47 protein-coding genes, 2 pseudogenes and 1 riboswitch (1 of these 50 running past the window's edge) are annotated in these 57,671 nt (G+C 72.2%); of the genes and pseudogenes, 34 read left to right on the plus strand and 15 right to left on the minus strand.

What is annotated here, in order from left to right:
• Nucleotides 1–272: 272 nt before the first annotated feature.
• The 4 genes from ACIP67_RS21465 to ACIP67_RS21480 form a co-directional block, all read right to left on the minus strand.
• Entirely contained in the window at nt 273–1,553 is a 1,281-nt protein-coding gene (locus ACIP67_RS21465; RefSeq protein ID WP_401693651.1) for a condensation domain-containing protein, read from the minus strand.
• Entirely contained in the window at nt 1,550–3,115 is a 1,566-nt protein-coding gene (locus ACIP67_RS21470; protein ID WP_401693654.1) for an AMP-binding protein, read from the minus strand. Before ACIP67_RS21470 ends, ACIP67_RS21465 begins: the two co-directional genes overlap by 4 nt.
• The gene (locus ACIP67_RS21475) at nt 3,112–3,366 is read right to left on the minus strand and encodes an acyl carrier protein (protein WP_389522493.1); all 255 of its coding nucleotides are present in this window, start codon (nt 3,364–3,366) and stop codon (nt 3,112–3,114) included. The genes ACIP67_RS21470 and ACIP67_RS21475 overlap by 4 nt, the downstream gene beginning before the upstream one ends.
• A gap of 185 nt (nt 3,367–3,551) precedes the next feature.
• A complete protein-coding gene (locus tag ACIP67_RS21480) occupies nt 3,552–4,340 on the minus strand; it encodes a LamG-like jellyroll fold domain-containing protein (protein ID WP_401693657.1) in 789 nt (262 codons plus the stop codon).
• A gap of 116 nt (nt 4,341–4,456) precedes the next feature.
• On the opposite strand from ACIP67_RS21480, the gene ACIP67_RS21485 reads away from it, so the two are divergent.
• The 7 genes from ACIP67_RS21485 to ACIP67_RS21515 all read left to right on the plus strand — a co-directional run bounded on the left by ACIP67_RS21485 (nt 4,457) and on the right by ACIP67_RS21515 (nt 12,611).
• Complete coding sequence (locus tag ACIP67_RS21485) at nt 4,457–5,617, plus strand: glycosyltransferase family 2 protein (protein WP_401693659.1); 1,161 nt, start codon at nt 4,457–4,459, stop codon at nt 5,615–5,617.
• On the plus strand, nt 5,614–6,498 hold the full coding sequence (locus ACIP67_RS21490; protein WP_401693661.1) for an inositol monophosphatase family protein: 885 nt from the start codon (nt 5,614–5,616) through the stop codon (nt 6,496–6,498). Before ACIP67_RS21485 ends, ACIP67_RS21490 begins: the two co-directional genes overlap by 4 nt.
• 29 nt (nt 6,499–6,527) lie before the next feature.
• Nucleotides 6,528–7,547: an alpha/beta hydrolase gene (locus tag ACIP67_RS21495; protein ID WP_401694073.1), complete on the plus strand. Its 1,020-nt coding sequence runs from the start codon at nt 6,528–6,530 to the stop codon at nt 7,545–7,547.
• Nucleotides 7,544–8,281 carry an SDR family oxidoreductase gene (locus ACIP67_RS21500; RefSeq protein WP_401693663.1) on the plus strand — a complete coding sequence of 246 codons (738 nt, stop codon included), beginning with the start codon at nt 7,544–7,546 and terminating at the stop codon, nt 8,279–8,281. Before ACIP67_RS21495 ends, ACIP67_RS21500 begins: the two co-directional genes overlap by 4 nt.
• Before the next feature lie 33 nt (nt 8,282–8,314).
• Nucleotides 8,315–9,067, plus strand: coding sequence for a class I SAM-dependent methyltransferase (locus tag ACIP67_RS21505; RefSeq protein WP_401693665.1), 753 nt, complete (start codon nt 8,315–8,317; stop codon nt 9,065–9,067).
• A gap of 95 nt (nt 9,068–9,162) precedes the next feature.
• On the plus strand, nt 9,163–10,854 hold the full coding sequence (locus tag ACIP67_RS21510) for an ABC transporter transmembrane domain-containing protein (RefSeq protein WP_401693667.1): 1,692 nt from the start codon (nt 9,163–9,165) through the stop codon (nt 10,852–10,854).
• Entirely contained in the window at nt 10,851–12,611 is a 1,761-nt protein-coding gene (locus tag ACIP67_RS21515) for an ABC transporter ATP-binding protein (RefSeq protein WP_401693669.1), read from the plus strand. The genes ACIP67_RS21510 and ACIP67_RS21515 overlap by 4 nt, the downstream gene beginning before the upstream one ends.
• Before the next feature lie 138 nt (nt 12,612–12,749).
• Here ACIP67_RS21515 and ACIP67_RS21520 read toward each other — a convergent pair whose 3' ends face one another.
• The gene (locus tag ACIP67_RS21520; RefSeq protein ID WP_401693671.1) at nt 12,750–13,664 is read right to left on the minus strand and encodes an aminoglycoside phosphotransferase family protein; all 915 of its coding nucleotides are present in this window, start codon (nt 13,662–13,664) and stop codon (nt 12,750–12,752) included.
• Nucleotides 13,665–13,719: 55 nt separating this feature from the next.
• The gene (locus tag ACIP67_RS21525) at nt 13,720–15,738 is read right to left on the minus strand and encodes a GTP-binding protein (protein WP_401693673.1); all 2,019 of its coding nucleotides are present in this window, start codon (nt 15,736–15,738) and stop codon (nt 13,720–13,722) included.
• 292 nt (nt 15,739–16,030) lie between these two features.
• On the opposite strand from ACIP67_RS21525, the gene ACIP67_RS21530 reads away from it, so the two are divergent.
• From ACIP67_RS21530 to ACIP67_RS21590, 13 genes are all read left to right on the plus strand, one after another.
• Nucleotides 16,031–16,936, plus strand: a complete 906-nt coding sequence (locus ACIP67_RS21530; RefSeq protein WP_401693675.1) for an FkbM family methyltransferase — start codon at nt 16,031–16,033, stop codon at nt 16,934–16,936.
• Between the two features lie 79 nt (nt 16,937–17,015).
• Nucleotides 17,016–17,921, plus strand: a complete 906-nt coding sequence (locus tag ACIP67_RS21535) for a TauD/TfdA dioxygenase family protein (protein WP_401693677.1) — start codon at nt 17,016–17,018, stop codon at nt 17,919–17,921.
• Nucleotides 17,922–18,012: 91 nt separating this feature from the next.
• Entirely contained in the window at nt 18,013–20,589 is a 2,577-nt protein-coding gene (gene pepN / locus ACIP67_RS21540) for an aminopeptidase N (protein ID WP_401693679.1), read from the plus strand.
• A 99-nt stretch (nt 20,590–20,688) separates the two neighbouring features.
• Nucleotides 20,689–21,144, plus strand: a complete 456-nt coding sequence (locus ACIP67_RS21545) for a VOC family protein (protein ID WP_401693681.1) — start codon at nt 20,689–20,691, stop codon at nt 21,142–21,144.
• A complete protein-coding gene (locus tag ACIP67_RS21550; protein WP_401694089.1) occupies nt 21,111–21,347 on the plus strand; it encodes a hypothetical protein in 237 nt (78 codons plus the stop codon). The genes ACIP67_RS21545 and ACIP67_RS21550 overlap by 34 nt, the downstream gene beginning before the upstream one ends.
• Complete coding sequence (locus tag ACIP67_RS21555; protein ID WP_401693683.1) at nt 21,344–21,508, plus strand: hypothetical protein; 165 nt, start codon at nt 21,344–21,346, stop codon at nt 21,506–21,508. Before ACIP67_RS21550 ends, ACIP67_RS21555 begins: the two co-directional genes overlap by 4 nt.
• A gap of 33 nt (nt 21,509–21,541) precedes the next feature.
• A riboswitch (SAM riboswitch) is annotated at nt 21,542–21,651 on the plus strand.
• Nucleotides 21,652–21,877: 226 nt separating this feature from the next.
• A complete protein-coding gene (locus ACIP67_RS21560; protein WP_401693685.1) occupies nt 21,878–23,512 on the plus strand; it encodes an ABC transporter substrate-binding protein in 1,635 nt (544 codons plus the stop codon).
• Nucleotides 23,509–24,591 (plus strand): ABC transporter permease, encoded by a 1,083-nt coding sequence (locus ACIP67_RS21565; RefSeq protein WP_401693687.1) that lies wholly within the window; start codon nt 23,509–23,511, stop codon nt 24,589–24,591. The genes ACIP67_RS21560 and ACIP67_RS21565 overlap by 4 nt, the downstream gene beginning before the upstream one ends.
• Nucleotides 24,592–24,594: 3 nt before the next feature.
• Entirely contained in the window at nt 24,595–25,569 is a 975-nt protein-coding gene (locus tag ACIP67_RS21570) for an ABC transporter permease (protein ID WP_401693689.1), read from the plus strand.
• Nucleotides 25,562–27,274 (plus strand): dipeptide ABC transporter ATP-binding protein, encoded by a 1,713-nt coding sequence (locus tag ACIP67_RS21575; RefSeq protein ID WP_401693691.1) that lies wholly within the window; start codon nt 25,562–25,564, stop codon nt 27,272–27,274. The genes ACIP67_RS21570 and ACIP67_RS21575 overlap by 8 nt, the downstream gene beginning before the upstream one ends.
• Complete coding sequence (locus ACIP67_RS21580; protein ID WP_401693693.1) at nt 27,271–28,491, plus strand: dipeptidase; 1,221 nt, start codon at nt 27,271–27,273, stop codon at nt 28,489–28,491. Before ACIP67_RS21575 ends, ACIP67_RS21580 begins: the two co-directional genes overlap by 4 nt.
• Nucleotides 28,492–28,498: 7 nt before the next feature.
• On the plus strand, nt 28,499–28,735 hold the full coding sequence (locus ACIP67_RS21585) for a hypothetical protein (protein WP_401693695.1): 237 nt from the start codon (nt 28,499–28,501) through the stop codon (nt 28,733–28,735).
• A 126-nt stretch (nt 28,736–28,861) separates the two neighbouring features.
• Nucleotides 28,862–29,599, plus strand: a complete 738-nt coding sequence (locus ACIP67_RS21590) for a glucose 1-dehydrogenase (protein WP_401693697.1) — start codon at nt 28,862–28,864, stop codon at nt 29,597–29,599.
• 51 nt (nt 29,600–29,650) lie between these two features.
• Here ACIP67_RS21590 and ACIP67_RS21595 read toward each other — a convergent pair whose 3' ends face one another.
• Complete coding sequence (locus ACIP67_RS21595) at nt 29,651–30,139, minus strand: LUD domain-containing protein (RefSeq protein ID WP_401693699.1); 489 nt, start codon at nt 30,137–30,139, stop codon at nt 29,651–29,653.
• 3 nt (nt 30,140–30,142) lie between these two features.
• Between ACIP67_RS21595 and ACIP67_RS21600 the strand changes: the two are divergent.
• Nucleotides 30,143–31,159, plus strand: a pseudogene (locus tag ACIP67_RS21600) (LLM class flavin-dependent oxidoreductase).
• An 18-nt stretch (nt 31,160–31,177) separates the two neighbouring features.
• Here ACIP67_RS21600 and ACIP67_RS21605 read toward each other — a convergent pair.
• Nucleotides 31,178–31,738: a TetR/AcrR family transcriptional regulator gene (locus ACIP67_RS21605; RefSeq protein WP_401693701.1), complete on the minus strand. Its 561-nt coding sequence runs from the start codon at nt 31,736–31,738 to the stop codon at nt 31,178–31,180.
• A 103-nt stretch (nt 31,739–31,841) separates the two neighbouring features.
• Here ACIP67_RS21605 and ACIP67_RS21610 point away from each other — a divergent pair, with 103 nt between their 5' ends.
• The 4 genes and pseudogenes from ACIP67_RS21610 to ACIP67_RS21625 all read left to right on the plus strand — a co-directional run bounded on the left by ACIP67_RS21610 (nt 31,842) and on the right by ACIP67_RS21625 (nt 36,074).
• Nucleotides 31,842–32,753: an NmrA/HSCARG family protein gene (locus tag ACIP67_RS21610; protein ID WP_401693703.1), complete on the plus strand. Its 912-nt coding sequence runs from the start codon at nt 31,842–31,844 to the stop codon at nt 32,751–32,753.
• Nucleotides 32,754–32,944: 191 nt separating this feature from the next.
• Nucleotides 32,945–33,796: an NmrA/HSCARG family protein gene (locus tag ACIP67_RS21615; RefSeq protein ID WP_401693705.1), complete on the plus strand. Its 852-nt coding sequence runs from the start codon at nt 32,945–32,947 to the stop codon at nt 33,794–33,796.
• Between the two features lie 234 nt (nt 33,797–34,030).
• Nucleotides 34,031–34,891 (plus strand): annotated as a pseudogene (locus ACIP67_RS21620) (serine hydrolase domain-containing protein); the annotation flags it as partial.
• A gap of 202 nt (nt 34,892–35,093) precedes the next feature.
• Nucleotides 35,094–36,074, plus strand: coding sequence for a threonine/serine dehydratase (locus ACIP67_RS21625; protein WP_401693707.1), 981 nt, complete (start codon nt 35,094–35,096; stop codon nt 36,072–36,074).
• 94 nt (nt 36,075–36,168) lie between these two features.
• On the opposite strand, the gene ACIP67_RS21630 is transcribed toward ACIP67_RS21625, so the two are convergent.
• Genes ACIP67_RS21630 through ACIP67_RS21640 form a run of 3 tightly spaced genes read right to left on the minus strand, consistent with a single transcriptional unit; the run spans nt 36,169 to nt 39,017 of the window.
• Nucleotides 36,169–37,089 carry an N-acetylmuramic acid 6-phosphate etherase gene (locus tag ACIP67_RS21630; protein ID WP_401693709.1) on the minus strand — a complete coding sequence of 307 codons (921 nt, stop codon included), beginning with the start codon at nt 37,087–37,089 and terminating at the stop codon, nt 36,169–36,171.
• Nucleotides 37,090–37,129: 40 nt separating this feature from the next.
• On the minus strand, nt 37,130–38,020 hold the full coding sequence (locus ACIP67_RS21635; RefSeq protein ID WP_401693711.1) for a MurR/RpiR family transcriptional regulator: 891 nt from the start codon (nt 38,018–38,020) through the stop codon (nt 37,130–37,132).
• Nucleotides 38,010–39,017, minus strand: a complete 1,008-nt coding sequence (locus ACIP67_RS21640) for a hypothetical protein (protein ID WP_401693713.1) — start codon at nt 39,015–39,017, stop codon at nt 38,010–38,012. Before ACIP67_RS21640 ends, ACIP67_RS21635 begins: the two co-directional genes overlap by 11 nt.
• 269 nt (nt 39,018–39,286) lie before the next feature.
• On the opposite strand from ACIP67_RS21640, the gene ACIP67_RS21645 reads away from it, so the two are divergent.
• From ACIP67_RS21645 to ACIP67_RS21660, 4 genes are all read left to right on the plus strand, one after another.
• Nucleotides 39,287–40,345 (plus strand): ABC transporter substrate-binding protein, encoded by a 1,059-nt coding sequence (locus ACIP67_RS21645; RefSeq protein WP_401693715.1) that lies wholly within the window; start codon nt 39,287–39,289, stop codon nt 40,343–40,345.
• Nucleotides 40,342–41,244, plus strand: a complete 903-nt coding sequence (locus tag ACIP67_RS21650; RefSeq protein ID WP_401693717.1) for an ABC transporter permease — start codon at nt 40,342–40,344, stop codon at nt 41,242–41,244. The genes ACIP67_RS21645 and ACIP67_RS21650 overlap by 4 nt, the downstream gene beginning before the upstream one ends.
• Entirely contained in the window at nt 41,223–41,981 is a 759-nt protein-coding gene (locus ACIP67_RS21655; RefSeq protein ID WP_401693719.1) for an ABC transporter ATP-binding protein, read from the plus strand. The genes ACIP67_RS21650 and ACIP67_RS21655 overlap by 22 nt, the downstream gene beginning before the upstream one ends.
• 78 nt (nt 41,982–42,059) lie before the next feature.
• Nucleotides 42,060–43,304 (plus strand): discoidin domain-containing protein, encoded by a 1,245-nt coding sequence (locus tag ACIP67_RS21660; RefSeq protein ID WP_401693721.1) that lies wholly within the window; start codon nt 42,060–42,062, stop codon nt 43,302–43,304.
• A gap of 4 nt (nt 43,305–43,308) precedes the next feature.
• On the opposite strand, the gene ACIP67_RS21665 is transcribed toward ACIP67_RS21660, so the two are convergent.
• Nucleotides 43,309–44,349: a vWA domain-containing protein gene (locus ACIP67_RS21665; RefSeq protein WP_401693723.1), complete on the minus strand. Its 1,041-nt coding sequence runs from the start codon at nt 44,347–44,349 to the stop codon at nt 43,309–43,311.
• Nucleotides 44,350–44,626: 277 nt separating this feature from the next.
• On the opposite strand from ACIP67_RS21665, the gene ACIP67_RS21670 reads away from it, so the two are divergent.
• On the plus strand, nt 44,627–45,790 hold the full coding sequence (locus ACIP67_RS21670) for a TetR/AcrR family transcriptional regulator (RefSeq protein WP_401693725.1): 1,164 nt from the start codon (nt 44,627–44,629) through the stop codon (nt 45,788–45,790).
• 127 nt (nt 45,791–45,917) lie between these two features.
• Here ACIP67_RS21670 and ACIP67_RS21675 read toward each other — a convergent pair whose 3' ends face one another.
• Nucleotides 45,918–47,117 carry an oxygenase MpaB family protein gene (locus ACIP67_RS21675; RefSeq protein ID WP_401693727.1) on the minus strand — a complete coding sequence of 400 codons (1,200 nt, stop codon included), beginning with the start codon at nt 47,115–47,117 and terminating at the stop codon, nt 45,918–45,920.
• 370 nt (nt 47,118–47,487) lie between these two features.
• On the opposite strand from ACIP67_RS21675, the gene ACIP67_RS21680 reads away from it, so the two are divergent.
• Nucleotides 47,488–51,399 carry a CHAT domain-containing protein gene (locus ACIP67_RS21680; RefSeq protein ID WP_401693729.1) on the plus strand — a complete coding sequence of 1,304 codons (3,912 nt, stop codon included), beginning with the start codon at nt 47,488–47,490 and terminating at the stop codon, nt 51,397–51,399.
• 855 nt (nt 51,400–52,254) lie between these two features.
• Nucleotides 52,255–53,619 carry a family 43 glycosylhydrolase gene (locus tag ACIP67_RS21685; protein WP_401693731.1) on the plus strand — a complete coding sequence of 455 codons (1,365 nt, stop codon included), beginning with the start codon at nt 52,255–52,257 and terminating at the stop codon, nt 53,617–53,619.
• Between the two features lie 566 nt (nt 53,620–54,185).
• Here the strand turns inward: ACIP67_RS21685 and ACIP67_RS21690 are convergent.
• Nucleotides 54,186–54,713: a GNAT family N-acetyltransferase gene (locus ACIP67_RS21690; RefSeq protein ID WP_401693733.1), complete on the minus strand. Its 528-nt coding sequence runs from the start codon at nt 54,711–54,713 to the stop codon at nt 54,186–54,188.
• Between the two features lie 73 nt (nt 54,714–54,786).
• Between ACIP67_RS21690 and ACIP67_RS21695 the strand changes: the two genes are divergently transcribed.
• Together ACIP67_RS21695 and ACIP67_RS21700 are read left to right on the plus strand one after the other, a co-directional pair.
• Nucleotides 54,787–55,383 (plus strand): TetR/AcrR family transcriptional regulator, encoded by a 597-nt coding sequence (locus tag ACIP67_RS21695; RefSeq protein ID WP_401693735.1) that lies wholly within the window; start codon nt 54,787–54,789, stop codon nt 55,381–55,383.
• Nucleotides 55,384–55,641: 258 nt separating this feature from the next.
• Nucleotides 55,642–56,775: an FAD-dependent oxidoreductase gene (locus ACIP67_RS21700; RefSeq protein WP_401693737.1), complete on the plus strand. Its 1,134-nt coding sequence runs from the start codon at nt 55,642–55,644 to the stop codon at nt 56,773–56,775.
• A 432-nt stretch (nt 56,776–57,207) separates the two neighbouring features.
• On the opposite strand, the gene ACIP67_RS21705 is transcribed toward ACIP67_RS21700, so the two are convergent.
• Nucleotides 57,208–57,671, minus strand: the 3' portion of a protein-coding gene (locus ACIP67_RS21705; RefSeq protein WP_401693739.1) for a TetR/AcrR family transcriptional regulator. Its footprint extends 208 nt past the window's final position; the window shows 464 of its 672 coding nt (coding positions 209–672); its start codon lies off the right edge, out of view — the gene reads right to left on this strand; it ends in the stop codon at nt 57,208–57,210.

A 57,671-nucleotide genomic window follows, 5' to 3' on the forward strand; every position in this document is an offset into this window, starting at 1 on the left:
GGGGGGGGGGGGGCCGCCCGCGGTGGGGGGGGGGGGGCGGGCGGCCACGCCGGTCGGGCCCCGCGGGGGCGCCGCGGGGGGCCCCCCGCGGCGGGGCGCGGCCCGTCGTGCCCGACCGCACACCGCCACCCGGGCCCCGGGCGCCGTCCGGCGCCGACGGCATCCGGCACCGCATCGCCCGCAAGCCCATCGCCCGCAAGCCCATCGAGCCGCCCGCACCTCGTCCGCCACCTCGTCCGCCACCGCGGACCCGCCGCTCGGGACGGCGCGTCTCAGGCGTCCGCGGTGAAGTGCGCCAGCCGTGCCGCCAGCACGTCCAGGAAGCCGTGCACCCCGCCGGTGTCGAACCGGCCCGGGTCGTACTGGCACTCGAGGTGGCAGGTGCCGTCGTCCGCCACGCTGACGATCAGCTGGAACGTCCCGACGAGGCTGTTGAAGCCCCGCTCCGACAGGGCCAGGGACTCCCGGGGCACCGTCCACGGCACGAAGTTGACCAGCACCTGTGCCGGACGGCTCGCGATGGCCTTCGCGTCGGCCTGTCCGCTCACCGCCAGGATGTAGTCCCACGGCGTCGGCTGGTACGGAAGCGTCCGCAGCCAGGCCGACTTGGTGGCCGCGAGGGCGTGTCGCGGTTCGCCGAGCGAGGGATGGCGCACCCGCACGGGCGTGTTCTCGGCGAAGTACCCCTGGGTGTCGAGGTAGCCGGGCGCCCGCCCGCTCGTGTTGACCCGTACGGTCACGTCGTCGTCGCCCGTCACGAGCCCGACGGCCGACACCGCACCGGCCAGGAAGAGCAGGAACGGCGAGGACTTGAGCCGGCCGGCCGCGGCCCGCAGTCTCGCGATGTCCGGAAGGTCCCGCCGGATGCAGTGCACGTAACCGCTGAGGGGGCCGTCCGGGTCGGGGCAGAACGGGAAGACCGTGGCGCGGTCCGGGGGAGTGCCGTCGAGGTAGCGCAGCCAGAACTCGCGCGCCGTCGTCGGTACCCCGGCGGCATCGAACGGGAACTGCCGGTGCTGCTCGGCGACCCAGTCCGAGTGCCGGCCGTACTGCGCTCCGAGGCGGTCGGTGCCGAGGCCGAGCAGTTCGTCGCGCAGCAGCCGGGTGCTGCGGGCGTCGCTGATCAGGTGGTCGAAGACCGCGCAGACCTGCCGGACCGGCCGGCCCGCCGCATCCGGCAGTTCGATGACCGCCAGCTCCCACAGGGGGCCGTCCGCGCGGTCGAAGAGATGGTGCCGCATCCGGGTGCCGACGTCCGCCAGTTCCTCGGCCGAGCCGACGGCGAGGTGGCGGACGGGCAGGTCGACGCGGGGCGCGTAGTGGGCGCGGCCTCCGTCGGCGGGGGAGATCTCGGTGATCCTCAGGGCCTCCTCACGCAGGACCAGTGTCCGGAGCCGGCTGCGCAACCGGTCCGTCGTCACGTCGTCGGGCAGGACGAAGGACGTCCTGCAGTTCGGCACCCGTTCGTTGCGCTCCACGTCGCGCCGCAGTCGTCCCGCCTGTTGCCAGGACAGTTCACCGTGCGTGCTCCGGGTGGCGGCGTAGGCCGTCACTGCACCTCCTCGCGTGGGACAGCGGTATCCGGGGTGGCCCTGCGCCGGGACTCGGCCGCCGCCAGGACGCGGCGCCGGTCCACCTTCCCGTTGGGCAGCAGGGGCAGGGAGTCGAAGAGCATCACCTCGTTCGGCATGGCCGTGCCGAGCCTGCGGCGCAGCCGACGGGTGAAGTCCGGTGCGGAGAACGCCTCGCCGGCCTCGACGGCCAGCACGATGTCGCCGCTGGTCTCGACGTCCACCTGGACGCAGCAGGCCTGCCGCACGTCCGGGTCGTCGAGGGCGTCGGCGGCGATCCGGGACAGGTCGACCAGCACACCCAGGCGTTTGACCGTCCCGTCGAGCCGGCCCTCGACGTAGAGCCGGCCACGCTCGTCGAGCCGGCCGCGGTCCTGGGTGCGGAACGTGGTGACGCCGTCCCGCCGGGTGAGCCCGTGCGCGCCGGTGTTCTCCCGGGTGTCGGGGAGGTAGCCGAGCGCGCCGTCCGGTGTCTCGATGGTGAGCCGGAACGTCCCCTCGGCGGCGCCGGTACGCGGATCCGGCCGGTGGTGCGTCAGCCGGACGCCGGGCAGGCCGCGGCCGACCGGTTGGAGTCCGGGCTCCGGACGCTCGGCCACCAGGTGCCAGAACTTGGCGAGGGTGGTCTCCGAGGGGCCGTAGAGGTTCACCACCCGGGTCTTCGGCGCGACCGCGCGCCAGGTCTCCACGTGCCGGGAGTGGAGGGGTTCCCCGGCGAACAGCGTCCAGCGCAGATCGGGCAGGCGGGCCCGCCCGGAGGCGGCCAGCCAGCGGGAGCTCAGGCTGGGGACGAGGTGGACCGCGGAAACCCGCTCCGCCGTGAGCCAGGGCAGCACCGCGGCGGGATCGGACCGTACCTCGGCCCCGGCCACACAGAGCACCCCGCCGACCACCAGCGGCAGCAGCATCTCGCGCAGGACCACGTCGAAGGACGGGGAGGTGAGCTGCGCGACCCGCAGATCGGCGGGGGCCAGCCCCAGCAGCGCCGCCTCCCAGTCCAGGAAGTGCGCGGCGCCGGCCGCGTTGCCGATGATGCCCTTGGGCGTGCCCTGGGTCCCGGAGGAGAAGGTCAGGTATCCGGCGCCGGGCAGGACCAGGGGATCGTCCTGGACGGCGGGGACGGCGGGGACGGCGGGGACGGCGGGGACGGCGGGGACGGCGGGGACGGCGGGGACGGCGGGACGGCCCGTGCCGTCCAGGACCGCGGCGGGCCGGGCGGCCCGGAGCATCGCCGACCGGCGTTCCCGCGGCAGGAGCGTGTCGACGAGCAGCGGCACCAGTCCCGCGGCCCGGACGCCCAGGAACCGCACGACCAGTTCGGGGCCGCCGTCCGACAGGATCGCGACCGTGGCGCCGGGGCGCAGGTCCGCGGCGGTGAGGGCGTCACGGCAGGCGAGGACACCGTCCCACAGCTCGCCGTAGGTCGTGGTGGACGCTCCGGCGGACAGGGCCGGCGCATCCGGGCGCTCGCGCACCACGCTCCACACCCGGGCGACCAGGGGGCAGCCCGGTTCCGGCCCGTGCTCGTGGCGGTCGGGCGTCACGAGGCCGCTTCGGAGTCGTCGCCCAGCCGCGCGACGAGTTCCGCGTGGACGTCGAGGAGGCTTTCGGTCGCCATGATCATGAAGGTGTCGGCGTCCACTCCCCAGCGGGACCTGAGCAGGACCGCGAGACGGAAGGCTCCGATGGAGTCCCCGCCGGCTTCGTAGAAACTGCTTTCCGGGGCCACGGAGGGGACCCCGATCACCTCCGCACAGAGCCGGGTCAGTGAGTCGACGTCGGGTAGGGACGGCATGGGCGTTTCACCTCCAGGCCGGGGCCCGCGGCCTCCGGCCGAGCGGGGACGGACAGGCGGCGGGCACCGGCGGCCACGGCGGCACCGCGGGAGGCGGCCGTGACCGGGCCGGCTCCCGCGGTGCCCGGTGCGGGCTGTGCGCCGTGCCGCGCGGACCGGCCGGTCAGGCCGACCGGACCGGCCGGTCAGGCCGGCGCGTCCTGCCGGTACAGGACCGCGGCGTCCTCGGGCGTGAGGGTTCCGGAGAAGAGCCGGACCGGGCCGATCGATCCCGGCCAGAAGTCGACCGTCTTCTCCAGCCAGGTACCGTGCCCGACCTGGAGGGGGGCCTCGGCGTGCCAGTAGGTCCACCCCTCCGGCAGGTCCACCGTCCGTACGTCCTCGACGCCGGGCACGAGGAGCCGGGCGGTGTGCGTCCGGGGGTCGAGGACGCCGACGAGCAGGACCCAGGTGTCGAGGGCGGACGCGTCCACCGCGGCGGCCGACGTGGCGTGTCGCCATTCGAACGCCGAGGTCGGGCCGTCGACGGGGGAGACCGTGAAACTCCAGCGCAGGACGGCCTGTTCGGTCCCGTCCGCCCCGGTCTCCGTGAACAGCCGGGCCCCGAGGTAGAAGGCGCCGTGGGAGTCGACGGCCTGGCTGACGGCGGTCCAGGCGTACTCGCCGGGCTCGGGGCGCAGCGCACCGTCGAGCGTGGCGCTGTCCAGCCGCACCCAGACCGCGACGCCGAAGCTCTCGTCGGTCCGCACGGCGGGCCCCTCGGTGGTGAGTTTCTGCCGGTCGCCGTCGAGGGCGATCCCGCCGCCCGGGATCCAGGCGACGCCTTCGTCCGCGACGAGGGTGTGGCCGTTGCCGGAGGAGTCCGTGGCCGTGTGGCCCGCCCCCTCGTCGAACCTCCACCACGCGGTGAGGCGGCTCGGTCGGTCGGTCGTACCGACGGCTGTGGCGGGCGATGCGTTCTGCGTGTCGGTCAAAGCAGCTCCCTGTTCGGGCCTACGGCGTGTTGACAGCCACCGGAGAGTAGGTTGCCATAGTTGCCAACGTTAGGCAATATCGACGTCGGGTTGGCACAACACGGTGAGGGGGCAGTATGCCCGGCATCAGGCTCAGCCTGGCCATTCCCTACAAGCAGCGTCTCGGCAACCTCAGGCTCGTCCTCGAGGCGCTGGCGGAGCAGACCCTGGACAGCTCCGAGTTCGAGGTGGTGGTCGGCGCCATGGAGTACTCCCCGGAGTACACCGCGCTGTGCCGTGACTTCCAGGACCGGTTGAACATCGTCTCCGTCCTCACCTCCCGGGACTTCGAGATCCCGCGCGCCCGGAACCTGGCCATGCGCCAGGCCCTCGGTGAGGTGATCGTGCAGATCGACGCCGACACGTTGCTGCCGCCGGACGCACTGCGCAACCTCTACGACCGGCACTTCTCCTTCGGCCAGGACATCTGCGTCGTCGGACAGGTCGTCGGCTACGGCAACAACGACCGCGACGTCGGCGAGGTCCGCGCCCTGCCGTACGCCCACTACCGGGACGCTCTCGCCCGGGCGGGCGACCTGGCGACGGACCCGAAGGACCCGCGCTTCCGCGCCGAGCACGTCATCCCCTGGGCGTTCGCGTGGACCGGTCTGATCGCGCTACGCGCGGACACCGTCCGCAGGCACGGCCTGTTCTTCGACGAGACGTTCCGGGGCTGGGGGGTGGACGACCTGGAGTGGGGCTACCGGATCAGCGCGAGCGGCACCCCGATCGTGCTGCGCGGCGACGTGTACGGCCTCCACCTGCCGCACCCGAGGGACATGAGGGCCAATCAGCGCACGGAGAGCGCCAACTACCGCCGCTTCCTCGACAAGTGGCCGGGCCCCGACGTCGAACTCGCCCACGCCGTCGGCGATGTGGAGGCCAACCGGATCTACCTCGACTTCCTGAGGGAGCTGCGCGGTGCCGGCGGCGGAGCGGGGCGGTCACTGGGTGTCGCCCGGGGCACCGCCGACGGCACCGACGTCCTGGTCGTCGGCGCCGTCCTCGACCAGGAGGGGCGACTCGTGGACCCCGCCCTGGCCGAGCTGTTCGACGGACACGGTCCCCAGGTCCGCCCGCTCGTCGGGCTGGCGCTGCCGTACGAGGACAAGAGCGTGGCGGAGTGCCGGGTGCTGCCACCGGTGCTGGGACTCTCCCCGCGCTACCGGGACGCCGTACGGACCGAGGTGGACCGGGTCGCCAAGTCGGTGGTCCTGCCCGCGGAGCAGCGGAGGTGACCCAGGGCGCGCCCCCGCCCGCCGCCCCTGCCGACCGGCTGCTGGCGCTCGCCCTGCGGGCCGCGCGGGCGGGCGCGGCGCAGATCGTCCGGCGCGCCGGACGATCCACCGTGGTCGGCACCAAGTCGAGCGCCACCGATCTCGTCAGCGACGCGGACCGGGCCGGCGAGGAGGCCATCCGGCGCCTCGTCACCGCGGAGCGCCCGGACGACGGCATCCTCGGCGAGGAGGGCGCCGAACGCCCGTCGGCCAGCGGCCTGCGCTGGGTGGTCGACCCGCTCGACGGCACGGTCAACCACGTCTACGGCATCCCGCACGTGGCGGTGAGCATCGCCTGCGAGCGGGCCGTCGGCGACGACTGGCAGCCGGTGATCGGCGTGGTCCACGACATCACGCGCGGCGAGACGTTCACCGCGGTCGAGGGCGGCGGCGCCCACCTCGACGGAGCCGCCCTGGCGGTCAACGAAGCGGCCACCCTGCCGCAGGCCCTGCTGGCCACCGAGTTCTCCTATGTGTCGGGGACCCGGGCGCGACAGGCCGCGCTGCTGGCCGAGGTGCTGCCCCGGGCCCGCGACATCCGCAGCACCGGCAGTTCGGCACTGGACCTGTGCTGGGTCGCCGCCGGCCGGTGCGACGGCTTCTACGAGGACGAACTCTCCCGCTGGGACTGGGCGGCGGGAGCACTCATCGTCCGCGAGGCCGGCGGCACGGTGACCACGCTGGGCACCGGAGTGCTGGCCGCCGGCCCCGCCCTGCACCGGACGCTGCGGTCCCTGCTGACCACACGGACCCGGGCCGCACCCGACCCGCACCCCGGCCCGACCCGCCCGGCCGAAGCCCCCCACCTCCCGGCCGGCCCACCCCACAAGGAGCGACCTTGACACGAACCCGCGCCCTCCCCGCCGACCCGGTGGCGGCGCCGGACCGGCACCGGGTGGGTCCGCCACCGCCCTTCGACCATGAACTGGCCGACCCGCTGCGATCCGTCCTGCGACGGCTCCCGATGCCGCTGACGCCCGAACTCATCCCCTCCAGACGCGCCCTCACCGCGGCCGGAAACCTCTCCGACGCGGACATCCGCCGCGACGGATCCTTCGAGATCGAGGAACGGCCGGTGCCGGGCCCGGCCGACGGCCCCGACCTCACGCTGCTCATCTGCCGTCCCACGGCCACCCCCGGACCGCACGGCGTCATCTACAACACCCACGGCGGCGGCATGGTCGCCGGCAGCACCCGCACGGCCGAGCTGGCCGGTGAACTCGACCGCGCCGAGGAGTTCCAGCTGGCCGTGGTGGCCGTCGACTACCGCCTGGCCCCGGAACACCCCGACCCGGCACCCGTGGAGGACTGCTACGCCGGGCTGCTGTGGGTGGCCGGACACGCCGACGAGCTGGGCTTCGACCCCGACCGGATCATCGTCAGCGGCAACAGCGCCGGCGGCGCCCTGGCGGCCGGTACGGCCCTGCTCGCCCGCGACCGCGGCGGCCCCGCGCTGCTCGGCCAGATGCTCCAGTGCCCCATGCTGGACGACCGCTGCGACGCGCCCTCCATCGCCCAGCTGGCCCGAGTGGGGCTGTGGGACGGCCTGTCCGACCTCGCGGGCTGGACCGCCCTGCTCGGCGACCGCCGGGGCGGCCCCGCGGTGTCCCCCTACGCGGCTCCCGCCCGGGCGACGGACCTCGCCGGCCTGCCGCCCGCCTTCATCGACGTCGGTTCGGCCGAGGCGCTGCGCGACGAGGCGATCGCCTTCGCGAGCCGGATCTGGCAGGCGGGCGGCGAGGCCGAACTCCACGTGTGGTCCGGCGCCTTCCACAGCTTCGACGAATGGGTGCCCCAGGCGGTCGTCTCCCGCTCCGCACGGGCCGCCCGTACGGCCTGGCTGCGCCGGCTGCTCGACCGGCACGCGCTGTCGACGGCGGACCAGCGGTGAGCGCGCCCCCCGTGGCACTGGTGACCGGAGCCAACAAGGGCCTGGGGAGGGAGACCGCCCGGCGACTGGCCCATCACGGATACACCGTCCTGCTCGGCAGCAGGGACTTCGGCCGGGGCCTGGAGACCGCCCGCCGGCTCGCCGACGAGGGCGCCCGGGTGGTGCCGGTCGAACTCGACGTCACCGAGCCCGCCAGTGTCGCGTCGGTCGCCGACCGCGTGCGCCGCGACCACGGCCGGCTCCAGGTGCTCGTCAACAACGCGGGAGTGACCACCGGCACCCGCAACCTCGCCACGACCGTCACCGACATGCGCGACCTCTTCGAGGTGAACGTCTTCGGCGTCGTGGGCCTGGTGCGGGCCCTGCTGCCGCTGCTGCGCGAGTCCCGGGCACCCCGCATCGTCAACGTCTCCAGCACCACCGCGTCGCTGGCGCTGACCGGCGACGGCCGGGCCATCCCGGGGGAGACGGACCGCCGCCTCGCGTACGCCAGTTCCAAGGCCGCGCTCAACATGCTCACCCTGCAGTACGCGCGGGCCTTCCAAGGGGACCCGGCCCTGGCCCACATAAAGATCAACGCGGCGTCACCGGGATTCACCGCCACGGACATGAACGGCCACCGCGGCACCCGGACCGTCGCCGAGGGAGCCCGCATCATCGTGGAGCTCGCCACCCTGCCCGACGACGGGCCGACCGGCGGCTTCTTCCACGACGAGGGCCCGCTGCCCTGGTGACGTCGGACCGGACCTACGAACGGGAGAACCATCGTGAGCTGGGCGTATTCCGACCTGGTGGCCGAGGTGTACGAGTTCCACCTGCCCATCGGCTACTCCAACGGAGACGTGGAGTACTACCTTCGCGCGCTGAACGGCATCACCGGCCGCGTACTGGAACCGGCCTGCGGGACGGGCCGGGTGCTCATCCCCCTGCTGGAGGCGGGGCACCGGGCGGAAGGCCTGGACCACTCCCCGGAGATGCTGGACGTCTGCCGCAAGTACTGCCGAGAGCGCGGTCTGCCCGAACCCGCCCTGTACGCGGCCGACATGACGACCTTCGTGCGACCCGGCGCGTACGAGGCGGTGGTCGTCCCCGCGGGCTCCATCCGCAACCTCGACGGACGGGAGCCGACACTGCGGGCACTGCGCTCCTTCCACCGCTCGCTCGTGCCCGGCGGACGTCTCGTGCTCGATGTCGCGGCGCCCCGCATGGTGACGGGGCTGCCCCCCGTCGAGATCCACCAGCGCGAGCCGTACGTGTGGACGGTCCAGACGATCCGCTACGACTACGACCCCGTGGTCAACCGGACGACCCAGTTCCTCCGCTACGAGAAATGGCGCGACGGCGAGCAGGTCGTCACCGAACTGCACCGCTTCCACCTCCAGCACTGGGGGCTGGAGGAGTTCGAGGAACTCCTGAACGAGGCAGGGTTCACGGACGTCCGGGTGAGCGCCGACTACCAGGAGGACGTACGGCCGGGCCCCGACAGCGGCGACTGGACGTTCCACGCCGTCAGGCCCTAGCCCCTCTCGTCAGGGCCTGGCGGCCGCGCCCGCCGCACGACCCTCCGCGCCGCCGCCCCTCCTCCAGCCGCCCCCTTTGCGAGGTACCGCAACCGATGCGCCGTTTCCCCGAGAAGGACCCAGGAACCCCCGATCACACCTCCCCCCTGCGCTACCTCCGCCGGCTCGCCCGCACCCTGCGCCGGCAGCTCACGGCGGGTGTCCTGTACGCGGTCTGCTGCATGGGCGCCCAGGCGCTGATCCCGTACGCCGTCGGACGAGCCGTCGACACCGGAGTGACCGCCCGGGACGAGGGACGGATCGTCTTCTGGGGCGCCGTCGTGTTCGGGCTGGGAGCGGTCCAGACGGTCACCGGCATACTGCGCCACCGCTACGGGATGGTCAGCCGGTTCGGCGCCGCGTACCAGACGGTGCAGGTCGTCACCCGGCACGTCACCCGGCTCGGAGCCACGCTGCACAAGCACCTGGCCACCGGGGAGGTGGTGGCCGTGGGCGTCGCCGACATCAACAGCGTCGGCAACGCCCTGAACGTCGTCCTGCGCGGTACCGCCGCCCTGGTGACGATCGGTGTGGTGGCGGCGCTGATGCTCGTCACATCGGCGCAGATGGCCCTGATCGTGCTGGTCGGTGTACCGGTCGTGGTCCTCGTGCTGGGCCTGCTGGTCCGCCCCCTGCACCGTCGCGCGGTCGGGCTGAGGGAGTCGCAGGGCCGGCTCACCACGAGGGCCGTCGACATCGTGACGGGACTGCGGGTGATCCGCGGCATCGGCGGGGAGGAGACCTTCGGGGCCCGCTACCGCGCCGAGTCGGGCGAGGTACGACGGGCGGGCGTCCGGGCCTCCCGGGTGGAGGCCCTGCTGAAGGCCGCCGAGGTGCTGCTGCCCGGGCTGCTCGTCGTCGTCATCGTGTGGCTGGGAGCGCGGGGGGTCCTGGCGGGCGAGGTGACGGCCGGCCAACTGGTGACGTCCTACGGCTACGCCGTCTTCCTCGTCACGCCGCTCACCACCCTCATCGAGGTCATCGACAAGGCCGTCAAGGGATACGTCGCCGCGCGCCGCGTCGTGCGCGTCCTGGCCCTCGAGCCGGATCTGGCCGACGGGCCCGGCGACCGCGAGCCGGACGGAGCGGCCCTGGTCGACCCGGACTCGGGGCTCGTCGTGCGCGAAGGCCTGCTCACCGCCGTGGCCTGCGCCTCCCGGACGGACACCGCCGACCTGGCCGACCGGCTCGGCCGCTACACCGACTCGGCCGTCACCCTCGGCGGCGTCGAGCTGACGCGGCTGCCGCTGGCCGACGTACGGCGCCGCATCCTCGTGGCCGACAACGACGCACATCTGTTCAGCGGCCGGCTGCGCGACGAACTCGACCCCGCCGGACGCGGCACCGGCCTGGCCGAGGCGGTCGGAACGGCATCCGCCGGCGACGTCGTCGACGTGCTCCCGGACCGCCTGGACACCGTGATCGCCGGCGGCTGGGAACTCTCCGGCGGGCAGCAGCAGCGGCTCCGCCTGGTCCGGGCCCTCATGACCGACCCGGAGACCCTGGTCCTGGTCGAGCCGACGAGCGCCGTCGACGCCCACACCGAGCAGCGGGTGGCCCGCCGGCTGCGGGCCGGCCGCAGCGGCCGGTCCACCGTCGTCTTCACCACCAGCCCGATCCTGCTCGGCCAGGCGGACCACGTGGCATACGTCGAGGCCGGGCGGGTCGTCGCCCAGGGGCAGCACCGGGAACTGCTCGCCGACCCCCGCTACGCCTCGGTCGTCACCCGAGAGGACGTCGACAGATGAGCCTGCCCGTCGCCTCCGCCAAGGAGGTCCGCGCCCACACCGCCGGACTGCTCGTACGCCACCGCCGGCAGTTCCTCGCCGCGCTGGGGCTGCACTGCCTCGCCGCCGCGGCGGCCCTGGTGCCGCCCTGGCAGCTGGGCGACCTGGTCCACCGGATGCGTGACGGCTCGGCGGACGTCGCCGCCACGGTCCTCGTCATCCTGGCGTTCATCACCGCCCAGGCCGCCCTGCTGCGATGCGCGGTCCTGGCGGCCTCCCGGCTGGGCGAGACGATCCTCGCCGAACTGCGGGAGGACTTCGTCGCGCGGATCCTGAGGCTGCCGCTGTCCACGGTGCTACGGGCCGGCACCGGGGACCTGGTCACCCGGACCAGCCTGGACGTGGCCGGCCTGTCGTACGCGGTGCGGTGGGCGGTGCCGGAGGCGGTGACCGCGCTGCTGGCACTGGTCTTCACCCTCGTCGCCCTGGTCCTGGCCAGCCCGCTGCTGGTGCTGCCCTGCCTGCTGCCGGTACCGGCCCTGTGGGTGATCGCCCGCTGGTACCTCGCCCGCGCGCGCGACGGATACCTGCGCGCGGGTGCCTCCTACTCCCGCATCACCGAAGGCCTGACCGAGACCGTGGAAGGAGCCCGCACGATCGAGGCGCTGGGCGTCCACCGCCGCCGGATCGACCGCACCGACCAGGACATCGAGGGCTCCTACCGGGCGGAGCGGTACACGCTCGGACTGCGCACGGTGCTGTTCCCGGCTGCGGAGATCAGTTACATGTTCCCCGTCGCGGCCACCCTCGTCACGGGAGGCCTGCTCCACGCGCACGGGCAGGTCTCGCTCGCCGCCGCGACCACCGCCGTCCTCTACACCCAGCAACTGGTCGATCCCCTGGACCGGCTCCTGCCCTGGCTGAACGAACTCCAGGCCGGCGGCGCCTCCCTGGCCCGGCTGCTCGGCGTCCGGGCACCGGACGACACCCCCGGTCCGCCCCCTGAGCGGGCACTCGCCGTGCGCGGGCCGCTGCGGGGCGGACGGCTGGTGATGAGCGGGGTGAGCTTCTCCTACCGCGACGGCCGGGACGTCCTGCGCGACATAGGCCTGGTCGTCGAGCCGGGGGAGCGGCTGGCGATCGTCGGGCCGTCCGGGGCGGGCAAGTCCACGCTCGGCCGGCTGCTGGCGGGGATCCACCGGCCGCGGACCGGCAGTGTGGCGATCGGCGGGGTGCCGGTCACCGACCTGCCCCTGGAGGAACTGCGCGGCGAGATCGCCCTGGTCACCCAGGAACACCACGTCTTCCGCGGGACGCTCCGGGAGAACCTGGTGTTCGCGAAGCCGTCGGCCACCGACGCGGAGACCGCTGCCGCGCTGAAGATCGTCGACTGGCCCGGGGAGTTCGGGCTCGACACCCCGCTCGGCCCGGGAGGGGTCGACCTGCCGCCCGCCCAGGCCCAGCAACTCGCCCTGGCCAGGCTGGTCCTCGCCGATCCGCACACCCTCGTGCTCGACGAGGCCACCTCGCTGCTCGACCCCCGCACCGCCCGCCGGCTGGAGCGTTCCCTGGCCGCCGTCCTCGCGGACCGCACCGTCATCGCGATCGCGCACCGGCTGCACACGGCCCACGACGCCGACCGGGTGGCCGTCATGGAGGAGGGCCGGATCACCGAGATCGGTCCGCACGACGAACTCGTCGCCGCGGGCGGCACCTACGCCGCCCTGTGGGCCTCCTGGCACGGCACGGACCGTCCCGGTCCGCAGCGGGGAGGATGACCGTCCCGGTCCGCAGCGGGGAGGATGACCGTCCCGGTCCGCAGCGGGGAGGGTGACCGTCCCGGTCCGCAGCGGGGAGGGTGACCGTCCCGGCCCGCAGCGGGCAGGAAGGCCGGGCCGGCCCCGCGCGCGCCGGCCTCAGACGCCGGCGTCGCGGTGGTCGGCCAGCACCTCCTCGATCACCCGGCGGGCACGCGCGGCGATCACCGGGTTGGTGTCCCGGTAGTAGGGCAACTGGATGAGGGCGATGGACAACGCCCAGCCGCGCCCCCGCTCCCAGGCTGCCGCATCGGCTCCCACGGCCGCGCGGAACACCTCTCGCACGGGGGCGGGGAACAGCTCCCACGCCACGCTGAGATCGACGGCGGGATCACCCACGCCCAGGCCGCCGAAGTCGACGACGGAGGCGAGCCGGTCGCCGTGGAAGAGCAGGTTGCCCGAGGACAGGTCGCCGTGCACCCACACGCCCGGCCCCGGCGGGAGCGGCGCCCCCAGGGCGACGTCCCAGGCCGCGGTGACGGCGGCGGTGTCGACCTCGTCCCGCAGTTCCGCGATCGCCTTCCGGGTGGCGGCGTCGCGGTCGGCGAGCGGGACGCCCCGGTGGAAGTTGTGCGGTCCGGGCGCGGGGCCGCCGCTCGGGTCGATCCGGTGCAGCGCCGCGACGAACCCGGCCAGGTCGACCGCTGTCCGACGGACGTCGGCGATGTCCTCGACGGCCACGTTCCGGCCCTCGAGCCAGCGGTAGACGGACCAGTGCCACGGGTAGCCCTCGCCGGGCGCCCCCTTGCCGAGCGGGAGCGGTACGGGCAGCGGCAGTAACGGGGCCAGCTTCGGCAGCCACCGCTGCTCCTTGTCCACCTGGCCGGTGGCGGAGGGGATGCGGGGCAGCCGTACGGCCTTGTCCGCCCCCAGCCGGTAGATGGCGTTGTCCGTTCCCGCGGAGTCGACCGGCGTCAGGGGAAGATCCGCCCACCGGGGAAACTGAGCGGCGAGCAAGCGGCGCACGACGAAGACGTCGAGGTCCACTTCGTCGGCGTGCATCCTGCCGGACATGAACACCCTTCCTGGTAGGGGTCGATCGGCCCGCTGCCCTGGTGGACGGCGGGAGCTATGCGTCCTCCCGGTCGCCGGGAACCCGGCGCACGACCTGGAGGAGGTAGTTCTTGCGGTGCAGGGGGTCGGGACCGGAGCGCGGGCGGACGGGGACGTCCCCGCGGACTTCCCGGTAGTGCGCGAAGACGCACTCCAGTACGCCCTCGCCGCTGGTCAGCGCCGGGAGTTGCCGTTCCAGCGCGTGCACCGAGGCGGCCGGCATCTCGCCCTCCACCACGGACGAGGAGCCCAGGGCCGTCGACGTCCGGGGGACGGCGCGCAGACGGGAGAGGACGGGCAGCACCGCGCGGTAGGTGTCCGTGGGGATGTCGAGGTGGAAGCGGAGGACCGGTTCGCAGACCTGGGTGCCGGCCTGTTGCAGCGCGCTCATCAGGATCAGCGGCGTCAGGTTGCGGAAGTCCCCCGCGGTGCTGGACATGCTCTTGTCGAAGGTGCCGTGGGAGTGGCTCTGCCGTGCCGCGTACCCCGAGTGCGTCAGGGTGACCGTGCAGTCGGTGACCTGCCATCCCCGTAGGCCCTGCTGGAGGGTGAGGTGGACGGTCTCCTCGACCGCCTTCATGAACGCGGCCGGCATGGAACCGAGTTCGACCTCCCGGAGGAACCTCACGCCGCTGCCCACCGGCGCCGGCTCGATGCGCAGGCCGACCGTGGCGAGGAAGGGATTGGAGTCGGCGTGGAGGATCTCGGCGGCCGTGCCCGTGCCCACGGGGCGTTCGATGTGACGGGTCGTCGTCTCGTGGAAGACGGCCTCGACGCCGAAGTCCTCGGCCAGCGTCGCCTGGATGACCTCCTTCTGCACCTCTCCGTAGAGCGAGAGGGACATCCGGTGCCTCAGCTCGTCCTGGTGCAGGTCGATCAGCGGATCCTGCTCGGCCAGCTGCGTGAGCGCGCTGTGCAGGAGGCCCCTGTCGGCCGCCCTGCGCGGGGAGACGACGGTCTCCAGGGTCGGCGGGGCGAAGTGCCGCCGGGGGGCGGACACGGCATGGGGATCGCCGATCGTGTCACCGACCCGGATGCCGCCGAGCCCCCACAGCCTGCCGATCTGCCCCGCCCGGATCGACTCGCCCGGCAGGTCGCGCCCTTGCCCGAACACGCCGACCGCGGTGACCTTTCCCTCTCCGGCCGAGTCGGCGGGTCCGTACCGCAGCCGGTCGCGGACGCGCACCGTGCCCGAGAACACGCGCACGTAGGCGATCTTCTCCCCGGCGGGCCCCCGCTCGATCTTGAAGACGGTGCCCGCGAGCGGTCCGTCGGCGTCACCGTCGGCCGACGGCAGTAACTCGGTGATGCCGGTGAGCAGTTCCGCCGTTCCGGCACCCGTGATCGCCGAACCCCAGAACACGGGGTGGACCAGGGCGCGTCGGGTCTGCCGGGCGAGTTCGTCGCGCAGCAGAGGGCGGGGTAAGTCCTTCTCCCCGTCGAGGTAGGCGGCGAGGAACGCGTCGTCGTGGTCGGCCAGCAGGTCGGCCAGCGCGGAGGTGAAGACGGCGTCGTCCCCCGTGTGGGGTACCACGCGTGCCGCACGGGTGCCCAGGCCGTCGACCCGTCCCATGGAGAGGACCGACGCGGACAGCTTGTCGGCGATGCTGCCCAGCAGCGTCGTGTACCGGGCGCCGCGGCGGTCGACCTTGTTGACGAAGACGAGGGTGGGGATGCGCAGTCGCCGCAGGGCCCGCATCAGCACCCGGGTCTGCGCCTGCACGCCCTCCACGGCGGAGACGACCAGGACGACGCCGTCGAGGACGTCCAGGACGCGCTCCACCTCGGCGATGAAGTCGGGGTGCCCGGGCGTGTCGATCAGGTTGACCGTGGTGCCGCCGACGTCGAAGGAGACGACCGCGGCCTTGATGGTGATGCCGCGCCGCCGTTCCAGGGCCAGGGAGTCGGTGCGGGTGTCGCCCTTGTCGACGCTGCCGACCGCGTCGACGACACCGGCCGCGTACAGCAGCCGCTCGGTCAGGCTCGTCTTGCCGGCGTCGATGTGTGCCAGGATGCCGAGGTTCAGGGTGCGCACAGAGGGTCAGGTCCTCCGCCAGGGCTCGGACCCCGCCGGGGCCGGCGCCGACAGTGCCTGTACAGCCACATCGCCTCCGTTGGTCGACCGTCGTCGGGTCAGTGCAGCAGCTTTTGCCGAATATGGCAAATCACTTTCCCGCCCCCTCTTGGCAATTAAGTTGCCAAAGTCTCGGACGTCATGGCAACATCATGGCGGCAGGTTCCGCCGCTGACGCGCCCCGGGCGTCGGGCCGCCGAGGAGAGGTCCCCGTCCAGCAGGCTCCCCATCCGCTCGGAGGTACCCGACCGCCATGCCATCCGTCCGGCAGTCCCTCGTCGCCTCTGTCACCCGCCGTTACCCCTTCTACAGCGGCTGCGGAACCCTGGCCAACCGCGACTGGGTGCAGCGACTCGCCGGCACCAGCGCCGAAGTGGCCTGGGGCAAGGTACCCGGCGGGTACCGGGTGCGCGCCCCGCTGGACGACTATCTCGGCCGGGCGGTGTTCTACGTCGGCGAGAACGACGCCAAGATCACATGGGCGTGCTCCAGACTGGTCCGTCCCGGCGACACCGTCCTGGACATCGGCGCCAACATCGGGCTCGTCACCTTCGCGCTCTCCGCGATGGTCGGACCCTCCGGAGCCGTCCACGCCTTCGAACCACTGCCCCGCCTGCACGACCTCATCGACCAGGCCGTCGCACGCAACCGGGTCACCAACGTCACCCTGCACCCGTTCGCGCTGGGCGAGAGCGAGAGCCGTCTCGCCCTCACGGTGCCGGACGGCCATGCGGCCGCGTCCTCGTTCGTGGCGGACCGCAGGAACCACAGCAGTCACGACGTCGACGTCGAGGTGCGCCCCTTGTCCGACGTCCTCGCCGCGCGCCCGATCGGGCCGATCCGGCTGGTGAAGATCGACGTCGAGGGGTTCGAGACCGAGGTGCTGCGCGGCGCCGAGAAGTACTTCGCCGACCACCCCCCGTACGCGGTCCTCTTCGAGTTCGACGCCCCCGGCCCCGATCCACGCCACCACCCCGTACTGCGGCTGCTGGACCGGCTGGGCTACGGATTCCTCGGTCTGCCCAGGAAATACGTGCGTATGCGGGCCCGGCGGCTGGACCTCCAGACCGCGCGGCGGGAGGAGTTCACCCACGACATCCTGGCCGTCCGCCGCGGCGGCGACTACGAGGAGGCCGCACGCCTGACGCGTGCGCCGTGACCCTCGTGCCGCCCGACCGCGGTCGGGCGCTGCCCGGAACCCGCACCGGAAGGCCGTCACCAGTCAGGAGAACATCGCCATGAGGAAACCGCCGCGTCGACTCCCGCCCGGAGTGGACATCGTGAGGCTGGCGGGGAACATCGGCGCCGAGATCAGGGGCGTCGACACGACGGGGCCGCTCGACGAGGAGGCGGTGGCCACGGTCCGTGCCGCACTGCTGACGTACAAGGTGGTGTTCCTGCGCGACCAGGCCCTGACCTATGCCGGCCAGGTGGCGTTCGCGCGCCTGCTCGGCGACCTGACGCTCGGACACCCGATCTTCGAGGCGCCGGGCGACAAGCCCCACCTCAGGGAGATCGACTCCGCGAACGGCACCCGTGCCAACCACTGGCACACCGACCTCACCTTCCTCGACCGTCCTCCCGCCTTCTCCCTGCTGCACAGCGTGGTGGTGCCGCCGGTGGGCGGTGACACCCTGTGGGCGAACACCGCCAGCGCCTACGCCGATCTGCCCCCCGAACTGCGCGAAGTGGCCGACCGGTTGAGGATCGTGCACAGCAACGACTCCGACTACACCGCCGCCACCGTCGTGACGGCACACCGGGACTTCGTCTCGACGGTGTACGAGGCGGAGCATCCCGCCGTCCGGGTGCACCCCGAGACCGGCGAACGCAGCCTGCTGCTGGGCGGCTTCGCCCGCTCGGTGGCGGGACTGGAGCCGCAGGCGTCGCGCGATCTGATCAGGGTCCTCCAGGACCACGCGACCAGGCCCGAGCACACCGTGCGATGGCGGTGGCGCCCCCACGACCTGGCGATCTGGGACAACCAGGCGACCCAGCACTACGCGATCTTCGACTACGGCGGCGAACACCGCCGGGGCGAGCGCGTCACGGTCGCCGGCCCGGCCCCCGTAGGCGTGGACGGCCGCACCGGCGTGACCCTGCGCGGCGACGCGTCGCGCTACCACACCGGCGAAGCGGCCTGAGCCCGCCGACCACCGAGCCGCCCGACGGCGATCACGAGCGGGCGGGACCCGGCCGAAGAGCCGGAAACCCACCGGAAGGAGTCCACGGCACGTGCCCGGGACGAACCTGACACAGACCGAGGCAGAACACCGCGCGGCCCTCGTCACAGTGGAGTGCTACGAGATCGGCCTCGATCTGACCCGCGGCGAGCGGACCTTCGGCTCGACGACAACCGTCCGGTTCTCCGCCGCTCCCGGGGCGGCGACCTTCATCGACCTGATCACCGAAGGGCCGATCCACGAGATCACCCTGAACGACCACCGTCTGGACCCGGCGGAAGTCTACGCCGACGCACGTATCTCACTCTCCGGCCTGCAAGCCCACAACGTCCTCACCGTGCGAGCCGACTGCCCGTACAGCCGCACCGGCGAAGGGCTGCACCGGATGGCCGACCCTGCCGACGGAGGCGTGTACCTGTACACACAGTTCGAAGTCGCCGACGCCCGGCGGGTGTTCGCCCACTTCGAACAGCCCGACCTCAAGGCGTCCTTCCGGTTCACCGTCCTCGCACCGGATGAGTGGACGGTCTTCTCCAACTCCCCGACCCCACCGCCGCAATCGTGGGGACGGGGACGGTCACGGTGGTCGTTCGCCCCCACGGAACGGCTCCCCGGCTACGCGACCGCCCTGGTGGCCGGGGACTACCACACCGTCCGGCAGGACTTCGTGACCACGGACGGCACGATCGTCCCGATGACCGTCGCCGGCCGCCGGTCGCTGGCGCCCCACCTGGACACCGAAGAGATCTTCGACATCACGGGCCGGGGCATCGACTACTTCCAGGAACTGTTCGGCCACCGCTACCCCTTCGCCAAGTACGACCAGATCTTCGTCCCCGAGTTCAACGCCGGCGCCATGGAGAACGCGGGCTGTGTCACGATCGGCGAACACCTGATCTTCCGCTCGAAGGCCCTGGACGCCGACCACGAGCGGCGCGCGGACACCCTGCTCCATGAACTGGCCCACATGTGGTTCGGCGACCTCGTCACCATGCGCTGGTGGAACGACCTCTGGCTCAACGAGGCCTTCGCCAGCTACGCCTCCATGCGCTGCATGGAACGCACGACCCGATGGCACGACGCCTGGACCTCGTTCATCACCGTGCGGAAGGACAACGCCTACCACCAGGACCGGCTGCCCTCGACCCACCCGGTAGCGGCCACCATCCGCGATCTGGAGGACATCTACACCAACTTCGACGGCATCACCTACGCCAAAGGCGCCTCGGTCATCAGACAGCTCGCCGCGTACATCGGAGACGAGGCGTTCCTGTCGGGACTGCGCACCTATGTCGCACGGCACGCATGGGGCAACGCGACACTGACCGATCTGCTCGACGCCCTGCAGACCGCGAGCGGGCGGGACCTGCGCACCTGGTCACGGGCATGGCTGGAGACAGCCGGCGCCGACACACTGCACCCCGTGGTCGCACTCGACCGGCAAGGACGGTACGCCTCCTTCGAGATCGCCCGGGAGGCACCGGCCGACCGTCCGGCGCCGCGCTCGCACCGTGTCGCGATCGGGCTGTACCACCAGGACACCACCGGCTCCCTGAGCCTCACCCGGCAGATCGAAGCGGACATCGACGGGCCCCGCACGGTGGTGCCCCGGCTCATCGGGGAACCACCACCGGATCTGGTGCTGGTCAACGACGGCGACCTGACGTACACGCACCTGCGGTTCGACCACCGTTCACTGCGGACCCTGTCCGCAGCGGGGGCCGACTTCACCGAACCCCTGCCCCGTGCGCTGACCATGGGCGCGCTGACCGACATGATGGAGAACTCCGAGATCAGGGCGAGCGACTACGTCTCGATCGCCATGAGGACGGCCCGCACGGAATCCGACCCGGAAGCCCTTCGATCGCTGCACCACCGTGTGCACTCCGCCATCCAACTCTTCGCAGCGCCCTCCCGCCGTTCCCGGCTGGCAGCCGAGTGGGCTGCCGCGACCCACTCGGCGCTGCTGGCCGCACCACCGGGAAGCGACGCACAAGTGCTCTGGCTCGAGGCCCTGTGCGACACGGCGGAGAACAGCGAGCAGCTCACCTTCCTCACCCGGCTCCTGCACGGCCACGACGGTCTCGACGGATTGCCCATCGACACCAGGCTGAGGTGGTCCATCCTCCGCCGACTGGCGGCGACCGGGTGGGCCGGCAGAGCCGAGATCGATGCCGAAGCGGACCGGGACCCGACGGCCGACGGCCTGCGGTACGCCGCCGGGGCCCGTGCCGCCATGCCCTGCGCCGAGGCCAAGGCGGCATCCTGGGCGCGGATGACCGAGGGCGAGAGTCCGTCGAACGAGACGCTGGTCGCACTGAGCCGAGGTTTCCAGCAGTACGGCCAGGAAGAACTGCTGCGGCCCTATGCCGGGGAGTTCTTCGCGACGATCCCCGCACTATGGGCGCGACGCACCCCGCAGATGGCACGGCTCCTGGCCGGGGGGACGACGAAGACCCCGGGCCTCTATCCGATCACGGTCGTCGACCACGGTGTCGTCGCCGCCGTCGACACGCTGCTGGCCCGCGACGAGCGGTCCGTCCCGGCCGGACTGCGCAGGACGCTGTCCGAACGCCGGGACGGAACCCGGCGTGCCCTGCGGGCCCGGCAACTCGATGCCACCGGGTGACGGCAGCGGCCCGTACCGCCGCGATCGGACGCCGGAGCCCACAGGATTCTCCGCCCTTGCGGGCATGACGGGGCCGACGCCCTCGAAAGGCAGCGTGACATGACGACGATCGGTCTCGGCAGCGCGGGACTCAACGTCACCGACCTCGACCGCTCCATCGCCTTCTACCGACGGGCGCTGGGCTTCGACCTGATACGGACATCGACCGACGAGACACATCGCTTCGCCCACCTCGGGCTCGACGACGTCGTGCTGCTGACACTCTGGCAGCAGGGCGCGGCGGGATTCGTGGCCGACCGAGCAGGACTGCACCACCTGTCCTTCGAAGTGCCCTCGCTGGACGAGTTGCACGCCGTGGAGGCCAGACTGCGGGCGGCGAGCGTGTCGATCCGTGAGGAGCGCGGCGCCACGAAGGGCACCGCGGCGACGGGACAGGTGTTCTTCAAGGACCCTGACGGCATCCGGCTGGAGATCTACACCGAAGACCCACGCGCTCGTGGATCCGCCTCCGACCTGCCCCGATGCGGCTTCTACGAAGAACTGCCCGACCGCTGACACCACCGTTCGCGTCCCCGGCCCACCCTGCGGGCGCCCCGAACGTCGTCTGGAGCCACCCCGCGCCACTCCCCGCGGTCGGTGCCGTCGCCGGGCTCCTCGCGTTCTACGACGAGGCCGTCGACATCACCGTGGACGGCGAACGGCTGGAGCGCCCCGTCACCCCGTTCACCACGACGCTCGTCGCGCGGCCGCCGGCATGACGGCACCGGTGGCGGTGATCATGGGCGCCGCCTCCGCCGGTATCGGGGAGGCGGCCGTCCGCCCGTACGCCGAACGCGGCCACCGCGTCCTGCCCCCGCCGTCCGGCGCGGAGAACAGCCGCCGTACCCGCGCACGTCGTCCCGGCACAGCCACTGCTTGACGCCGGGAGAACCGCCGATCTACGGTGAGCGCGAGCCACGAGTTCCGGTGATCAAGCCCTGGCTGGCCGGACGGCAACCCTCGACGCAGTGGGGTGCCCCAGGTGACGGCTCGGCGGATGTTCCTGTTCTGCAAGTGCGTTACCACGGCCCGAGGGCCGACGACACCCCCGGGAGGACGGCGTGGCAACCCGCCTCGTGCTGTGCTCCCGACGCCATGTCGATCTGCTGCTGGTCTGCAGCTGCCTCTGTCACAGCTGACCTGACCCCTTTTCGCTCTTCCCCCTCACCTCTCACACGACCGTGCGCGCGGCACGCCCTGTCCGCCGCGCCCCCTTCGTGTCCCCTTCATGCGGAAGCAGAGACCAGCCATGGCACAGCACAGCATCGTCAGAACGTTCCGGCCCCTCGGCGCCCTCACCCTCGGCACGGCGGTCCTGGTGGCCCTGACCGGCTGCACGAGCACCAAGAGCTCTGCCGGCTCCGACGGCGCGACGATCACCGTCGGTACGACGGACCAGGTCACCAGCCTCGACCCGGCGGGCGCCTGGGACGCGGGCTCCGGCACCGTCGAGAGCGAGGTCTACGCGACGCTGCTCAGCGTGAAGAACGGTGCCACGGAGGTCTCCCCGGACCTGGCCACCGGGATCGAGCTGACGGCGCCCAAGGAGTACACGGTGACCCTCAGGGAGGGGCTGAAGTTCGCCAACGGCCACCGACTGACCTCCTCCGACGTCAAGTTCAGCCTCGACCGCATCGTGAAGATAGCCGACGAGAACGGCCCGTCGTCGCTCCTCTACAACCTCGCCTCCGTCGCCGCGCCGACACCCACGACCGTCGTCTTCACCCTCAAGTCCGCCAACGACACCCTGTTCCCGCAGGTGCTGTCCACCGCGGCCGGCTACATCGTCGACGAGCAGGTCTTCCCCGCCGACAAGATCCTCGACGACAAGGCCATCGTCGCCGGGAAGCCCTGGAACGGGCCGTACGGCATCACGAGCTACGACAAGAACTCGCTGGTCTCCTTCACCGCCAACAGCGCCTACGGCGGCCAACTGGGCGCCCCCAAGACGAAGAACGTCCAGCTCAAGTACTACACGGACGCGAGCAACCTGAAGCTCGACGTTCAGCAGGGCACCGTCGACGCCGTCTACCGCACCCTCACCACCGCCGACCTCGACGACCTGTCCAAGAGGCAGAACGTCAAGGTCCACACCGGCTCCGGCAACGGCATCCGTTTCCTCGTCTTCGACTTCCGGACACAGCCGTACGGCACCAAGACCGAGAACGCCGACGCGGCCAAGGCGCTGGCGGTCCGGCAGGCCGTCGCCGACTCCGTCGACCGGGCCCAGCTCGCGCAGCAGGTCTACAAGAACAGCTACCAGCCGCTGTACAGCTCGGTGCCGGACGGACTCACCGGTGCCACCGACTCCTTCAAGTCGCTCTACGGCGACAAGAAGGGCGGCCCCGACAAGGCCGCGGCCGCCGCACGGCTGAAGGCGGCGAAGGTGAGCACCCCGGTCACCCTCAACCTCCAGTACAACAGCGACCACTACGGCTCCTCCTCGGCGGACGAGTACGCGCTGGTCAAGTCCCAGCTCGAAGCCACCGGACTGTTCAAGGTGAACCTCCAGTCCACCGAGTGGACCCAGTACGGCGAGGACCGCATCAAGCACCTCTACCCGCTCTACCAGCTCGGCTGGTACGCCGACTACCTGGACGCGGACAACTACCTCTCGCCCTTCTACTCGGCCAACACCTGGGTCGCCAACGGCTACTCCGACCCGGCCGTACGCGAGCTGATCCAGAAGGAGGAGACAGAGACGGACCCGGCGAAGCGCACCGAACTGCTCGAGCAGGCCCAGGACAAGGCCGCGGCGTCGGTGCCGCTGCTCCCGCTGCTCCAGGGGTCCACCGCGATCGTCACCCGCACCGACATCAGCGGTGTGCCCGACGAGCTGAACAGCGCCTACACGTTCCGCTGGGCAGGACTCGCGAAGAAGTGAGCGCCCTGACGCAGGACACCCCCGGCGCCGTCGCCCCTCCCGCCGACGGCGCCGCCGGGAACGGACTCGCCCGCTACCTGGTGGTCCGCTTCCTCCTCATCATCCCCACCGTGTTCATCCTGGTCAGCCTGGTCTTCTTCCTGATGCGCGCCACCGGCGACCCGATCAGCGCCGCGCTGGGCGACCGGCTCACCCCCGACCAGCTCCAGGCGAAACTGCACCAGGCGGGCTACGACCGGCCGCTGCTCGCCCAGTACCTGGACTACCTGACGTCCCTGGCGACCGGCGACTTCGGCCGCACCGTCACCGACAACGAACCGGTGACCCACGTACTGGGCACCTACGGCGCCGCCACCGTCGAACTCGCCTTCTACGCCCTCGTCGTCGCCCTCGTCGTGGGCGTCCCCCTGGGCATGGTGGCGGCCTCCTGCCGGGACCGCGCGCCCGACGCGGTGCTGCGGCTGTTCGCCGTCCTCACCTACGCCACCCCCGTGTTCTTCGTGGGACTGCTGCTGAAACTCGTCTTCGCGATCCAGCTCGGCTGGCTGCCCGCGTCCGGCCGGGCGAGCACCGACGTCCAGCTCTTCCTCCAGAACCAGACCAGCACGACCGGCCTCTACCTCGTCGACGCCCTGCGCAGCGGTGACCCGGCGGCCCTCGCCGACGTCCTGGAACACGCCGTACTGCCCGGCCTGGCGCTGGGCCTGCTCGTCGCGGGCGTCCTGCTGCGCCTGGTCCGCACGAACCTGATCGGCACCCTCTCCGCCGGCTACGTCGAGGCCGCCCGCTCCCGTGGCGTGGCGCCCTTCCGGCTGGTCACCCGGCATGCCACCCGGCCCGCCCTGATCCCGGTCGTCACCGTCCTGGGGCTCCAGGTCGCCGGGCTGCTCGGCGGAGCCGTCCTGACGGAGACCACCTTCGAGTGGAAGGGCCTCGGCTACGAACTCGCCCACTACCTGACCGTGCGCGACTTCCCGGCGGTGCAGGGAATCGTGGCCCTGTTCGCCGTCGTGGTGGCGGTGACGAACTTCCTCGTCGATGTCGTCGCCGCCCTGATCGACCCCCGAGTGAGGTACTGAGCCGTGGCACAACTCCTCCAGCGACGGCGGACGTCGCTGCCGGACCGTCTGAGGGCACGCCTGCGCACGGGCGGTGCCGTACAGCGCGTCATGCTGCTCACCGGCGCGGCGCTCACGGCGCTGTTCGTCCTCACGGCGCTCCTCGGCCCGCTGCTCGCTCCGTACGGATACGCCCGACTCCAGGACACCTCCGGCCTGTTCGGCTCGCAGCAGCCCCCCGGCGGCGCACATCCGCTGGGCACCACCATCGCGGGGTACGACGTGCTGTCCCGCACGGTGTGGGGCGCCCGGACCGCACTGGAGATCATTCTCGCGGCGCTGCTGCTCTCGGTGGTCCCCGGCACCGTGCTGGGCCTGGCCTCCGGCTATCTCGGGGGCCGCCTCGACCGGCTGCTGGTCGGGCTGGCCGACGCGCTCTACGCCTTCCCGCCGCTGCTGCTCGCCATCGTCATGTCGATCGTGATCAGCGGCGGACAGTCGAGCCTGGCCGGTGGCCTCGGTGCGGCGGCCTGCTCGGTCGCCGTGGCCTTCGTACCGCAGTACTTCCGTGTCGTACGGGCCGAGGTGATCCGGGTGAAGGCGGAGCCCTTCGTGGACGCCGCCCGGGTGATCGGCACCGGAACCTGGCGGATCATGTTCCGGCACGTGCTGCGCAACTCGGTCCGCACGCTCCCGCTGATCTTCACCATCAACGCCTCCGAGGCCATCCTCACCCTCGCCGGACTCGGCTTCCTCGGCTTCGGCATCGAGCCCAACTCGGCCGCCGAGTGGGGCTACGACCTCAACCGCTCCGTCGCCGACGTCACGTCGGGACTGTGGTGGACCGCGATACCGCCGGGCCTGGCCATCGTGCTCACCGTGCTCGGCACCACTCTGCTCGGCGAGAGCCTCACCGACCTGGCCGACCCGCGGCTCCGGCGGCGCGGCGGCCCGGCACCCACCGTCACCCGAGCGGACAAAGGCGCGGACGATGACTGACCTGCTGCGCATCGAGGACCTGCACGTCACCTTCGCCACGGACGCCGGCGCGGCCCCCGCGGTGAAAGGGGTGAACCTGTCCGTCGCTCCGGGGGAGGTGCTGGCCCTGGTCGGCGAGAGCGGCAGCGGCAAGACCGTGACCGCCAAGTCGGTCCTGGGGCTGCTGCCCGACACCGCGGCCGCGCGCGGCCGCGTGCTGCTCGGCGATGGCACCGCCGACCCGGCCGAGGACGTGCTCACCGCGTCCGCCGCCCGACTGCGCGCCCTGCGCGGCACGCACGCGGCGATGGTGTTCCAGGAGCCCTCCACCGCACTGAACCCGGTATTCACCATCGGCTGGCAGCTCACCGAGGGCTTGCGCGCCCACGGACACGGTGCCGGCAAGGCCGAACGCCGGGCCCTGGCCGTCGAATGGCTCGACAAGGTCGGCATCCCGGACCCGGCCACCCGTGTGGACCACTACCCCCACCAGCTGTCGGGCGGTCAGAAACAGCGGGCCGTCATCGCCATGGCCCTCGCCCTGGGCACGCGGCTCATCGTGGCCGACGAGCCCACCACGGCGCTGGACGTCACCGTCCAGGCGGAGATCCTGGAACTCCTGCACCGCTGCCGCACCGACTTCGGCACCGCCGTGCTCCTCATCACCCACAACATGGGCGTGGTGGCCGACCTGGCGGACCGGGTGGCGGTGATGAGCGAGGGCGAGGTGGTGGAACAGGCCCCGGTCCGCGCACTGTTCGCGGCGCCCGGCCATCCGTACACCCGGGACCTGCTGGCCGCCGTACCGGTCTTCGGCGCAGGAAGCCGCACGCCGGCGTCCCCGGTGGACGACGGGCCGCCGGTGGACGACCGGCCGCCGGTGGACGACCGGCCGCCGGTCGTACGGGCTGCCGGGCTGGTGGTGGACTACCCGGGAAGGCTGGGCAGGAAGGGCTTCCGGGCGGTCGACGGCGTGAGCTTCGAGATCCGGCCGGGGGAGGTGCTCGGGCTGGTGGGGGAGAGCGGCAGCGGCAAGACCACCATCGGCCGGGCCGCCGCCGGTCTGACGGCCGTGACCGGCGGTGAACTCGACGTGTTCGGCCGGCCGGTGACGACCCGGCGCCGCACGCGCGGCCGCGCCGGACACATCGGCTACGTCTTCCAGGACCCCGCGGCCAGCTTGAATCCGCTGCTGACCGTCGCCGACAGCGTCGCGGAGCCCCTGACCGTCCACCGGCGCGAGCTGGGGGCGGCCGCGATCCGCGCCGAAGCCGAGGCGCTGCTGGAGTCCGTGCATCTGCCCCGCGCCCACGCCGACCGCTACCCCCACGAGCTCAGTGGCGGCCAGCGACAGCGCGTCGCCCTGGCCCGCGCGCTCGCCCTGCGGCCCCCGCTGCTCATCGCGGACGAACCCACCTCGGCCCTCGACGTGTCCGTCCAGGCGACAGTGCTCGACCTCTTCGTCGAACTCCACCGGGAACTGGGCTTCGCGGCGCTCTTCATCAGCCATGACCTCGCGGTGGTGGAGCAGGTCGCCGACCGCGTCGTCGTCCTGCACCGCGGCCGGATCGCCGCGTCCGGTTCCACGGCCCGGGTACTGGGCAGTCCACAGGACGACTACACCCGGCGGCTGGTCGCCGCGCTGCCCGTCCCCGACCCGGTCCGGCAGGCCCGCCGCCGGCACCTGACCCCCGACGCTCTCGACGAAGGAGTGGCAAGCGCATGACCGACACCGCGTGGGACGTGGTCGAGCAGGTGCTGAGCAGCACCCCCGTCTTCGACGGCCACAACGACCTGCCCCTGGCGCTGCGCGCCCGCTCCGGCTACAGCGTCGAAGGGCTCGCCGACGGCCGCCCGGACCTCCACACCGACCTGCCCCGGCTGCGTGCCGGAGGGGTCGGCGCGCAGTTCTGGTCGGTGTACGTCTCCTCGAAGCTGCCCGAGCCCGAGGCCGTGGTGGCCACGCTGGAGCAGATCGACGCCGTGTACCGGCTCGTCGCCCGCTACCCGGACACCTTGGCGATCGCCTACACCGCGGCCGATGTCGAGCGCTCCGTCGCCGACGGACGGATCGCCTCGCTGCTGGGCATCGAGGGCGGCCACAGCCTCGCCGAGTCCCCGGGCGTCCTGCGCTCGTACGCCCGGCTCGGCGTCCGCTATGTGACCCTCACCCACAACGACAACACCTCCTGGGCGGACTCGGCCACCGACGAGCCCGGTGTCGGCGGCCTGAACGACACGGGCCGGGCGATCGTCGCCGAACTCAACCGCACCGGCCTGCTCGTGGACCTCTCCCACGTCGCCGAGTCCACCCAGCGGGCGGCCCTCGCCGCCTCCACCTCCCCGGTGCTGTTCAGCCACTCCTCCGTACGCGCCCTCAACGACCACCCGCGCAACGTCGCCGATCCGGTCCTGGAACTGCTGCGGGACAACGGCGGTGTCCTCCAGCTCACCTTCGTCCCGTACTTCATCTCCGCCGAAGTCGCCGAGTGGTCCGAGGAGTTGCGGGCCGAGCGCGACCGTCTCGGGATCCCGCCCTGGACCTGGCCGCGCGCACCCCGGCCCGGCGAGGACCCGGCCGACGTCGCCGAGGAACACGCGGAAGCCTTCGCCGCGGCCGCCGACGACCGGCTGCGGCGCTGGACCGAGGAGCACCCCCGGCCCGTGGTGACGGTGGCCCAGGTCGCCGATCACGTGGAGCACGCCCGCGAGGTGGCGGGCAGGGACCACATCGGCCTCGGAGGCGACTACGACGGCGTCGACCACCAGCCCGCCGGCCTCGCCGACGTCTCCGGCTACCCGGTGCTGCTGCGTGAACTCGCCGACCGCGGCTGGTCCCGGGCCGACCTGGAGGCGCTGACCGGCCGCAACGTGCTGCGCGTCCTGCGCGAGGCCGAACACCGCGCGACCGAACCGCTGTGGCCGACGGCCCCGCTGCGGTGAGCCCACGGTGACACGCGCTCGCCGATGGGCCGATGTGTTCGCCCGCTGGACACCGGGCCTGCTCGCGGTCGGCTGCCTCCTGGGGGGACTTCCCCTGCCCGGGGCGTTGGCCCGCGGTGCGGGCACGGAGCGCGGACCGGAGCCGGGCGGCGGGCTGCCGCCCGGCCACCCGGAGTGTCTCGCGCACACCCCCATGACGGAAGCGGAGCGGGAGCTCTGGTCCGCCCTGGACCTGAAAGCCTGACGAACTGACGGGTGAGGGGGGCCGGACCGCTCCCGGAGGCCCTCGCCGACCGCGGTCAACCATTTCGGTGGAGCATCTGGTTCGGTGGAGCATCTCGACAGTCAAGTACCTGGACGGGTGGAGGGCATGGTGCTGGAGGGAAAGGTCGCCCTGGTGACCGGGGCCTCACGGGGAATCGGTCGGAGCATCGCCGAACGGCTGGGGGCGGACGGAGCGCGGGTGATCGTGAATTACCGATCCGACGCCGAGGCGGCCGCCCAGGTGGTGTCCTCGGTGGAAAGGGCCGGCGGCCGAGCGGCCGCCGTCCGCGCCGACGTCCGTGACCCGGACGAACTGCGTGGGTTGTTCGAGACGGCCGAGCAGTCCTACGGCGGCCTCGACCTCCTGGTCGCCAATGTGGGCGTCGCGCGGTTCGCGCCGTTGGCGGACGCCACCGACGAAGACTTCGAGCTGATGTTCACGACCAACACGCGCGCCACCTTCATGGCGTTGCGCGAGGCGGCCCGGCGGTTGCGTGACGGCGGACGCATCGTCGTCGTCTCCAGCGGCGCGGCCGTCACGGCCCGCCCGGCCTCGGGCCTGTACGCCGCCAGCAAGGCAGCCGGTGACCTGCTGATGCGTACGGCCGCCAAGGAACTGGGGCCCCGGGGGATCACCGTGAACAGCGTCCTGCCCGGCGCGACACGCACCGATGCCCTGGAAGCAGGCATGACCCCGGAGCGGCTGGAGGCGACCCGTGCGCAGACACCCCTCGGGCGTCTCGGCGAGCCTGCCGACATCGCCGCGGTCGTCGCCTTCCTGGTCTCCGACGCCGGCGGCTGGATCACCGGTCAGACCCTCCACGCGGGCGGCGGCCTGTTCTGATCCGGGCTGATCCGGGCTGACCCGGGCGGGTCGGGAGATGATGAGGTTCCCTCAGAAGCCGATGGCCTCGCGTACGAGGACGACCGTCCCGCGGTCGGGCAGCGCCTCACGCTCCAGGATGAGGATCTTGCCGAGGAAGGAGGTCTGGCCATAGGCGTCGTGAAGCCGCCGCCACTCCTTGGGAAGGCTGTACTCGCGGATGCGGCGCAGCCCGGTGGGGAGGTCGGGGACGACCTTCTGTGCGCCGGCCACCCAGATCACCTTGCGGGCGCCGGACGCGTACGGCGCCAGCTGGCTGCCGCTCGCGGAGCCGACCAGAAGGAATCCGTCCTCGGTGACGGCGTGCACGCTGCCGACGGCGACATCGGGGGTCGCACCGAGCCGGATCCTGGCGTCGATGTCGTCACCCAGGTCCCCGGCCTCGGCCCGCACGGAGCGGAAGTCGCCGGATTCGTCGATCGCGGCGGCTGTCCCGGACAGACGCAGTGTCTCGCTGGTGGCGGCGAACACCGACCGGTCGCGCGGCAGCAGCGAGAGCACGAGTTGCCGGGCGTCGGCCGCGGTGTCGACGGCTACCTCCGGCAGCTCGCCGGCACGGTCGAACGCCTCGGCTTCAGCGGCGCTCTGCTCGCGACCGACCTGTACGACGTCTGGCCGCTGGGCAGCGCCCTCGCCGCGGCCACGAGCCCCCGTTTCCAGCCGCTACCGGCCGTCCACCCCGGTCTGATCGCCCCGACGCTGCTTCGCGAAGATGGCGCTCACCTTCGACACCCTCTTCGGCGGACGCCTGCGCTTCAACGTCGTCAACGGCTCGACGAAGACGCTGCGCGAATACGGCCTGAACGTCGAGCACCACGAGCGGTACGCACTGAGCGCCGAGTACTGGACCATCGTCAAGCGGCTCACCGCGGGCGAGGTCTTCGACCACCGGGGCCGGTTCTACGATCTCACGGGCGCCGGCTCCTCGTTCGGCGACCTCAGGCCGACGCAGACGCCGCACGTGCCGCTGTGGTTCGGCGGCTCCTCCGAACCGGGCATCGAGATGGCGGCCCGGCATGTGGACGTCTATCTCACCTGGGGCGAGCCCCCGCACCTGCTGAAGGAGAAGCTGGACCGGGTGCGCGGGCGAGCGGCGGCGCACGGCCGCACCCTGCGCATCGGCCTGCGGCTGCACCTGATCGTCCGCGACACCGAGGACGAGGCCTGGGCGGCGGCCGACCGGCTGCTCGACGTCACCAGCGAGGCGACCTACGCCCGGCAGCTCGGCGACCGCGCGGGGGAGGACGGCGTCGGCTGGCAGCGGCAGTTCCGCCAGCACGGCGGCCGGGTGCCCGCCCGTGCCCGGGAGCTGGAGACCCACCCGAACCTCTGGCCGGGCATGAGCCTGTTCCGCCCGGGGCCGGGCACGGCGGTGGTCGGCTCGGCCGCCCAGGTGGTGGAGCGACTGAAGGAGTACGAGGACCTGGGCGTCGACACCTTCATCCTCTCCGGCAACCCCCTGCTGGAGGAGGGTACCGGGTCGCGGAGACCGTCCTGCCCGCCCTCGGCGTCAGGCCGTGAACGTCTCTCCCCTCCCGGCTACCCCCGAGGGCTGACCCCCTCCACCGTCAGGCCGAGCAGTCGGTGCGCCTCCGCGGCGGGGTCCGGGTGGTGTTCCGTGGCCAGGGCGATCCCCGTGACCAACGTGATCAGGTCGGCGATGGTCACGCCCGGCGCCACCGCGCCGGCCCGCACGGCGTGCCGCAACAGAGGATCGGCCGCCCCGGTGAGCCGTGCCGAGCAGACGTTCACATGGTCCGGGTCGTCCGGTCCGTCCTGGACCAGCGCGTCGGCCATGCCCCGCGCGGAGGCGGCGTACGCGGTGAGCGCGCCCAGCCAGTCCAGCAGCGCGGCGCGTGCGTCGGCCGCCCCGGCCAACTCCGCGGCGCGGGTGCACAGGGCCTCGATCCGCTTGCTGAACACGGCCTGGAGCAGGGCGCGCCGGCCGGGGAAGTGCCGGCGCACGGTCGCCGAACCGACCCCCGCGACCCGGGCGATCCGCTCCAGGGAGGCGTCGGCGCCGTGCGCGGCGACCTCCTCCTCGGCCACGGCGAGAATCCGCGCGTAATTGCGCCGGGCGTCCGCGCGCTGGGCGGTCATGGCGTTTCTCCGAGCTTGCTAAGTGGCGGGGCCCTCCGTATCGTACCCGAACGTAAATGGCGGGCCCCGCCACTTAGCCGCGTGCCACCACCCGAGGAACCCCATGACCCGACAATCCGCACCGGTCCTGGTCACCGGCGCGACCGGCAGGCAGGGCGGTGCCACCGCCCGCGCCCTGCTCGCGCAGGGCGTGCCCGTCCGGGCGCTCGTCCGCGACCCCGCCACCGGCCGGGCGAAAGCGGTCCAGGCGCTCGGCGCCGAACTGGTCACCGGCGACCTCGACGACCGCGACTCCCTGACCGAGGCCGCCGAGGGCGCCCGCGCCGTCTTCTCGGTCCAGATGCCCGACATGGGCGGACGCGGCTTCGAAGGCGAGGTCGCCCAGGCCGTCCGTCTGATCGAGGGCGCGCGGGCCGCCGGAGTGCCGCAGTTCGTGCACACCTCCGTCTCCGGAGCCGGGCAGCACACCCGATGGGTCAAGGGTCCCTGGGCCTGGATGGAGCCCTACTACACCGCGAAGGCCGGCATCCAGGACCGGGTGCGGGAGGCGGGCTTCGCGCGGTGGACGCTCATCAAACCGGGCTTCTTCATGGAGAACTTCCACCCCTTGGCGGCCATCATGTTCCCCCGCGGTGTCGAGGGCGGACTGGTGAGCCTCCTGAAGCCCCCGACCCGGCTGTCCCTCGTCGCGGTCGAGGACATCGGCAGGGCGGCCGCCGCGGCCGTCGCCGCGCCCGAGCGGTTCCACCGTGTCGAACTGGAGCTGGCGAGCGATCGCCTGACGATGACGGACATCGCCGAAGTCCTCTCCCGCCATCTGGGCACCGAGCTGACCGCGCCGGACATGACCGAGGAGCAGGCGACCGCTGCCGGGATGCCCGGCATGGGCTTCGCGCAGGCTCACATCAACGAGCACCCTCAGCCCGCCCGCCCGGAGTTCGCGCGAGACCTCGGCCTCTCCCTCACCACCTTCGAGGCGTGGGCACGCGCACACCTGCGCGCGACGACAGCCTGACGCCGCACCAGTACCCCACGTCCCGTACAAAACGTACGGACGGCATGACTGTCCGCGCACTGTGCAAGCCTGACAGCGCCCTGTCCGGGCCTCCAGGCGCGGCGTGATGTCGTCTGTGGAGCCCAGTGACCGATGATGGCGGTCGGGCCTGTCGGAGGCCCGTCTTCGTGTGTGCTGAGGGGAGTCGTTCGATGGCTGACGAGCCGATTCTGGTGCTCGCCGCGACCGGCGGACAGGGCAGGGCCGTGACGGACGCGCTGCTGGGCCGCCGGGTCCCGGTCCGGGCGCTGGTCCGCGACCCGGACCGGAAAGCAGCGCGGGAACTGGCCGAACAGGGCGTCGACGTGAGGGCTGGATCGCTGAGCGATCGTGGGTCGCTCGCCGCGGCGATGAGCGGGGTGGCGAGTGTCTTCGCGTTCACCACTCCCTTCGAAGCCGGTACCGAGGCAGAGGTCGCACAAGGACGGGCGATCCTCTCCGCCGCGGCGCAGGAGCACGTCCCGCACCTCGTGTTCAGCTCCGTCGCCGGGGCCGACCAGGACAGCGGAGTACCGCACTTCGACAGCAAGGCGCGCATCGAGCGGGAGCTGGCCGACGGCGAGGTGCCGTACACGATCCTGGGGCCGACCTACTTCTTCGACAACGCCCTGGGCGGAGCGGAACGCATCGTCAGCGGCCACCTCGATCTGCCGCTGCCGCCCGACCGCCCGTTGCAGCAGCTCGACCGCCGCGACCTCGGCGCTTTCGCCGCGGAGGTACTGGTCACCCCCGCTCCCTACGTCGGGCGGCGCATCGAACTGGCCAGTGACGCACCCACACCCACGCAGATGGCGGCCTCGTTCAGCGCGGCGCTGGGGCGGGAGGTCCGCCACGAACAGGTACCGCTGGCGGCGGTCGGCAACCCCGACATGCACGCCATGTGGACGTTCCTGAACGGGCCCGGCTATCGCGTCGACCTCCCCGCCCTCCACCATGCCCACCCGGAGGTCCACTGGACCCGCTTCGCGGACTGGGCACACCGCACATGGGCCGACGCTCGCTGAGACGCGAGGTCGAGCAGGCCGACGGCGATCAGGGCGACGGGGAGCAGGAGGTGGCCCCGGCGGGCGAGGGCCTTGGCGAGGGCCGGCCATCGAACGGGCGGCGCTCATGGGAAGTTCCAAGGATCAACACGGTCGGCGCCCAGGCAGTTGAGGTGTCGATGACCCATCAGGCCGATCAAGGTCGACGGGTCGGGCACGGACCACCGACCCGGCCGGGCCACCGCACCGCCATCGCCCACGCCCCTGCCGAGCAGCTCCATCACCGTGCGGCACCTGCTCAGCCACCGTAGCGGGCTCTACGACTACACCAACGACATGTTCTACTACACCGTTCCGGGCTTCGAAGCGGTACGGAACAAGACGTTCAGCTTCCAGGAACTGATCGACAAGTCCACGGCGCACCCGCTGACCCTCACGCCCGGATCCGGTTACAGCTACTCCAACACCGACTTCGTGGTGATCGGCCAGATCATCGAGCACCTCACGGGGAAGCCGGTCGCCGAGCAGTACCAGCAGCGCATCTTCGAGCCGCTCAAGCTCGGCAACACCTCCTACGTGCACCCCCTGACCGGCATCGCCGGGTCCGCCGCACGCGGCTGTCTGCGGCCGGACGACACCACGCTTCCCCTGGTGGACTCCACGGAGCAGACCGTCTCCTGGGCGCAGTCCGCCGGCGCGATCATCTCCGACGCGGAGGACCTCAACACGTTCTTCAGCGCCCTGCTCTCCGGCGCCCTGCTCCCGGAGAGCGCCCTTCGGCAGATGACGACCATGGTTCCCGTCAACGCGGACGGCAGCCAGTCCTACGGTCTGGGTCCGCGCGCCAGGAAGCTGTCCTGCGGTGTGACGGTCTACGGGCACACCGGCACCGTGCAGGGTTACTACACCTGGGCGTTCGGTGCCCCGGACGGCAGCCGCACCATGACCTCCATGGCCAACACCTCCAACAACGGGACCGTGAACACCACGTTGGGCGCGACGCTGGAGGCGGCGTTCTGCGGCACCGCCCCGGCGACGGCTTCCGTCAGTGCCGCGGCAGCGGTCGACGACGGGTTCCGCGAGGAGATCGCCCCGGACGTCGTCCGCGGTCGCTGACCGCGTCCGACCCGCCGCGACAGGGCTGACGACGCGGCACCCCGGACGCGCAGACCGATGACGATCGGCGGCCGTGCCGGCCGCACAGCGACCGGCACGGCTCACGACGACGCGGGCGGACCTCCCTGGTCCACACCGACGGACCAGCGTGAATCGACGATTGTCCGGTGGAACGGCGCCGGCGGCGCTACGCTGCCGTGTCGTGCAGGAGACGCGTCTCGACACGGCTCGGATCCGGGCGGCCCGCCGGCTGATCGACCCGGTTTTCCTCGACACTCCGCTGTACCGCTGCGAGGCGCTGGAGCCCGTCCTCGGGTGCGCGGTGAGCATCAAGCTCGAAACGGCGAACCCGGTCCGCAGCTTCAAGGCCCGCGGCACCGAGGTGGTCGCGAACCTGCTCGCCGACAACGGCTCGTCGGCCGTGGTGTGCGCCAGCGCGGGCAACCTCGGCCGGGCCCTCGCGTGGTCCGGTCGCGGCCGGGGGCTCGACGTGACCGTCGTGGCGTCCCGTTTCGCGACCGTGGCCAAGCTCGATCGCATCCGTGCGTCGGGCGCCGGGTTGGAGCTGGTGGACGGCGATCACGAGATGGCTCGCGAGCGGGCGGCGGCCATCGCGCGGTACGACGGCATCCGGCTGGTCGAAGACAGCCTGGACATCGAGACCTGCGAGGGCGCGGCGACCATCGGCCTGGAACTGGCGGACACCGCGCCGTCGTTCGACACCGTCCTGATCGCTCTCGGTGGCGGGGCGCTGGCCACCGGCGTGGGACATGTGATGAAGGCGTTGGCACCCGAGGTCGAGGTGATCTGCGTCCAGCCGCTGGGCGCACCGGCGATGACACACTCGTGGCACAGGCGGTGTGTCGTCACCACCGACTCGACCGACACCATCGCTGACGGCGTCGCCGGCCGGCGTCCCATTCCGGCCGTCCTGGACGACCTCCTCCTGGTCGCCGACGACGCCGTCCTGGTCCAGGAGGCGTCGATCACCGCCGGTATGAGGATGCTCCTCGACCACGCCGGCCTCGTCGTCGAACCGTCGGCCGCGCTCGGCATCGCGGCGCTCCTCGAAGACCGTGACCGCTTCGCCGGCCGACACGTCGTCACCATCGTGTGCGGCAGCAACGTCGACGTGGACGCCTACCACCGCTGGGTCGGCGCGGCTCCCCTCCACACCTCCTGACCACCCCTCCGCCCTCTGCCCCGGGCGATCCGGGACCCTTTCGCCGTCCCGGAGGACGAGGCGTTCACGGTGGAGGAGCCGCTCGCGCCACCGGTCACCCGCTCGCGTCCCGCGTCACGTGGGCCAGCGCCGCGAACGGCCGTCCGCCGCCGTGTGCAAGGGCGACGCGGGCCCGTTCCGGGGTGGTGCCGGCCAGCAGGGTGACGAGGGCCGTCGCGGTCTCCCCGCCGCAGGCGTCCAGGCAGGACTCGGCTCGCTCCGGGGTGACCTGGCAGGCCGTCACCAGGGTGCGTACGGCTCGGGCGCGCAGCTTCGCGTTGCGGGCCGAGGCGGCGACCATGAGGTTGGACCAGGTACGGCCGGTACGGACCATGAGGGCGGTGGAGAAGGCGTTGAGTGCGAGCTTCTGCGCTGTGCCCGCCTTCATACGGGTCGACCCGGTGACCACCTCGGGGCCTGTGTCGAGGACGATGTGGAGGTCGGCGTGGGCTGCGGCCGGCGCCTGCGGGTCGCCGGAGAGCAGGGCGGTGGCCGCGCCTTCGGCACGTGCGGTGCGCAGTGCCTCGATGACGTACGGGGTGCGGCCGCCGGCGGTGACGCCGATCGCCAGGTCGTCGGCCACCGGTGCGTCCGGGGCGTCGGGGGCCTCGACCGGGCCGGTGTCCTCGGCGTTCTCGATCGCCGTGGAGTGCGCGGCCACGCCCCCGGCCAGGTGCGGGACGACGGTTTCGGGTCCCACCCCGTAGGTCGGTCCCAGCTCCAGGGCGTCGTTGAGCGCGATTCTCCCGCCTGCGCCCGCGCCGTAGTAGTGGATGCGTCCGCCGTCGGCGAGGGTCCGTTCGGCGAGGTCGACCAGGCGGGTGAGCTGGGGCAGCGCGGCGCGGACCGCGGCCGGGGCGGTGGCGTCCTCGCGGTTGATGAGTTCGAGGAGCTCGCTGGTGCACAACTGGTCCAGGCCGAGACTGGCGGGGTTGCGGCGTTCGGTGGGCGGCAGTGTGGAGGGGTGGCCGGGCATGGGTCTCCGTGGTCCTCGTTGCAGGTCGGGGCAGGCGGGATCAGCCGCGTGGCCTGCGCAGGGTGTGCCGCCGTACCGCGTCGTGGGCGCGTTGCAGGTCCTCGACGGTGCGGTCGTGCTCGCGCTGGGCGAGAGCCACGTACAGACAGTCCACGACGGTCAGCTGGGCGGTGCGCGATGCGGTGCCGCCGCTGCGGACGGTGGTCTCGCGGGCCGCGGTGAGCAGCACGATGTCGGCGCGGGCGGCGGCCGGTGAGCGCGGGCTGGAGGTGATGGCGGCGGTGGTGGCCCCGCGGTCGCGGGCCTGGTCCAGGACTTCGGTCGTCTCGCGGGGGCGGCCCGAGTGGCTGACCGCGATCAGCACGTCGCCCGTGCGCAACAGTGCCGCGTCCATCAGCGCGGCGTGTACGTCGCTGCGCGCCACGGCGCCGTAGCCGAGGCGGAGGAGTTTGTCAGCCGCGTCCTGGGCGGCGAGCGCGCTGGACCCGACACCGACGACGAGCGTACGGCGGGCCGCCTGCACGGCGTCCGCGAGTGCGGCGAGGGCGTCGAGGTCCAGGTGGGCCGCCGTCTCCTCGGCGGCGCGGGCGTTGGCGTAGCCGGTCTTGCGTACCACTTGCTCGAGGGAGTCGTCGGGGCCGATGTCGGCGACCAGGTCGAGGCCGGCACGGCTGTCGTCGCGGGCGTGGGCGCGCAGCCGTTCGGCCTCCGCCGCCAGGCCCAGCCGGAGTTGGGCGTAGCCGCGCAGGTCGAGACTGCGGCAGAAGCGGTGCACCGTGGCGACGGAGGAGCCGGCGTCGCGGGCCAGGTCGCTGATGGTCCGCTCGGCGGCGGCGGCCGGAGCGGTGAGGATGAGATCGGCGATGGACCGCTCGGCGCGGGGGAGTTGTTCGCGGCGAGAACGGATGAGGGCCAGCAGGTCATCGGGCATGTGCAGCTCCGTGCGTGGTGCGGATGGCGGCGAAGTGGGCAGGGGTGAGGCCCTCTGCGGGGAAGAGGCAGTAGCGGCCGTCGCCTGCCGCGAGAGCGTGGCGCAACGCCTCGGTGAAGTCGTCGATGCTCACCTGAGGGCCCCAGTCGGCCTGGTCGCCGATGACCGACAGGGCGTCGGCCGTGGTCTGCACCATGGGTATCGCGCGTGCGGTGGGTGGCAGGGCACGCGTCACGGTACCGACCCACCCGGGCTCACGGTGAACGATCGCGTGGTACGTCATCGGGAGCAGTCCGTCGAAGAGCTCCCCGAGCGCCACCGCGTCCTGTCCCACAAGCCTTCTGCGGGTCGCGTCGTCGTCGGTGGGCACGAGGAACGCGCCGAGCCACAGTCCGGGGCGCGCCTCGCGTACGGCGTCCCGCAGTTGTCGTGCCACCTCGGTCACGGTCCCGGTCCGGTACCGGGTCCACGCGTCGGCATGGTCGCGTGCGATGCGGCGTGCCGCGTCCGCGCCGGTGTCGCCGTGGAGCCGGATGCCGCTGTGGGCCGTGAACTGGGCGAGAGTCCGGGCGTCGTAGGAGGCCGAACGGGGCCGGGCGCCGGGCCGTAGCTCCAACTCCCAGTGCAGCGGCCAGCGCAGGAAGTCCAGGACGAGTCCGTCGGCCTCGGTCGTGGCGGCGATCCGGGCGACACTGCGCACCAACTGTTCGTTCCACACGGGGTCGTTGGGGCGGACGCCGGTGTACCACTCCATCGACTGCCAGCCGAGGCCGTCGTCGCCGACCGCCCGTGGTCCCTCGGGACCGCGGAAGCAGGCGACGCTTGCGAGCAGCCGCAGGCCGAAGCGCCGGGCCTCGTCGGCGAGGGCGACGGTGATCGCCTCGCTCTTGGTGACGACTGTGTCGAGCCCGGCCGCCGCGGCGGCAAAGAGCAGGGCTCGCAGGCCCGGCGAGGCGGGATCGGCCACGGTGGAGGGGAAGACGTAGCAGGAGCGCACGGGAGGGGACTGTAGCCGAGTGCCCTGCGGCGGTGCGGCCACGATTCGTAAAATATTTACGAACGCAGTGCAGTATCGCTCCGTCAAGTACGGCCACCCAGCTTCGGTCGGATGGCTATTTTCCCAGGTCGTAGCGCTGCAACATTCCCGCAATATTGAAAATTATTGCCGGATCGTCGTTGACATCGGTTCCGCCTTGTCGCCACCATGAGCGCCGTATTCGAGCCCCGCCCGGCGCCAAGTCGGCTGCTTTCGACCGGAGTTTCCCCATGCCTGCTGCTCTTCGTCCGCTGCCGCGCCGCGCGCTCGGCCTGGCCGCTCTGGCTGCCGCCGTGGCCCTGTCCGCCTCGGCCTGTGGCTCGGGGGCCACCAGCGCCTCGGCCGACGGGGCCCGGTCGGCCTCCGGCCCCCTTCCGACGTCCGTGCCCAAGGGCACGGTGTTGCGCATCGCCGACCAGAACCGGCTGCTGGAGTCGATCCTGCACGCGGCCGGCCAGGACGAGGACTTCCCCTACACCGTCAAGTACGCGACGTTCCAGGGCGGTCCGGCCGTACTCGAGGCGTTCCGGGCCGGGGAGGCCGACGCGGGCTTCGTCTCCGATGCGCCGGTCGTCTTCGCCCAGGCCCACGACCAGGACGTGAAGATCACGGGCGTGGTGCAGAACAGCCCCGACGCCACGCACCTGTGGACCTCGCCGGACAGCGGAGTGAAGGACCTCACCGACCTCAAGGGCAAGAAGATCGCCTACACCGAGGGCACGACCTTCCAGGCGGCGGTGCTCAACGCGCTGAAGAAGGCGGGACTGTCCACCGGCGACGTCACCCTGGTCAACCTCTCCGACCCCTCCCAGATCCCGGCCGCCCTCGCCTCCGGCAAGGTCGACGTCGGCACCCTGACCGAACCGCTGGTGACCAAGTACTCCGCCGCGTACGAGAAGAAGGGTGCGCACGAGGTCAGCGGCGACACGGGCCTCACCAGCGGCCTGCAGTTCGTCATCTCGCCCGGCGACGCGCTCGCCGACGAGGCGAAGACGGCAGCCCTCGCCGATCTGTCGGCACGCTTCACCCAGGCCGAACTGTGGCTCGCCGAGCACAAGGAGGCGTGGGTCGAGGACTACTACGTCAAGGTCCAGAAGGTCGACAAGGCCACCGGCGAGGCGGTCGTCGCCAACAACGGCACCCCCTCGATCCCCGACTACGCCACCGCGGTCGCCGAACTCCAGAAGATCGCCGACGTGCTGTCCGAGGGCGGCGCCATCGACGAGATCGATGTCTCCGAGTCCTTCGACACCCGCTTCGACGCGGTGCAGCAGGCAGCGGCGAAATGAGCGAGGCACCGCCGTCCACTCAGGCACCTGCCGCAACCACCGCGCCCGTTGCGGCCCCCGGCCCCCGGCCGGCGCGCCGACCAGCCCGTGCGCCGGGTCGTCCCGGCGCACGCGTCCCGCTCGCCCGTACACCGGGTCGTCTCGGCGCACGCGTCCCCTTCGCCCGTGCTCTCGGCCCGCTCCTGCTGCTCGCCGTCTGGGCGCTCGCCTCCGCCACCGGCGCGCTCGATCCGCAGACGCTCGCCCCGCCCGGCACGGTCGCCTCGACCGCCTGGAACCTGGCGGCCGACGGCCGGCTCGGGCACCACCTGTTCACCTCGCTGCAGCGTGCCGCCCTCGGCCTGTTCTTCGGTCTGGCCGCCGCCGTCGTCCTCGCTCTGCTCGCCGGCCTCTCCCGGCTCGGCGAAGCACTGATCGACGGCACGGCCCAGTTGTTGCGCGCCCTGCCGATCCTGGCCCTGGTCCCCCTGGCGATCCTCTGGTTCGGCATCGGTGAGGAAGTCAAGATCATCCTCGTGGCGCTGGGCACCTTCTTCCCCCTCTACATCAACACCCACGCGGCCCTGACCGGCCTCGACCTGAAATGGGCCGAACTCTCCCAGGTGCTGGCGCTGTCCCGCCGCCAGTTCCTGCTGCGCATCGTGCTCCCCGGTGCCGCGCCCGGCTTCTTCACCGGACTGCGCCTGGCCGTCACCGTCTCCTGGCTGGTCCTGGTCGTCAGCGAGCAGATCAACGCCACCAGCGGCATCGGATATCTGATGACCGAGGCCCGCACCTTCGGTGAGACCGACATCATCGTCGTCGGTCTGGTCGTCTACGGCCTGCTCGGGCTCGCCTCCGACACTCTCGTCCGATCCATCGAAAGGAGGGCTCTGCGATGGCGGACGACGCTCGCCTGAGCTCTGGCGCCGACCTGGATGCGCGGCGCGGCGTCCGCATCCGCTCCCTGGTCCGCCGCTTCGGCGACCACACCGTCCTCGACGGGGTCGATCTGGACATCGCGCCCGGCGAGTTCACGGCGCTGCTCGGCCACTCCGGCTCCGGCAAGTCGACTCTGCTGCGCGCCGCGGCCCGCCTCGACCCCGGCGTGTGCGGTTCCAGCACGGTCGAGGTCCCGGAGGCGACCGCCGTCGTCTTCCAGGACGCCCGCCTGCTGCCGTGGGCCCGCGTGCTCGACAACGTCGTTCTCGGTCTGCCCGGCTCCCGAGCCGCCGCCCGCGAGCGAGGCCGTGCGGCACTTGCCGAAGTCGGTCTGGCCGGCAAGGAGGACGCCTGGCCCGGCACCCTCTCCGGCGGCGAGGCCCAGCGCGCCGCACTCGCCCGCGCGCTGGTCCGCCAGCCCGGTCTGCTCCTGCTCGACGAGCCGTTCGGCGCCCTGGACGCGCTCACCCGTATCCGTATGCACGCGCTCCTGCGCGCCCTGTGCGCCCGCCACCGCCCGGCCGTGCTGCTGGTCACCCACGACGTGGACGAGGCCGTCGCGCTCGCCGACCGCGTCCTGGTCCTGGACCAAGGCCGCTTCGCCGCCGATGTGGACCTCACGGACCGCCTCGGCACATCCGAACGACGCGCCCACCCGCGGTTCGCCGCCACCCGCGACGCGCTCCTGACCGTCCTGGGTGTCCCCGCCGCCTAGGCCCTCGCCCGACTCCGCCCTGACTTCGTAGGTGAACTCGCCCGACTCCGCCCTGACTTCGTAGGTGAAAGAGAGACCATGCCTCCCACCGCCCCGCGGCCCCTCCCTCCGCGCACCCTCGCTCGCACGCTGCTCACGGCCGTCCTCGCGGCCGCCGCCCTCATACTGCCCGCGCCCGCCGAGGCCGCCGCCGATCCGGACTTCACCCTCTACGACAACACCGAGTACGCCTCGGCCACGATCGGCGGCGCCTCGGTGGTCTCCAACTTCGTCCCCAACCGCGTCTGCACCCCCCTCGTCGAGAACGGCGGTCTGCCCGGCGAGGACGAGTGGAAGAGCATCGTCCAGTCCTACAACCGCAACACCGACGGCCCGCTCGTCCTCGACTGCGAATCCCTCTATCTCACCTCCACCAGCACCGCCGCCGACCACTACGCCCGGCTGCTCCAGCTCCAGTCCTGGGCCCGCGAGGTCGCCCCCGACCAGGTCATCGGCTGGTACGGGCTGCTCAACAACACGATCAGCGCCAACTACGGCTACTACCGCGACCTGATCGCGGCGAACCCCGACACCGCCTTCTTCCCCTCCCTCTACTCCTACTCGGCCAACGAGACGAACTGGAACTCCACCCTCACCGCCGACATCGCCAAGGCCACGGCCGTGGACGCGCAGGTGCCGCTGCTGCCGTACATCTGGCCCCAGTACCACGGCGGTTCGTCGCCCGCCTCCCTGGACTACACCTTCGTCCCCGCGGCCCAGTGGTCCGTCCAGCTCGCCACGATCAGGGAACTCGGCCTGCCCGGTGCCGTCGTGTGGGGAGGCTGGCCCATCAGCCAGACCTGCGACGACGCATGCCAGGCCGAGGTCCCGACGGCCGGCTGGCTCGCCGCCACCCGCTCCTTCCTCGACGAACTCGCCCACCCGCGCACCGACCTGGCCCTCGGCGCGACGGCGACCGCGTCCAGCGTGAACGTCACCGGCCGCGAGGCGCCCAAGGCCGTCGACGGCGACCCGACCACGCGCTGGGGCAGCACCTACGCCGACCCGCAGTGGATCACCATCGACCTGGGAGGTCCGTACGACATCAGCGGCGTGCGCCTCATGTGGGAGACCGCGTACGGGAGTTCCTACGCCGTCCAGGTCTCGGACGACGGCTCGACCTGGACCACAGCCCATTCCACCACCAGCGGCGCGGGCGGCGTGGAACGCATCGACGACCTGGCCGCCACCGGCCGCTACGTCCGCCTCTACGGCACCACCCGAGGCACGTCGTACGGCTACTCGCTGTGGAGCTTCGAGGTGTACGGCACCGCGGCCCCCTGAACAGTCAGCGCATGAGCAGCAGCCGTGTGTTCGGTACGAGCTTCCGGTTCACGCTGGTGCTCTGCACGAAGATCGTGAAGTCGTCGTTGTGGTTCGGCTTGACGCGGACCTCCACGGCCGGCAGACCGAGCAGGGCTCGGGCCTCGGGCCCCGTGTACACCCGGTCCGTCTTCTTCTCCAGCACCGCGATCTGCTTCTTCGCCTGGATCTTCTCCGACTTGCTCAGCTGGTAGAACGCGCCACCGGTACGGTACGTGTGCCCGCACTCGACGACCCAGTCCCGGATCCCCGCGTCACGGGCCACCTGGATCAGCTGGTACGCCGAGGGGTCCACCGGGGCGAGGCCGGCCGCCTTGATGGTGTCCTTGTTGACCGCCTCCGCACCGGTGGAGAACACCGCCCGCGATCCCCGGATCCCCTGGGTGCGGCCCACCATGAACTTCTCGGTGGCCTGCTGGATGACCTGCCCGGCCTCCTCCAGGCCCTGTGTGCTCGTGGCGTCCCAGATGGCGATGTTGTCCTTCGGGAAACCGCACTGCATGGCCTCGCGCTTGCCCATCTGGTCCGGCACGAGGACCGCCAGCGTCCAGTTGGCCTCCTGCGTCTCGATCATCCGGGACACGGCCTCGACCAGTTCACGCGCATTCCTGGAAGGGGCGTCCGGGCAGCGGTGACTCGCGTTCTCCTGCCCGTCGGTCAGGACGAACGTCAGGAAGCTGTGGTCGCCGTACAGTTGCGCGGTCTGCGCCAGCTCCCGCTGTGACGTGAGCGCGGCCGCCAGCAGAGCCGTCATACCACCGACCCGGTAGAGTGCCTTCAGCGACGGCATCCGCAGCACGTCCTTGTCGTAGATGACGCACTCCACCTTGTCCGCGAAGGCGTACACGGTGACGCGGGTCTCCTGGTCCAGTTCCCTCGACCGGCGGGCGAGGTAGGCGATCTGCTGGTCGGCTACCTCGACGACCTTGCGGCTCAGGTGCGACATGGACGAGCTGGCATCCAGCACAAGAGCGACGTGATTGATGTAGTTCTGCTTCCCGGACATGACGGCTCCCCCTCGTTCGGACTCGATGCTCCTACCGTCTCACCCACCACTGACAATCGGTCCTGGCTCCCGGACCGGACGAAGGGCCCACCCGACCAGAGGCGCCGCAGGGACACCGCACGAGACGCCCAGGCACTGACGTCTTCGCGCACCGGTGTGTCCGGCGGGTGCACCGGCCGGCTGCGCGTGACCCGTGCCGGTGAAGGCGCCGACACCTTCGAGCCACGTGTGATTGACTGATCCGCATGGCCCCGTCTCCGCATCCGCCCGTTCGGCCGTGACCGCCGAACCGACCGCGGCCACTCGGCCCCGCAACCGCAAGCAGCTCATCGTCGAGGCGGCCGGCCGAGTCTTCAGCGAACGCGGCTACCACACGGCGTCCATGGAGAAGATCGCCGCCGGCGTGGGGATCACCGCGGCGGCCCTGTACCGGCACTTCCCGAACAAGTACGCGCTGTTCGCCGAGTGCGCCGACGTCATGGCGGACCGGCTTGTCGCCGCGCTCGACGAGGTGCCGCCCGGGGCGACCTTGACGGACGTGCTCACCGCCGTCACCCGGGTCACCGTCGCACATCGCGCGTCGGGCGGCGTGTACCGATGGGAGGCCCGGTACCTCAACCGTGAGGACCGCCGGCATCTCGGGGCGAAGTTCGGGTACGTCGTCCGGCGGGTCGACGAGGCGGTGCAGCGCGAGTACTCACTGCCCGACGAGCGCCTGCGGGCCGTGGCAGCCCTCGGTGTGATCGGGTCCATCACGATGCACCACACCTCCATCGCTCAACGCCGGGCCGAGGAACTGCTGTCGGCGTCCGCGCTGCGCGTGGCCGCGACCGATCCCGCGGCGGCCCGCAGGGACGCACGCCCGGTCGAACTGCCCGCCCAGCCCGTGCCGCGCACCCGACGCGCGGAGATCCTCGCGGCCGCCATCCCGCTGTTCGCACGGGACGGGTTCGCCAGCGTCACGAACGGACAGATCGCGGAGGCGGTGGGACTGGCCCCGTCCGCGCTCTACCGTCACTACCCGGGCAAGGTCGACATCCTGGCGGCGGCCTGCCTTCAGGCGGCGGGGCTCCTGGCCCAGGGGGTGGACCAGAGTCTTCATGAGGTGGCCGGCCCGCACGACGCCATCGTCGCGCTGGCGGCGACGTACGTGGCGTACAGCTTCGAGTACACCGAGCTCAACAGCGTCGCCGAAGCCGAGCTCGCCGGCTTGCCGGCCGACCTGCGGCGGCCCTTGGTCCTCGCGCAGCGTGAACACATCGCCGTCTGGGAGCAGCAGCTGCGACTGGCCCGTCCGGAGCTGGACCCGCGCCAGGCCCGGGTGCTGGTGCACGCGGGGTTCGGCGTGGTCGTCGAGGCCGGACGCAGACTGCGGTGGCGGGACGGCCAGGACCACCGTGACGCCGTGACCGCTCTGGTCCTGGGCGCTCTGGGTCTCTGAACGGCCGTCGGGCCCCGGCGGCCGTTCAGGCGCCGCGTCGTGAAGCGCCTGGTGCGTACGTCACCCTGATGCCCGCCCCTCGGCCCGGTCTGCCGCGGGACGGGCAGGTGAGATCGGAAGCGACGGCTCAGCCCGCCCTGTTTCCGGTGGGGATCGTGATGGGGGTGGTGGTACCGGAGGAGCCCTTGTTGAGGAACAGCATGGCCAGAGCGCGCACGAACTGGTCGAACATGTAGAAGGTGGCGGGCATGATGGGCGACAGCCCCTCACGGAACAGGATGAACGCCGGCCACGCGGTGCGGACCAGGGTCGCCGACACGTAGTCGCGTTCCAGTCCCAGCCAGTCGCCGACCTCGTCGCTGAGGACGTAGCGCACGAACTCGTTCAGGAACCCGCGCGTGACGCCGAGGTCGATCTGTGCGGTCAGGCCGAGCAGCTCCTCGGCCAGTGCGATGCCCTCGGTCGACGGGGTGAGGATCGGGGTGAGCACCTGCGCCGACTGCTTCTCGGCGGCCGCCCATGTCTTGGGGATGTGCTCGTACGGCACACCGAGCAGGTAGATGGCGACCTGCCACGAGTGCAGGAACGCCTCCTGGTCCGCGGCCGGGAACGGGATCTTCCAGTCGAGCAGCTTCCTGTACACGTAGGTGCCCAGGCTGTGGAAGGTGACCAGGATGTCGGCGGCGCTGATCGGGATGGTCTCGTCGGCGACCGCACGCCAGTGCGGCGACTGCGGCAGCAGGTGACGCACCGCGGCGTGCACCACGCGCGTCTTGTTGGCGGTGACGACGAACTGTCCCGTCGGCTCGAAGGCTCCCAGCTGGGACAGGTCGTAGCCGAACGTGAACGTCTTGGCCGCCCGGTCCTGCATGTCGGCGCCGCCCGCGGACCAGTAGACGCTCTTGGCCTCCCGCGGAATCACGGTGCTCATGATTCCGCTGCCGAGGCCGTACAGCATGAAGAGGTACGTGTCCCTGCGCCGGTTGAAGTCGGCTGCGCGGGCCAGCTTGGCGGGGTCGGCCCAGGAGGGCAGCTGGTTGACCTGCCCCAGGTACGCGGAGAATTCGGCCGGCAGGCCACTGGGCAGCGGGTCGTCGTTGTTCACCCACGACGCCCAGGCGGTGTTGATCGCCGGCACGTGTCCGTTCTCGAGCATTGAAACCATCAGAGGGTCCGCCGCGTCGTCCCAGATCCACTCCGGACCGGTCCCCGCGGCGGCTCCCGTCACAGAGTCCGTCGACGCCCATGCCTGTGCGGGGTTCGCCAGGCCCACGAGGCCGAGTGCGACACCGAGTGACAGAGCCTTTCGCCTGCTGAGGTTCTCCATTGACTTACCTGCTTCCCTGATGGGTCAGACGGCGCTGTACGCCTTGCCTCACACGCCATTTGCATGACCGCCATGTTTCGGAGCTCGTTGAGCGATGTGATTTTCCATTAACATAGCGAGGTGAGTTACCGTCGGCAATGGTGGTGACAGAGGCTGGATGCGCGACCGTCCGACCGCGACCTGTCGGCCGCCCCGCCCCGCCGCAGAGGGAAGCGCTCGGCCCGAGGAGACCTCGTATACGGCGCATGACCGTTTCCCGCCACCAGCCGGGTCACCGGGGCTAACCTGTCCTCGATCAGCGACCACGCCCGCCCGCTCGCGGACCGTTGCGGGGGAGCGGGCTGGAAGCATCGGCCGCGAGGGGGGACGCATGGCCGACGACGAGCAGCGGGAGAACGGCGGGGGAGACGTCGCGGGGCTCCGGGCCTGGGCCGCCGTCGCCGTTCGCCAGGCGCACGAGCTGTGGCCCCGGGCGCGGAAGAATCCGCAGTCGGCCGCGTTGCGGTTCGTGATCGAGCATCTGGCGACCGTCGAACGGCTGTTACCGGCGGAGGACCCGGCCCGGGCGGCCGTCGTGCCCTGGCTCGGGCTGCTGATCCAGGCGCGGCTCAAGGGCCGGCCCCACCCCGATCCGCGGGAGCGGGCGGCCGCCCTCAGCCATCTCCGGTGGACCGACCGTGCCAGACCGCTGAACGACCGGCTCGCCATGATGGCCCGGAGCAACCTGGCCGAGCTGCTCATCCCGCCCGGCATCCCTCCGGAGGCGCGCGACGGCTCGGGGCCGCCCGCCCTGGCCGAAACCCTGCGGGAGCAGCTGACCGAGGCACTGTACGTTCTCGCCCGCGTCATCGCCGGAGACCTCACCACACGGGAGCGGGTGCTGGCCGTCATGGACCGCGTCGACGCGCTGCTGTCCTCGCTCCCCGGCCCGCCGCCCGAGGGGAGTCCGCCGTCTCCGCCCCAGGACGGCAACGGTGGTGAAGCGGCGGCGGGGCCGGACGGCGCGGTGCCCCGCGGGGAGCCCGAGGGGGAGGCGCCGGCCGACACCGTCCAGCGGGTGGTGGACTGGGCGCGCCGGGACGCGGTGCGTTTCGCGCACCTGCTGGAGTGGCTGTGCGTCACCGTGAACGATCCCCGGGCCTCCAGGCCGGACGCCCACCGGGAGCTGGCTGATGTGGGCCTGGACCAACCGGGGTTCACGCCGCTGCGCGAGCTGCTCACCGACCTCAGATCGGGCGGGCAGGATCCCCGCTCGCTCGCCGAACGCGTCCGCAGCACCACGCAGGCTGCCAGGAAGGCGATGCTCGCCCTGCCCGCGGACGCGCCCGAGCGGATCCGCCTCGCCAAGTTCCACGCGGCCCTGCTGGTGGCGGGGAACCTACGGATGCCCGAAACGCTGGACTTCGGCGAGGTGGACGCGGCCGCGATGCGGCCGGACCCCGACCCCGCGGCACGTTCGGCCTGGCGCCGAGAGCTGAGCCTGGAACTGATCCTCTCCACCTCGATCGACAACCTGTGGGCGTCGAACGGCGACATCGCGCGCGTGGAGCGGAGCGCGGCATGGCTCCAGGAGTGGATCGACGCCCTTCCGGCGGACGGGGCCAGGGCCGCGGCCGCCCGCCGGTACCTGTCCGCCCTCCTCGCTCACCGCGTCGCCACCGCCGCCACGCTCGGAGGCAGCCTCCAGGACGGCGCCGCCGCACTGTCGATGGCCAAGGGGCTGTCCGCCACCGATGAACGCGACGATGTCCAGGCGCTGTTCAGCCTCTTCACCGGATTCCAACTGGCCCGCCGCAGCCGGGACCAGGCCGCGTCGGCCCGCGCGGCGGAGGACCTGATCCGGACGTTGAGCGACCGGTACGCCGACCCGGCGCCCGACGCGGGCACACGCTTCGTCATCACCGGCACGCTGGGCCTGGCCTACAGCGAACGTGCCGCCCACACCGGAACCCAGGCCGATCTCCGCGCCGCCGCCCGGTACCTGCGGGAGGCGGTGGAGATCGATCCGGCCACGGTCCCGCCGCTGTTCGCACCGTTCTTCCCCACCACGCGGGCCCAGCTGATGATCGAGCTCACCCGGGCCGACCCGCGCCGGGAGGTCGTCGACCGCGCCGTCGCGGAGGTCCACCGAGTGATCGAGGAATCGCGGACGGTGCCCTGGGAGGAGGCCCGGCTGCGGCTCGCCCTGGGCCGGGCCATGCTCCGCGCGACCACCCACCGCAGTGACCTCAGCCTGCTCGACCCGTGCATCGCCGAGCTGAACCGGGTCCGGGCCCTGGCCGCCGAAGGCCACGGCCTGTCGTTGAGCGTCGAGGTGCTGACGGAGCTGTCCACGGCCCACTGGACGAGCGCGGTGACCGGCGGCGGGCGCGCGAGTGAGGACTGGGAGACGAGCCTGGACACCCGCCGCGAGGCACTGGAGCTGATGGCCGCCGACGTCCTCCTTCAACTCGGCGCCGAGCACGCCCTGTCGGTCGCCCGGGCCGCGACCGGCCACGTGCTGTGGCTGGCCCTGCGGTGCGCCGAGGACGGCCGCCCCGCCGAGGCCGTGGAGGCGCTGGAGCTCGGCCGGGCCCTGGTGCTCCAGACGGCCGCGGCCGCACACGGCGTACCCCGGCTGCTGACGGACCGGGGTCACTCCGACCTGGCCGAGCGGTGGCGGGCGCAGGCACCGCAGCATCCGCTCCCGCTGGATCCGCGTGAGCCGCGTGAGCCGCGTGAGCCGCGGGAGCCGCGCGAGGCCGATCGGGGGGAGGGAGACGCGGGTGAGGGCCACCCGGCTGAGAGGGATCCCGCTGAGTGCCATTCGGCTGAGAGGGATCCGGCTGAGGGGGAGTCGGCTGAGAGGGATCCGGCTGAGGGGGAGTCGGCCGTGGGGGATCCGGCTGAGGGGGAGTCGGCTGAGGGGGAGTCGGCCGAGGGGGATTTGCTCCGGTCGAGGAGAGCGGCCGTGGTGGCGGCCGCGGCCTCCGGAGCTGAGCTGCCGAGCAGCCTACGGCGCAAGGCACTCGCCGCACTGGGGGCGGGAAACGGCACCGGCGTACGGGAGTTGCTCGGCACTCCGGACGTCGCCGCACTGACCGCCGCGCTGGCCGCCTCGGGAGCCGACGCGCTGGTCTACCTGGTCCCCGGTGAGGGCTTCCGCCCCCACATCCCGGGACGCGCGCTGATCCTGCGCCCCGGCGGTGCCGAGCCCGCCGTACTCGCCCTGCCGCTGATGCTCTCCCCGGGCAGTCACCCGTTGGAGCGGTACCTCGCCGCCGCCGCGGACCGTTCCGGCAAGGCGGCCGACCCGGACGCGTCGCGTGCGTCGCGGGAGGCCGCCGAGACGGAATGGCGGGCAGCGCTGAGCGAGCTGTGCGACTGGGCCTGGCCCGCTGCCGTGGGGCCGGTCCTCGACTCCTTGGGACCTCTCGGCCGGCCGCCGCGGCTCGTGCTGGTCCCCTGCGGCCCCCTCGGCGTCGTCCCCTGGCATGCGGCGCGCAAGCACATCCCGCTGGGGGGCTACCGGTATGCCGGCCAGGACGCGGTGTTCAGCTACGCCCCGTCCGGGGCGCAGTTCCTGCGGGCCGCCGCCCGCGACCGGCTGCCGGCCACCGGGCGCCGGGTGCTGGTCACCGATCCGAGGCTCAGCCTGGTCTGGGCCGAGTTCGAGACGGAGGCGCTGCGTTCGGCGTGCTACCCCGACGCCCGGCGCTACGGCACGTTCGTGGCGGCCGAGGGCGTGCCGGATGCGCCGGGGAGCTGCGAGGACCTGCTGGCCGTGCTGCCGGGCGGCGGTCAGCCGGCGGCGGTCGTGCACGTGTCCTGCCACGGGGTGGCCGGTCCGAGTCCCACGCGCTCGGCGCTGTCGCTGGCCGACGGCGAGCTGACCGTCGCCCGGATCCTGGACCACGCCGCGGCCGCGGCGCCCGGCCCGGACGGCCCGCTGGTGGTGCTCAGCGCCTGCGAGACCGACCTGAGCACGGGCGACCACGACGAGGCGCTGACCCTCTCGACCGCCCTGGTCGCCCGGGGTGCGGCCGATGTGGTCGGCTCCCGCTGGGCCGTCGACGACAGCGCGACCGCGCTGATGATGGCCGTCTTCCACCACTTCCTGACCAGCCAGGACCTCGCTCCCGCCGACGCGCTGCGCGCCGCCCAGCTGTGGATGCTCGACCCGGACCGCCGGCCCCCGCCCGCCCTGGGCGACCCGCTGCACCGCGAGGCCGCCCGCGCCGACCTGCACGAGATCCACATGTGGGCCGCCTTCACCCACCAGGGCAACCCCGCGGCACGCTGAGCCCCGCCCGCGCGGCGCCGGACGTTCAGCACCCAGTGGGCCACCCAACGTTCGGTGGCGTCACTGAGTAACGGCCCGTTACTGTGCTTGCGGCCGTTGCCGGATACATGAGGAGCGCGCTTACGGGCTCGGTGTACGCCGGCGACTTGCCGGGGAGCATGGGCCTCGCCGGCCCCTCCCTGAGCAGGTCGAACGCGTAGCACGGCGGTCGGTGGTGACGGGCGAACGGATCGAGCCGACCTGTTACATGATCTTATGAATTCTCGTCCGGACCCTCGATCCCTCGGATGACCTGCGAGAACCTTCGACACCCACACCTGTCCGCATACCGGACGCTCGGGATTAATTATCCGGAGTGTTGACGAAAATCAGCGCGCGTTCGCATGCTGAGGAGCATGTCACCCCAGGACGGCCCGTCGGCCCGCGTCGGACGCGGTGCGACAGGCTTTTGCGCGAACGGCCGCACGCTCCAGGCTTGCTCGACCGATGCGGGCTTCATGGCCTCACTGACGGGTTGTACGGGACGTCCGTGTCCGGCGGCGACGTCGCCGCGCCACGCTTAGCCGCCGCGCTGTCGCGGCTTTCGAAGCCGATCGGCTCCCCGGCCGCACAAGCCGCTGTCCGGCGGGCCGGAACCGTCCATCGAGTCCGGGCCGAGCCCGGCGCAGCTCCGCCTGCCGGTGCGTTCACCTGACCCCCGCGTCGCCGCGCACGACGTCTTCGGCGCAGCGTGCGGGAGCGCGGAAGACGGAAGACACCAGATCCCCGGCCCCACCCCCCAGTCGTGCCCTGCCCGCGATCCCTCAGGGCCGCGGGCCGGGCACGGGCACCCTGACGACGAAGGAGAAGTGACTGATGACCAGTGCCGAGAAGAGGTCGCACGTCGGCCGGCGGTCCCTGCTGGCGGCAGGCGCCGGCATGGGCGTGACAGCGGCGCTGCCCGCTGCCTCGGCGCAAGCCGCACCGGCGAAGGCGGAGTCCGCCAAAGCGGAGCCCGCGAAGGCGGTGTCGGCGTCGGCGCGGCGGTACCCCTCGAACTGGCCCGACCCCAGCTCCTACGGCGTAGCGGACACCCGGCTGGACCTGTGGCCGCGCGACGACAACTCCTTCGTCCTCCCGCTCGAACTGCGCCCTCGTGACGAGGAGCGGGGCGTGGTCTGGATACGGGACACCTATGTCAACTGCTTCGTCGTCGACGGCCGTCCGCTGTATGTCGCCACGGGCACCACGCGGGTACCCGGACTCGCCGTGGCGGCCCCGTGGAACGACGGCATCTTCGTGTGGACCGCCCCCTCGCTCAAGGGCCCGTGGAGACTGGCCGACACGACCGGCATCCGGCCCGACGCGGAGAAGGGCAAGGTGTGGTCGCCCGAGTTCGTCGACGAGAACCGCTCCGGACGCACCGTCGTCGCTCCGTGGCAGGAGTACTGGTACGACACCAAGTACGGCAAGCGCGGCCATGCCTGGGCGCCGGAAGTGCACTACTTCCGCGGCAAGTGGTACATCGTCGCGTGCACGGGCGACTACGCCCAGAAGGTCGGCTCTTTCCTGCTGGTGAGCGAGGGCGGCGTCGAGGGCCCGTACCGGCTCGCCGAGGGCAACCTCGAAAAGCCCTTCGGTGACTCGTTCATCGGGGGGCCGAGTTTCATCGAGCCCGGCGCCTACCACCACATCGACGGCGGGCTCTTCTCCGAGGGCGACGACGCGTGGCTCGTCCTGCACAACAACCTGTACGCGAAGTTCACGGACGACATGGAGGACATCGTCACGCCGACCGGCCTTCCGACGTTCCAGCAGCAGCCCTATTCGCCCGAGCCGTATCTCGAAGGCGCGTACGTGTTCAAGTACGGCGGCAAGTACTACCTCGTCCATGCCGCGTGGGACCGGACCTCGGTCAACAGCGACGGCACGACGCGGCAGGCCTACGACACGGCCGCCACCGGCCGCGTGCAGTACCAGTACGACGCCATCGTCGCCGTGTCGGACACGTTCGAGGGTCCGTACTCACAGCGGTGGACCGCCGGTGTCGGCGCCGGCCACAACAACTTCTTCGTGGATCACAGCGGCGGCCTGTGGGCGACGTTCTTCCTCAACCCGGCCGCCGGCTACTACTCCGACTCCGCGCGCGTCGACGGCGCCGCCGTACCCGGCGTCGTACGGCTGGAGTGGACCGGCCCCAAGGGAAAGCGCCTTTACGTCGAGCGCCGCAACAGCGCCTGATCACACGGGGAGCGGGGGCGGCCACGGGCCGTCCCCCTGCCCGGCGGCCGGCCGCACCATCCCCAGGTCGGTGGCGTGTCCTGGCTGTCGCCCCGGTGTCGCTGTCGGAGTGCGGTCGCTGTCAGAGTGCGATGGGGCCGAGGGCGGCGGCGGTTCGGGCCAGCGCCTGGAGGGTGGGGTTGTCGGTGGTGGTGCGCCAGGTGAGTGCCCATGCGAGAGGGCCTCCAACTCGCCTCGGGCGTACCCGTCGTCGACACGGTCCCCCCGCGGCGGCATCGGCCACCAACTCGCCGCCGCGCTCCGGATGGCCGACGGCCGACGGGTCTTCTGCGGGGTGTCGGGCCCGGACACCGGCGTGGCCCGATGACGGCCGGTCGGCCGTCCGGCCCGCGGCCCCTCGTCATGAAGTCCCGGGCCGGACGGCCGCCACAGCCGGTCATGTCCGGAGGGCGTCGCCCGGGTCGGCAGGGGCGCCCGGTGAGCGCTCCTTTCGCCGCTGTGAGTGGCACGGGCGCTGCCCGATGGCTCTCAGGCCGCATCCGCCAGGGCCACAGGCGAGGCCGCGTTCATTCCTCCGGGGGGCTGCCCTGGAGGTCGAGGGTCCAGGTCTGACCGACGAGGTCGTGGCCGAAACCGTGGTGGGGCTCCTCGTCGGCGAGGACGAAGCCGAAGTGCTCGTAGATCCTGCGGGCGGACACCAAATCGTCGGTGGTCCACAGGGTCACGCGCCGGTAGCCGGCCTCGCGGGCGAAGGCCAGGGACCCCTCGACGAGGCGGGTGCCGAGACCGAGACCCCGGGCGGCCGGGGTGACGAGCAGGACGCGCAGCTTGGCCACCCCCGGTCTGTCGTCGGCGACCAGGAACACGCAACCCGCGCGTTCGCCGTCGACCTCGGCGATCCAGGCCGCCTCCGTGGCCGGGGAGTGCCGTGTCGCGTAGTCGGCGACGGCCCTGGCCACCAGGGCCTCGAAGTCGGTGTTCCAGCCGAACTGCTGGTCGTACAGCTCGCCGTGGGCCATCACCACCCAGCCCAGGTCGCCAGGTCGGCCGGCGCGGCGGACCACCGCCTGCCGCTGGTGGGTTCCCTTCGGCATTGACACACTCTCCGGAGTCGATCGTCACAAGCAGTTACTGACACGACTGTGTCGGTCGCTTTGGGCTAGGTCCATGCCCCCGAAGACCGCAAACCCGTCCGCACGCCAGACCCATCTGCTCGAGGCCGCTTACCGGTACGCACTCACCCACGGCCTGACCGATCTGTCGCTGCGCCCACTGGCCGAGGCCATCGGCTCCAGCACACGGGTGCTGATGTTCCTGTTCGGCAACAAGGACGGACTCGTGCGGGCGCTGCCGGAGCGGGCCCGCACCGATGAGCTGGAGCTCCTGGCGCGATTCCGCCGTTCCGACCGCCCCGTCGGCCTGGTTCCGGCGGCCCACCAGGTGTGGACGTGGCTCGCCGCCGACGAGCACCGCCCGCTGCTGCGCCTGTGGACCGAGGTGTACGCCCGCTCCCTCGTCGAGCCCGACGGCCCCTGGGCCGGGTTCGCCAGGACGACCGTGGACGACGGGCTCGACGTCCTCGCCGCGTGCCAGCCGCAGCCGGAACGGGACGGCGAGGACGGTGCCACCTGCCGCACCCTGACGCTGGCGGTCCTCCGAGGAGCACTGCTCGACCTCCTCGCCACGGACGGCGAGCGCAGGGTGACCGCCGCCGTCCACCGGCAACTGGCCTTCCTGGACCGCGAGGACCACGACAGCGCCTGACCGTGGTTCGACGCCCCGGCTGCCTTCGGTCACCTCCGGGTCCGAGGAACGTCCGTGTCGGACCGTGCGCCAAGCCTCGTCTCGGCTGATCGGGCTTCGCCCCGGGGCGATCGGGCCCGGAGCCGCGGTGTCGGTCACTTGTCGGGGCTGCCGGTCCGTCGTCGGCGGCCTGTCGGCGGCTTGTCGGCGGGGTCCGGGACCTTGTCAGTGATCCTGCCGGGGCCCACCCGGCAGGCGAGCGACACACAAGGAACCACCATGACCACTGACGTCACGATCATCGGCGCCGGGCTCGGAGGACTGACTCTCGCCCGCGTCCTGCACGTCCACGGCATCCCGGCCACGGTCTACGAGGCGGAGGCCTCACCGACCGACCGCGCGCAGGGCGGGATGCTCGACGTGCACGACCACAACGGCCGGCTCGCCCTCGAGGCGGCGGACCTGATGGACGAGTTCCGCAGCCTCGTCCTCGAGGGCCGCGAGGCCATGCGCATCCTCGACCGGGACGGGACCGTCCTGCTCGACCAACCCGACGACGGCACGGGCGGACGCCCCGAGGTGATGCGCGGCGAGCTTCGACGGATCCTGCTCGACTCGCTCCCGGCCGGCACCGTCCGCTGGGGCCACAAGGCCAGGGGTACCCGGGCCCTCGGTGAGGGCCGCCACGAGGTGACCTTCACCGACGGCACCACCGTCGTCACCAGTTTGCTCGTCGGTGCGGACGGCGCGTGGTCACGGGTCCGACCGCTGCTCTCCGACGCCACTCCCGAGTACACCGGCAGGTCGTTCGTCGAGACCTACCTGTTCGACGCCGACACCCGGCACCCGGCCACCGCGAAGGCGGTCGGCGGCGGGTCGTTGTTGGCGCTCGCTCCGGGCAAGGGGATCCAGACGCACCGGGAGAGCGGTGGCACCTTGCACACCTACGTGGCCCTCACCGAACCGCAGGAGTGGTTCGCCGCCATCGATTTCGCCGATGCCGCCGTGGCCACCGCGCGGATCGCGCAGGAGTTCGACGGGTGGGCGCCCGAACTCACCGCACTGATCACCGACAGTGACACCGCACCGGTCCTGCGCACCCTCCATGCCCTGCCGATCGGACACCGGTGGGACCGGGCACCGGGGGTGACCCTGGTCGGCGACGCCGCCCACCTCTCGGCCCCGAACGGCGAGGGCGCCAACCTGGCCCTGTACGACGGCGCCGAACTCGGCAAGGCCCTCGCCGCACACCCCGACGACATCGAGGCCGCCCTCACCGAGTACGAGCAGGCCATGTTCCCCCGCGGCACCGAAGCCGCAACCGACGGCACCCGGCTCCACGAGCTCATGTTCGGCGACAACGCACCCCACGGCCTGTTCACCGCGATCCCCGGAGACGAGCGGACCCCATGAACCGCCGACCGGTGTCACCGCGGTGACCGTGACCTCCGGCCCAGGCGGCCCACCCGCTCCATGACTCCCGTTCGTGAAACGGTCACCGTCGGTGAGGGGCACGGAACCGGCGGACGCCGGCCTGCTGGGCTGCGGCGCCCAGGTGGTGGTGGCAGCGGTGTGGCGACCTGACCCGGCGGTCCGGACCGTCCGGCCCTCCACAGGCACACCCGACGGCGGAACGAGGGCCGCAGCGAGCCGGAACGGCCGTACGACGTCCGGGGCCTGCCCCCCGAACGGCCGTACGGCGTCCGGGCCTGCCCTCCCGAACGGCCCGCTGACGTGGACGCTGCGCGCCGGCGGCGGCCGGGCCCCGTCCGTCAGGGCAGTCCCGCTGGGCGACCGGTGGACGTGCCCGGCCGCCGTCAGGGCTTCAGCCACGGCGGCCGGGCATCAGGTTGCCGGAGGCGGCGCGCTGGAGGGGGCCGTGACGGGCGAGGACGGCGGGAGGCCGGCCGGGACCGTGGCGTACGGCGGTGCGGACACGGTGTGTGCGCTGTCCGCGGCACGTCCGTGGTCCGCTGCCAGAGAGGTCAGGAGGAGACCGACGAGGCGATGGAGGCCGGCGGCGGAATGCGTGAGGCGGAAGGAGGCGATGGCCGCGAGACAGACGCGTACGTCGTCCACGCAGACGTCGGGGCGGACGACGCCGGCGGCGCGGGCGCGGTCGACGAGTCGGCGCAGCGCCCGAGCCTGCTCGCGGCGGTCGGCGGCGAAGGCGGCCGCCGCCGGGTGAGAGCCGAACAGAGCCTCGTTCAGCCCGCGGTCCCGCAGCCGGCGCTCCGCGAAGCGGCGGACGGTGCCACTGAGCGCACGCCACGCGTCGGGCTCTCCGAGGGCGGCCTGCATGTCCGCGC

It is taken from the genome of Streptomyces sp. NPDC088812 (assembly GCF_044750285.1).
In the GTDB taxonomy this organism is placed as follows: Bacteria; Actinomycetota; Actinomycetes; order Streptomycetales; family Streptomycetaceae; genus Streptomyces.

Coding starts and splice junctions, on each gene's coding strand:
- ACIP67_RS21475 (WP_389522493.1), bottom strand. CDS start 3,366: ATGCCGTCCCTACCCGACGTCGACTCACTGACCCGGCTCTGTGCGGAG.
- ACIP67_RS21485 (WP_401693659.1), top strand. CDS start 4,457: ATGCCCGGCATCAGGCTCAGCCTGGCCATTCCCTACAAGCAGCGTCTC.
- ACIP67_RS21510 (WP_401693667.1), top strand. CDS start 9,163: ATGCGCCGTTTCCCCGAGAAGGACCCAGGAACCCCCGATCACACCTCC.
- ACIP67_RS21515 (WP_401693669.1), top strand. CDS start 10,851: ATGAGCCTGCCCGTCGCCTCCGCCAAGGAGGTCCGCGCCCACACCGCC.
- ACIP67_RS21520 (WP_401693671.1), bottom strand. CDS start 13,664: ATGTCCGGCAGGATGCACGCCGACGAAGTGGACCTCGACGTCTTCGTC.
- ACIP67_RS21530 (WP_401693675.1), top strand. CDS start 16,031: ATGCCATCCGTCCGGCAGTCCCTCGTCGCCTCTGTCACCCGCCGTTAC.
- ACIP67_RS21535 (WP_401693677.1), top strand. CDS start 17,016: ATGAGGAAACCGCCGCGTCGACTCCCGCCCGGAGTGGACATCGTGAGG.
- ACIP67_RS21545 (WP_401693681.1), top strand. CDS start 20,689: ATGACGACGATCGGTCTCGGCAGCGCGGGACTCAACGTCACCGACCTC.
- ACIP67_RS21550 (WP_401694089.1), top strand. CDS start 21,111: ATGCGGCTTCTACGAAGAACTGCCCGACCGCTGACACCACCGTTCGCG.
- ACIP67_RS21555 (WP_401693683.1), top strand. CDS start 21,344: ATGACGGCACCGGTGGCGGTGATCATGGGCGCCGCCTCCGCCGGTATC.
- ACIP67_RS21560 (WP_401693685.1), top strand. CDS start 21,878: ATGGCACAGCACAGCATCGTCAGAACGTTCCGGCCCCTCGGCGCCCTC.
- ACIP67_RS21575 (WP_401693691.1), top strand. CDS start 25,562: ATGACTGACCTGCTGCGCATCGAGGACCTGCACGTCACCTTCGCCACG.
- ACIP67_RS21580 (WP_401693693.1), top strand. CDS start 27,271: ATGACCGACACCGCGTGGGACGTGGTCGAGCAGGTGCTGAGCAGCACC.
- ACIP67_RS21590 (WP_401693697.1), top strand. CDS start 28,862: ATGGTGCTGGAGGGAAAGGTCGCCCTGGTGACCGGGGCCTCACGGGGA.
- ACIP67_RS21605 (WP_401693701.1), bottom strand. CDS start 31,738: ATGACCGCCCAGCGCGCGGACGCCCGGCGCAATTACGCGCGGATTCTC.
- ACIP67_RS21610 (WP_401693703.1), top strand. CDS start 31,842: ATGACCCGACAATCCGCACCGGTCCTGGTCACCGGCGCGACCGGCAGG.
- ACIP67_RS21615 (WP_401693705.1), top strand. CDS start 32,945: ATGGCTGACGAGCCGATTCTGGTGCTCGCCGCGACCGGCGGACAGGGC.
- ACIP67_RS21630 (WP_401693709.1), bottom strand. CDS start 37,089: ATGCCCGGCCACCCCTCCACACTGCCGCCCACCGAACGCCGCAACCCC.
- ACIP67_RS21635 (WP_401693711.1), bottom strand. CDS start 38,020: ATGCCCGATGACCTGCTGGCCCTCATCCGTTCTCGCCGCGAACAACTC.
- ACIP67_RS21645 (WP_401693715.1), top strand. CDS start 39,287: ATGCCTGCTGCTCTTCGTCCGCTGCCGCGCCGCGCGCTCGGCCTGGCC.
- ACIP67_RS21650 (WP_401693717.1), top strand. CDS start 40,342: ATGAGCGAGGCACCGCCGTCCACTCAGGCACCTGCCGCAACCACCGCG.
- ACIP67_RS21655 (WP_401693719.1), top strand. CDS start 41,223: ATGGCGGACGACGCTCGCCTGAGCTCTGGCGCCGACCTGGATGCGCGG.
- ACIP67_RS21660 (WP_401693721.1), top strand. CDS start 42,060: ATGCCTCCCACCGCCCCGCGGCCCCTCCCTCCGCGCACCCTCGCTCGC.
- ACIP67_RS21665 (WP_401693723.1), bottom strand. CDS start 44,349: ATGTCCGGGAAGCAGAACTACATCAATCACGTCGCTCTTGTGCTGGAT.
- ACIP67_RS21675 (WP_401693727.1), bottom strand. CDS start 47,117: ATGGAGAACCTCAGCAGGCGAAAGGCTCTGTCACTCGGTGTCGCACTC.
- ACIP67_RS21680 (WP_401693729.1), top strand. CDS start 47,488: ATGGCCGACGACGAGCAGCGGGAGAACGGCGGGGGAGACGTCGCGGGG.
- ACIP67_RS21685 (WP_401693731.1), top strand. CDS start 52,255: ATGACCAGTGCCGAGAAGAGGTCGCACGTCGGCCGGCGGTCCCTGCTG.
- ACIP67_RS21690 (WP_401693733.1), bottom strand. CDS start 54,713: ATGCCGAAGGGAACCCACCAGCGGCAGGCGGTGGTCCGCCGCGCCGGC.
- ACIP67_RS21695 (WP_401693735.1), top strand. CDS start 54,787: ATGCCCCCGAAGACCGCAAACCCGTCCGCACGCCAGACCCATCTGCTC.
- ACIP67_RS21700 (WP_401693737.1), top strand. CDS start 55,642: ATGACCACTGACGTCACGATCATCGGCGCCGGGCTCGGAGGACTGACT.